Origin of the sequence: Kribbella sp. NPDC006257 (genome assembly GCF_040613535.1) — a bacterium.
Taxonomy (GTDB): Bacteria; Actinomycetota; Actinomycetes; order Propionibacteriales; family Kribbellaceae; genus Kribbella.
Genome location: NZ_JBEXSJ010000023.1, coordinates 1 through 57,671, shown reverse-complemented (window position 1 = coordinate 57,671; position 57,671 = coordinate 1). Strand labels below are relative to the sequence as shown.

Sequence of the window (57,671 nt, the reverse complement as noted above, 5' to 3'; positions counted from 1 at the left end):
CACGTGCTTGTTACGGGCAGCCGCCCTACGGATGAACAGCTCAGAACACAAGCAAAGGGAAGGAAGGCGGGGTGGTGGGACAACAAAACCGGCCCCCAGGAAAGGGGGCCGGCATTGTCGGTCAGTGAATCAGTTGGCGATCAGCGAGCGCAGAACGTACTGCAGGATGCCGCCGTTGCGGTAGTAGTCCGCCTCACCAGGAGTGTCGATCCGTACGACGGCGTCGAACTCCTTCGTCGACCCGTCGGTCCCGGTGACCTTGACCTTCACCGTGCGCGGGATGGCGCCGTCGTTCAGCGCGGTCACGCCCGTGATGTCGAAGGTCTCCTCGCCGGTCAGGCCGAGCGACTCCGCGTTCTCGCCCTCGGGGAACTGCAGCGGCAGGACGCCCATGCCGATCAGGTTCGACCGGTGGATCCGCTCGAAGGACTCGGTGATGACGGCCTTCGCACCGAGCAGGGCGGTGCCCTTGGCGGCCCAGTCGCGCGAAGACCCGGAGCCGTACTCCTTGCCGGCCAGGATCACCAGCGGCGTACCGGCTTCGGCGTACGCCTCGGAGGCTTCGTAGATCGACGTGACGGGCGCGTCGGGCTTGGTGAAGTCGCGGGTGAAGCCGCCCTCGGTGCCGGGCGCGATCTGGTTACGCAGCCGGATGTTGGCGAACGTGCCCCGGATCATCACCTCGTGGTTGCCGCGGCGCGAGCCGTAGGAGTTGAAGTCCTTGCGATCCACGCCGTGCTCGGCCAGGTACTTGCCGGCCGGGCCGTCCGCCTTGATCGCACCGGCCGGGGAGATGTGGTCGGTGGTGACCGAGTCGCCGAGCTTCGCCAGCACGCGGGCACCGGCGATGTCGGTGACCGGCGACGGCTCCTTGGCCATGCCGTCGAAGTACGGAGGCTTGCGCACGTACGTCGAGTCGGCGTCCCAGTCGAACGTCTTGCCCTCCGGCGTCGGCAGCGACTGCCAGCGCTCGTCGCCGGCGAACACGTCGGCGTAGTCCTTGGCGAACATCTCCTTGTTGATCGAGGAGGCGATCACTCGCTCGACCTCGTCCGCGGCCGGCCAGATGTCCTTCAGGAACACGTCGTTGCCGTCGGTGTCCTTGCCCAGGGCATCGGTCTCGAAGTCGAAGTCCATCGTCCCGGCGAGCGCGTACGCGATCACCAGCGGCGGCGACGCGAGGTAGTTCATCTTGACGTCGGGGTTGATCCGGCCCTCGAAGTTCCGGTTGCCGGACAGCACGCTGACGACGGCGAGGTCGGCTTCCTGGACACCGGCCGAGACCTCCGCCGGCAGCGGGCCCGAGTTGCCGATACAGGTCGTGCAGCCGTAGCCGACCAGGTGGAAGCCGAGCTTCTCGAGGTACGGCGTGACGCCGGCCTTGTCGTAGTAGTCGGTGACCACCTTCGAACCCGGCGCCAGCGAGGTCTTCACCCACGGCTTGGAGGTGAGACCCTTGTCGACCGCGTTCTTCGCGAGCAGTGCTGCGGCGAGCATCACCGACGGGTTCGAGGTGTTCGTGCAGGAAGTGATGCTGGCGATCACGACGTGCCCGTGGTCGAGCTCGATCTCCTGGCCGTTCAGGCTGATCTTGGTCTTCTTCGACGGGCGGCCCGCGTCTCCCGTGCCGTGCGGGACGTGCGGCTCGTCGTCGGTGTTGCCGTGCCCGTTCGGGGCGTCACTGGCCGGGAAGCTGCCGAGCTCGGACGGGTCGACCTCGAGCTCTTCGGTCGCGTAGTCGACGAGCGCGCCGCGGAAGCCTTCCTTGGCCTCGCTCAGCGCGACCCGGTCCTGCGGCCGCTTCGGGCCGGCGATCGACGGGACGACCGTCGACAGGTCGAGCTCCAGGTACTCCGAGAAGCGCGGCTCGACGTCGGGGTTGTGCCACAGCCCCTGCTCCTTGGCGTAGGCCTCGACCAGCGCGACCTCGTCCTCGCCGCGGCCGGTGAGCCGCAGGTACTCCAGCGTCACGTCGTCGATCGGGAAGATCGCACAGGTCGAGCCGAACTCCGGGCTCATGTTGCCGATCGTGGCCCGGTTGGCCAGCGGGACCGCCGCGACACCGTCGCCGTAGAACTCCACGAACTTGCTGACCACACCGTGCTTGCGCAGCATCTGGGTGATCGTCAGGACGACGTCGGTCGCGGTGGCGCCGGCCGGCACCGAGCCGGTCAGCTTGAAACCGACCACCTTCGGGATCAGCATGCTCACCGGCTGGCCGAGCATCGCGGCCTCGGCCTCGATGCCGCCGACGCCCCAGCCCAGTACGCCGAGGCCGTTGACCATCGTGGTGTGCGAGTCGGTGCCGACGCAGGTGTCCGGGTAGGCCTGCCCGTTGCGGACCATCACGGTCCGGGCCAGGTGCTCGATGTTCACCTGGTGCACGATGCCGGTGCCCGGCGGGACGACCTTGAACTCGTCGAACGCGGTCTGGCCCCAGCGCAGGAACTGGTACCGCTCGCGGTTGCGCTCGTACTCCAGCTCGACGTTGCGCTCGAACGCGTCCTGGCGGCCGAAGACGTCGATGATCACGGAGTGGTCGATGACCAGTTCGGCCGGCGCCAGCGGGTTGATCTTGGTCGGGTCGCCCCCGAGCTCGGCGACCGCCTCGCGCATGGTGGCCAGGTCGACGACACACGGCACGCCGGTGAAGTCCTGCATGATCACCCGGGCCGGGGTGAACTGGATCTCGGTGTCGGGCGCCGCGTTCGCATCCCAGTTGCCGAGCTTGGTGATGTGCTCGGCGGTGATGTTCGCACCGTCCTCGGTGCGCAGCAGGTTCTCGAGCAGCACCTTGAGCGAGTAGGGCAGCGTCTCCGCGCCCTCGATCCCCGCCAGCCTGAAGATCTCGTACGACTTTCCGTTGACTTCGAGTGCACCCTTGGCACCGAAGCTGTCGACGCTCGCCATCAACCCGCTCCTCTATCCGGTCCTGTGTCCGCTACGCCCATCCTGCCGAGCCCTCGGCCCGGCCGGAAGGTCAGGTTGCCCTAACCTCCCCAGCAAACTCTCTCGACATCAAGATACACGACATCGAGCCACTTCCGCCCGCATGTTTCGACGTTCGCCGAAAAGGTGGCGGCGGGGAGTCGGCTTCTGGTCTGATCCAGTTTCATCAGGCACTGGGGTGGGAGATGGCGTGGTTACTGAGATCCGTAGCAATCGCAGGGTGAACGGCCGGTTCCTGGTCGCGGCCGTCGCGGCGGTGGTGCTGGCGGCGGGGGTCACGGCACCCCAAGCGGCAGCCAGCACCGGTGCCACAGCCGGAACCGGTGCCACAGCCGGAACCGGCGCCACAGCCGCCGAGCAGTCGACCGCCAGGCTGGCGACGGTGACCGAGGCACCGGACACGGCGACGGCGCTCGCGGCCGCGCACCTGCAACAGCGCAGTGTGCCGATCGCCGCGCTGACCACGCCGACCCGGCGGGTTTCGGCCAAGCCGGACGGCACGATGCAGGCCGAGCTCAGCCCTGTCCCCGCCTGGGTGAAGCAGGGCAATGCCTGGGTGAACGCCGACCCGACGCTGCGGAGGGCGGCCGACCACACGGTCACTCCGGCCGCGGCCCAGCTCCCGATGCGCCTCTCCGCTGGTGGCTCGGCGCCGATGGCCACCATCGGTACGCCGGGCCGGTCGTTCACGCTGAGCTGGCCCGGTGTCCTGCCCGAGCCGGTCTTGGACGGGGCGAAGTCCACCTACCGCGAGGTGTTACCGGGAGTGGACCTGGTGCTGATCGCCGACGTGGGCCAACTGTCCCAGCATCTCGTGGTCAAGAACGCCGCAGCCGCGCGCAATCCCGCACTGCGCTCGATCCGCCTCGGACTGCACCTCGACGGACTGACCGTGCGGACCACCGCCGCGGGCGCAGTGCAGGCCCTGGACCCGGCAGGCAAGGTGGCGTTCGAGGCGCCGCCGTCGACGATGTGGGACGCGAAGGGCCGACCGGCGAAGGTGGGGGTCGCGGTCGGCTCCGGCACGGTGACCCTGAGCCCGGACCGGGCGCTGCTCACCGACCCGCACGCCGCGTTCCCGATCACCATCGACCCGGCCTGGCGGACCCCCGACTGGGAATGGGCCAAGGTGTTCAGCGGCAAGGGCAACACGTCGTACTGGTGGGGCGGGCAGGACATCGAGCCGGACACCGGGGCCAACTGGGGCAAGGTCGGCTACTGCGGTTTCACCGGATGCAACGGCATCGACACCGCCCGCACCTACTTCCAGTTCGACACCAGCTTCATGAACGGCAAGACGCTGATCAAAGCGACCTTCAGCGCCGCCATCGCCTACAGCCCGGACTGCACGCACACCCCGCTGCACGAGTTGTGGATCGCGAACAACACCATCAACGGCGGTCTCACCTGGAACAACCAGCCCGGCGGCACGCGCGTCGACTGGGCGGCCGCGGGCAACGAGTACCCCGGCTGCGCCAACGGCTATCAGAGCATCGTGTTCAACGTCGGCGCCTACTACAGCCCGACGAACCGCTCGGTGTATTCGATCCGGGCGTCCAGCGAGGGCGACAAGAACGCCTGGCGCAAGTACGACGTCTCGAAGACGCGGCTGCGGTTCGACTACAACTCCACGCCCAACGCGCCCACAGGGCTGAGGATCGACCCGGTCCTGCCCGCGCCGTGCAAGTGGTGCGGTGGCATCCCTTATATCCACGACCAGTCCGTCCGGTTGATCGGCACGCTGTCCGACCCGGACAACGACCAGCTCAACCCGGACTGGGACGTTTTCAGCAAGCAGCCGTCGTCCACCGACGACGCCGGAGACGTCGTGAACGAGCGCGGGCCCGCGTTGGCGTCCGGCGCCACCTTCAGCCGGACGCTCGACCTGACCGGCCTGGACGGCAAGCAGCTGTGGTGGAAACTCCGAGGCTGGGACGGACTCGCCGGCGGACCCCGGGTGACCTCGGACAAGACGTTCGCGGTGGACCGAAGCGGGATCGCGACCTTGCCCGGCGTCGCCGGTGATCTCTACACGACTGACGACAACGCCTGGCACGGCGGTGTCGGGGTGCCAGGCAAGTTCACCTTCACCCCGTTCACCGGCAGTGGCGCCGCGCCGGCGGACGTGAAAGACATCGACCACTACGAGTACGACTGGCACGCCGATCCCAAGACGCCGGTGGATGCCGATGCGCTCGGCGGCAGTGCGGTCCTGTTCATCGCACCTGAGAAGGACGGTCCGCAGACGCTGTACGTGCGCAGCGTGGACCGCGCCGGGAATGAGAGCCCGACTTTCGAGTATCACACCTACGTGCGGCCCGGCAGCGGTCCGGTGGCGCACTGGCCGCTGAACGGCGACCCGAGCGACACCTCGGCGCTGCGCGGACACGACGGAACATTGAACGGTGCCACCAGTTTCGCCGACGGCGCGGACGGCAAGGCGCTGACCCTGAACGGCAGCGGGTATCTGTCCGCCCCGAAAGCGGTGCGCACCGATCTCAGCTTCTCGGTGTCGGCCTGGGTGCGCATCGCCGCGCGCCCGGCCGGTGACACCGGCGTACAGACCGCCGTCTCCGGGAACGGCATGGTCAACAGCGGGTTCATGCTGAACTACCGCAACGATCCGGCCGGGGACAGGTGGGAGTTCCACCTGCCCAGCGCGGACCAGGTTGCGCGTAATGCGGATACCGTCTTGCGCAGTACGTCATTTGCACGGCCCGGCGAGTGGGCGCACCTGGCCGCCGTGTACGACGTGGTGACGCGGAAGGTACTGCTGTACGTCAACGGTGAGCCGGCCGGGTCGATGGTGCGCTCGGGCGGGTTCGACGCCGGCGGCGCGATCGAGCTCGGGCGGGCCCGGTGGGAGGGCAACGTCGTCAACGCGTGGAACGGCTCGATCGACGACGTCCAGGTCTTCGACCGGGCGCTGACGCCGTCCGATGTGCAGTCGATCGTGCGTCAGGCCGACGTGGCCGTGGACCACTTCACGTTCGACGACACCGGCTCGGGCAGCACCGTCCAAAACTCCGTCGCGGGCGGCGCGGCCGGCACGCTGCAGGGCGGCGCGCAGCTCGCCGGCCACGGTGCGGTGAACCAGGCGCTGATGCTCGGTGGCACCGGCGACTACGTGTCGGCGCCGAACGCGGTGCGCACCAACTCCAGTTTCGCGGTGTCGGCGTGGGTGCGGGTCGCGGCCCGGCCAGCCGGTGACACCGGGGTGGTGACGGCACTCTCGCAGGATGGAACGTCGTACAGCGGGTTCCTGCTGAGCTACCGCAACGACCCCGGAGGGGACAGGTGGGAGTTTCATCTGCCCAGTGCGGATCTGGCGCAGCGATCCTCGGACACGGTGCTGCGCAGCAGCGTGCTCGCGCGGGTCGGCGTGTGGACGCACTTGACCGGCGTGTACGACGCCCCGACCAACAAGGTGATGCTCTACGTCGACGGCGTACCCGCCGGCTCCATGACGCGATTGGGCGGTTTCAACGCGACCGGCGAATTCAAGGTCGGGCGGGGCATGTGGGACGGCAACAACGCGGTCAACCCGTGGAACGGCTCGGTGGACGAGATCCGCGTCTACAGCCGGACGCTGTCCGATGCCGAGGTCCAGGGCATCGTCAGCCGCGACGCCGTCACGGTGGGCAAGTGGCGGCTCGACGGCAACCTGCAGGACAGCTCGCCGCGCGCCGTGACCGCCACCCCGGACGGCACGCCCAGCTACACCACCGGGCAGGTGGCCATGCCCGACCCGAACGACAAGGCATTGGCGTTGACCGGCACGGCCCAGTCGACCGTGTCGACGCCACACGCGGTGGACACCGATCAGAGCTTCTCGGTGGCGGCCTGGGCTTGGGTCGACCGGCTCGGCGGTAACCAGACCGTGGCCTCACAGGACGGCGCCAACGTGAGCGGGTTCCGCTTCCGTCAGTGCGGCGACCGATGGTGCTTCGTGATGTTCCCCAAGGACGTGAACACCTCGGTGGGAGCAGTGGAAGCGGCCTCGAGCGGCACCGCGCAGGCCCGGAAGTGGACGCATCTGGTAGCGGTCTATGACGCCGCGGCCAAGAAGATCCTCATCTACGTCGACGGCGTGGTCGCCGGCTCAGCGGCGTACACGAGCACGTGGAACGCCGGCGGGTCGTTCCACATCGGCGCGGCCGGGCCCGGTCTCGGCGAGTTCCTGACCGGGGCGATCGACGACGTGGTGGTGTACTCGCGAGCCCTGACCGCCGGTGAGATCCCGGCCCTGTCCGGCCGAGACGTTTCGCTGGTGCACAAGTACACGTTCGAGGAGGGCAGCGGCAGCAGCACCGCGGATGCAGCGGGTGGGCGGCCCGCGACTTTGAAGCCCGGCGCGACGTTCACCTCGCAAGGGCAGATCGGGGGCGCGCTGAACCTCGACGGCACCTCTGGATCGGCCACCACGACCGGAGTCGATCTGGGCACCGATCACGCCTTCACCGTGTCGGCGTGGGTCTACCTGTCGAGCAAGCCGTGCGACCTGTCCGATCCGGCCACTGTCTGCAAGGCCGACGCCGTCACTGTCGATGGCAGCAACACCAGCAAGTTCCGGCTAGGGCACGTCATCGACGGGGACAATCACGCCGACGGCGCCTGGGTCTTCGAGATGCCCGAGTCCGATGCCCTCGATGCGAAGGTCACCAAGGCGGCGGTGTCCACTCTGTCGTCCGAGCTGGATCGCTGGACCCTGCTGACCGGCGTGTACGACCCGGCCCAGAAGCAGTTGTGGATCTATGTCGACGGCACCCGGGTCGGTGCCGGCGTGCTGCTCAATGCCTGGCCCAGCAGCGGTCCGCTGGTCATCGGTCGCGGCAAAGCGGCCGGTCAGCAAGCGGAGTTCTGGCCCGGTCGGGTCGACGACGTGCTGCTCTACAACGTCGCGATGACCACCGACCAGGTCTCGGCCCTGCGTGACTCCTACCAGAAGTGACCCGTCCCACTATGACCTCGAGGAGCTGCATCATGCGCGGTCCCGCCCGTAGGCGCCCGGCTCTGCGGACCGTCGCCGCCGTGTTGTCGGTACTGGTCGCCGCCACGGCGCTGACCGTGCCGGCATCGTCCGCAGCGGCGGCGTCCGGTCCGTCGGTCACGCCGCCCGACACGACCTCCACCCCGGTGGACCAGCAGTCCATGGGCGCTCATGCCCAGGATCCGGCGAGCAAGAACGAGCTGCACGGCAACCAGACGCCACCGAACGGCCCCACGGACGGCGGCGGGACCAGCAAGGCCAGCCCGCTGTCCCCGTCGGCGACCTGGTCGGTGTCCGCGCAGTCCGGCAACTTCTCCTGGAAGTACCCGCTGCGGCTGCCGCCCGCGCCGGGCAACTTCGTCCCCCAGCTGGGGCTGGCCTACTCCTCGTCGGCGATCGACGGGCGGACCAGCGCGACGAACAACCAGCCGTCCTGGGTCGGTGACGGCTGGGACCTGTCGGCCGGGTTCCTCGAGCGCAGCTACATCCCCTGCGCCGACGACACCATGGGCGGCACCACGCCACCCAAGGTGGGAGATCTGTGCTGGCGCAGCGAGAACGCAACGGCCAGCTACGGCTCGCACGCCTCCGAGCTGGTGCGCGACGACAAGAACGGCACCTGGCACCCGCGCGCCGACGACGGCTCACGGGTCGAGCAGAAGTTCGGCGCCGGCAACGGTGACGACAACGGCGAGTACTGGAAGATCACCACCGTCGACGGCACGCAGTACCTGTTCGGGTCGGACAAGGACGCGCACTCGACCTGGACGGTGCCGGTGTTCGGCGACGACGACAAGGAACCCTGTCACCAGACCACCTTCGACGCCTCGCACTGCGTCCAGGCCTGGCGGTGGAACCTGGACAAGGTGATCGACCGCAACGGCAACGTGATCAAGTACCACTACGCCGAGGAGACCAACAACTACGGGATGGACAAGAAGGACGCCGCGACCGGGTACGTCCGCGGCGGCACGATGACCTCCGCGGAGTACGGGCTGCGCGACGACTCGTCCGACAAAGCGTCCGCCCGGATCGACTTCACCACCGGCAACCGATGCGTCCGGGACAGCGATTGCACGCTGAAGAGCGACGGCACACCGGCCAACAAGGACAACTGGCCCGACGTACCGTGGGACGACCAGTGCAACGCCACGCCCTGCAAGGACAAGTACTCGCCGTCGTTCTGGACCACCCAGCGCCTGACCGCGATCACCACCAAGGTCTGGTCCGCGACCGAGAACAAGTACAACGACGTCGAGTCCTGGACGCTCGACGGCCAGTTCCCCGACCCCGGCGACGGCGAGAAGGCCGCGCTGTGGCTCAAGGGCATCACTCACACCGGCCTGGCCGGTGGCACGCCGGTCGCCCTGCCCCCAGTGACGTTCGACGGCAAGGCGTACCCCAACAAGGTCGTGACCGACGATGCGTTCGGTCCGCTCAACCGGTACCGGGTCGTCGCCGTGAACAGCGAGGCCGGCGGCATCATCTCGGTGAACTACGCGCCATCGGACTGCACCGCGACCAACGTCGGTGCGATCAAGCCGGAGTCGAACACGTTGCGCTGCTTCCCGATGACCTGGGCGAAGCAGGATTTCAGCGAGCGCACCGACTACTTCCAGAAGTACGTGGTCGCCTCGGTCGCCCAGTCCGACCGGATCTCGGCCAACCCCGAGGACGTCACCGAGTACCAGTATCTCGACGGCGCGGCGTGGGCCTTCGACGTCTCCGAGCTGGCCAAGGACAAGAACCGGAACTGGAACCAGTTCCGCGGCTACGGCAGGGTCCGGATCAAGCACGGCACTTCGGACAACCCCAGCGGCCCGATCACCATGACCGAGCAACGCTTCTACCGCGGGATGGATGGCGACAAGCAGCCGGCGAACAGCGATGAACGGCCGACCGGCGACAAGCTGCCCACGGCCGCCCGAACGGTGTCGGTGAAGGACTCCGACGGTGGGTCGCGGACCGACGACCTGTGGCTGAGCGGGCAGACGTACGAGACCCAGACGCACGACGGCACCGGCGAGACCGTCGTGGCGAAGACGATCACCACTCCGGACGTGCAGGGTCCCAGCGCGACGCGGGGCACCATCACGGCGTACCGGGTGAATCCCGGGACCACGAAGGACTTCACCCTGCTGGCCGGCGGCGGGTGGCGCACAACGAAGAAGGTGCAGTCGTACGACGAGTTCGGGCAGGTCACCCAGGTCGACGATCAGGGCGACACCGGCAAGACCGACGACGACCGGTGCACCACTACGGCGTACAACCGCAACACCGATGCCTGGCTGGTGAGCCTGATCGCACGGACCGAGACGGTCGCCACGAAGTGCGGAACCGCCCCGGCGTTCCCCGGCGACGCGATCTCGGCCACCCGCTACGCCTACGACACCACCACCAAGATCACCGATCCGCCCAGCAGTACCGCGTTCACCGACCCGCCCAGCAAGGGCAACGTCACCCGGACCGAAGTCCTCGACCAGCGCCCCGCCGGCTCGACAGCCCCGACCTACTCGCTGAAATCGACCGCGGCCTACGACAAGTACGGACGGGCGACCTCGGCCGGTGACGCGCTGGGACATGTCACCGGCACCACCTACTCCCCCACCACCGGTGGGCCGGTCACCTCCGTAACGACCACCAACCCGCTCAACCAGGTCAGCACCAGCACCCTGGAAACCGCCTACGGACAACCGGTTCTCCAGACCGACGTCAACAACCGCAAGACCGAAATCACGTACGACGCGCTGGGCCGCAAGACCGAGGTGTGGCTGCCCAACCGGCCACGAAGCAGCAACACCACCGGCAACCAGCGCTTCAGCTATAGCTACCCGCCCCTGAAGAACGGTCCGGTAGCGGTCCGGACCAGCCAGCTCAACCCGAACGGCACCGGCTACAACACCATTGTCGCGCTGTACGACGGGTTGCTGCGGCTGCGCCAGGAGCAACGTCCGGCGCAGCGGGGCGGGCGGCTGATCACCGACACCCGCTACGACAGCCAGGGCCGCAACTACCGCACCACCAAGCCCTACTTCACCGATTCGCCCGTGGACGACAAGCTGACCGTGGCGCACGTCGACGAGCTCACGCAGACAAGTGACGTCAATATCCCTTCGCAGGAGGTCACGACGTACGACGGGGCCGGCCGGGCGGTGAAGGTCACCACCATGGGCGGTGCCGACGAGCTGTGGCACACCTCCACCAGCTACGGCGGCGACCGGACCACCACGGTTCCACCGGCGGGCGGAACCGCCACTACCACGTTCACTGATGCTCGGGGTCGTACTACCGAGCTGCGTCAGTACCACCGCACCGCTACCGCGACGAGCACTCCGGCCGACTACGACAGCGCTACGGCGGCCGACTACGACAGCACCCGCTACGGCTACACGGCCGCCGGTGACCAGAATGTGCTGACCGGTCCGTCCGGCACGGTGTGGCGCGACGAGTACGACCTGCATCGGCGCAAGACCAAGGACACCGACCCGGACAAGGGCATCACGACGATGACCTATGACGACGCCGGGCAGCTGCTGACCAGCACCGATGCCAAGATGACCACCCTGGCCTACAAGTACGACGCCCTGGGCCGCAAGATCGAGCTGCACAAGGACAGCGTCGCCGGCGCCAAGCTTGCGCAGTGGACCTACGACACGGCGGTTCTGGGCAAGGGCCTGCCCGCCACCTCGACCCGCTACGTCGACGGAGACCCGGCCAAGGCGTATACGACTTCGGTGGTCAGCTACAACGCGCTCAACCGGCCGTCCAGCCAGACGATCACGATTCCCGCTTCGGAAACAGGCTTGGCCGGCTCGTACAACAGCAAGATCAGCTACAACGTCGACGGCACGTTCGCCGGCAACGCCTACGCCAAGATCGGCGACCTGCCGGCAGAGACGATGACGTACTCGTACTCAGATCTGGGCGTCCCGATCAAGGCCGAGGGCGGCTACAACGGCACGACCGTCAAGTACGTCAGCGACACCGACTACACCCGCTACGGCGAGCTGGAACGTCTCCAGTACGGGGATCCGCACGACCCCGACCACGGCGACCCTGGCAAGCGAGCCTGGATCACGCAGTTCTACGACGACCACACCCGGCGGCCGACGCGCACCATCGTCGACGCCGAGGTGCTCGCGCCTATGCAGACCGATACCAACTACACCTACGACGCCGCCGGCAACGTCACGTCGATCACGAACGCTCCGCTGCAGCAGACCGCGGACACCCAGTGCTTCCGGACCGATTACCTGCAACGCGTCACCGAGGCCTGGACGGCCAACCAGGGCTGCGCCGCCGATCCGAGTCTGTCCGCAACGGGGCCGGCGCCGTACTGGCAGTCATTCAAGTACGACCCGGCCGGCAACCGCACCAAACTGACCGAGCACGGGGCCGCGGGCAACACCGTTCACGACTACACCTACCCGCTGCCGACCGGCGAGCAGCCGCACACACTCAGTTCGGTCAACACCACCGATCCGGCCGGCACGACGAACACCGCCGCGTTCGGCTACGACAAGCTCGGGCAGACCACTGCCCGACCGGCCGGGCAGAAACTCGACTGGGACGCCGAAGGGCACCTGACGCAGGTCACCGAAGGGGCCAAGACCACCAAGTTCGTGTATGACGCCGACGGCAACCGGCTGATTCGCCGGGACAGTACCGGTAGCACCGTGTACCTCGATGGCGAGGAGCTGAAGTACACGGCAGCCAAGACGCTGGAGCCCACCCGCTACTACCTCTTCCTCAGCAAGACCATCGCCGTACGGACCATCGCCGGACTGTCGTGGCTGGCCGGCGACCAGCAGGGCACCGCGCAGGTCGCGATCACCGCGGACACGCTGGCCGTGACGCAGCGCCGGCAGACACCGTTCGGCGCCCCGCGTGGTGCTGCGGTGGCGTTCCCCGGCGAGAAGGGATTCGTGGGCGGCACCATGGACGCCGCCACGGGACTGACCCACCTCGGAGCCCGCGAATACGACCCGCTCCTCGGCAGATTCCTGTCCGTCGATCCGGCCGTGGATACCAACGATCCGCAAACACTCGCCGCCTACACCTACAGCGACAACAACCCCATCGCGAAGATGGACCCTGACGGCCGCTGGTGGGACTGGATCGAAAAAGCGGCCGGCTGGGTCGACCAGCACCGGAGTGCCATTAGCGCCGGCCTCAGCATCGCCGCCTTCGCGATAGCGATGACCAATCCCGTCGGGTGGGTCGCTGGTGCCGTAGTAGCACTCAACGTGGCCAGCTCAGCGCTCACTGCCCTTGACGCCGTCCACTCCATCCAGGACCAGAATTTCTTGGGCTTCGGCATGGATCTCGCAGCGGCGACCTTGGGCGGATATGGCGGCTGGCTCAAGAGTGCAGGAAAGGTCATGCTCGGTACCCCCAAGGCAGCCGCCGGTGCGCTGGATGCGAACCTCGGCGCCGGCGCGGCGACCATCAATGCGTTCAGTGCTGGCATGGCCGAGTCCGACAACATCAAGAACTCGCGGGAGGGATCGCCGGTCAAGTGCTACAACAACGCACCCAACACCCTCGGACTGACCGTCCCGTGTCCGCAGAAGCCGCCGCCGGACCCGAATGATGCCAAGTACTGCAACGGGAACGACCTCGCGAAACCGTCGTGCTGGGCCCCGGTTCCAGCGCCCGCCGCCGCGGGCCCTGGCCGGCCCGGACAACACCACGGCGGAGTCGGCAGCGGCGGCAACTACAACAGCTGGATGAACGACTACACGAACGCGATCGGGACACCTAGCCCGGGATCATCACATTCGCAGGGCAACGTCGGCGGGAACGAGGTCTACCACGTCCCCGGGAAGAACTTGTACTACTACTGATGACTGGCGCGGCCTAGTGCTACAGCTGTAGTACTGGGCCGCGCGTTACTGCACACCGGCCGCGATTCGCATCCCGAGGTCGTCTACTTCGTCCAGCAGGTACGAAGCTCCCCAGACCTGGTTGCGGACGCGCCTGGTCAGCGGACGGATCACACCGGCCGCGTCGAGTCGCTGGATGGCTGCGTAGACACTGCTGGTCGGACCGCCAATCAGCTGCTCGGCCTCCGCCGCGTTGAAGACCGGTGTCGCGATGAGCTCATCCAGCAGACGGGCCGCGGCACTGCCGTGGCGGGGACCGACGACTTCCGTCCACAACTTCGGCAGTTCCTTGATCCGGTGGGCAGTCTGCTGGGACTCTCTGGCCGCCACGGTCGCCGCTTGCACGAAGGCCTGGATCAGCGGTTCGATCCGGCCTGCGCGATACGAGCCGAGGTGATCGAAGTACTCGTCACGACGGGCAACGAGCGCCGAAGCCAGCGGTACGACGACTCGCCGGGTGACGCCGCGACGCCGCAGTACGGTGTTGATCAGTGCCCGCCCGATCCGCCCGTTGCCGTCGGTGAACGGATGGATCGACTCGAACTGGGCATGGACGATGGCGACCTGGGCCAGCACCGGGACGTCGGTGCGGTTGGCAAACGTGATCAGGTCGTCCATGTATCCGGGCACGGTCTCGGGCGCCGGTGGAACGAACCAGGCGATTCGTGGCGAGTAGTCACTGCCACCGATCCAGTTCTGCATATCCCGGAAGCGGCCGGCGTAGGCGCGATCGTGTGGATCGTCGATCATCAGTGCCCGATGCGCCGCCAGCACCTGGTCCAAGTGGAGTTCGGCCCCGTCGTCGACGGAGTTGATCAGCGCCGTCAGCGCCTCGGTCGCCGCGACCATCGACGTGGCGGACGGATTCGACTTGATCCCGTGCAGCGCACGGGCGAAGTCGTCCACCGAAGCCTCGATGTGCTCGATCTTCGAGGAGGCGACCGACTCGGTGCGCAGCAGGAGCGTCTCGAGCGCCTTCAACTCGGTGCCCTGCGCGAAGTCGAGGCCGGCGATCTCCCGCACGCAGCCCTCCATCGCCACCCCCACTGCTGGCGGCAGGCGCACCTCGAGGTCGGCGATCAGCGGCGGTCGCATCGTGACCACCTCGGTCAGCCTGCGGTCTTCCATCGTGCCGCCGCGGTGCACCTGCCGCCACGGGCGAACCTCCGGCCGATGGGCAGGCCAATCCGCCGTGTCGCCGCGAGAGGCCATTTTCGCCGCCCTCACTCGGAACTAGGCCGGAGTTATTCCGACTTAGTTAGCATAACTCGGAATAACTCCGCCGTTGTTCCGAGTTAGCCGACCTGTGGGAGGACGTCTGAGGCGATGAGGTCGAGGTGATCCAGGTCGGTGAGGTCGAGGATCTGGACGTAGTGGCGGGTGGAGCCGGCTTCTGCCAGGCGGGCGAGGTGCTCGACGACCTGGGCCGGGGTACCGACGATGGAGCCGTCACCGGGGTTCTGCGGGTCGCGGCCGATGACGTCGCAGCGGCGCTTCACCTCGGCGTCGTCCTTGCCTACGACAACGGTGTGGGCGGTGGAGAGGACGAGGGTCTCCGGGTCGCGGCCGATCGCCGTACAGGCCTCGCGGACTCGCGCGAAGCGGGCTGCTGTCTCCTCGACTGAGGAGAAGCCGGCGTTGAACTCGGCCGCATACTTCGCGGTCAGCTCCGGCGTGCGCTTCTTGCCGCCGCCACCGACGATGATCGGCGGGTGCGGCTGCTGGACCGGCTTCGGCAACGCCGGCGAATCCTTCAGTTGGTAGTGCTTGCCGTCGAAGTCGTACTTCTCCCCTACCGGCGTGTCCCACAGCCCGGTGATCAGCTCCAGCTGCTCACTCAGCAGGTCGAACCGGCCGGGCGTGTCGGGAAAGTCGAGCCCGTACGCCGCGTGCTCGGACTCGAACCAGCCGGCGCCGAGCCCGAGTTCGGCGCGACCGCCGCTCATCTGGTCGACCTGCGCGACGGTGATCGCGAGTACGCCGGGGTTGCGGAAGGTCACGGGGCTGACCAGGGTGCCGAGCTTGATCCGCTGGGTTTCGCGGGCGAGTCCGGCGAGCGTGATCCAGGCGTCGGTCGGGCCGGGGAGGCCGTCGCCGTCGCCCATCGCGAGGTAGTGGTCGGACCGGAAGAAGGCGTCGAACCCGTTCTCCTCGGTCTTGCGCGCGACGGCGAGCAGATCGTCGTACGAGGCGCCTTGCTGGGGTTCGGTGAAGATCCTGAGCAACATGCGGACCACGCTATCTCGCGGTTGTGTACAACTTCTCCAGGTACGACGGTTGCCAGTCGGGGCCGCGTCCGTTCAGCCTGCGCACCAGCCCGTGGACATCCAGCCGCTGCTCGATCGGGTGGTCCCACCAGTCCGGGACCTGGTCGTACCAGCGATCAATCCGCAACGTCCGGCCGGCCGCATCGAGGCGCGCGAACAGCCAAGCCCCTTGCTCGCTCTGCGACTCCGCGCTCCACAGGTCGGCGAGCAGGTCAGCAAGCCGATCAGCCCCGTACTGCGGGTCGTCGATCTCCGGCGGCTCAAGATCGAACCGGTACGACGGATGCTCGGGATCCAGCACCTGCACCTGGATCGTGAATCCGGACGGCACCACCTTCGTCCGCGCCCGGCACCACTCCCGCAACGCCTCCAACGCAGCCGACTCCTTCGGCCGCGGCCGAGGGCGCTCGTACTCCGCCCGCATCGCCTCCTCGATAGACCCCGGCAACGGCTCAACCCGAGGCCCGTCCGCCACCACCCCCAGCCCAGGAATCGCCACCCCACCCGAACTAGCAGGAGGCGCCACCAACCGCTCAACCTCAGCACCCTCAAACTCGGCCCCACCAGAACCGCCCTCGGCCCCACCAGGCTCGTACTCCGACCCACCAGCACCGAGCTCCGCCCCACCAGGCTCGTACTCGGACCCAGCAGCACCGCGCTCCGGCCCGGCAGCACCGTGCTCCGCCTCAGCGCGCGCATCCTCGGACTCGGCGCTACCCACGGCGGGCATCGACGCGGTGATGTCCGAATCCGCAGACTCAACCTCAACCAGACCTTCAGCCTGCCCGACCCATTCGGCGCGAGATTGCTCAACCTCTTCCTCGGCATCGAGCCGTGCATCCTGCTCCCGCCCACCTCCGAGCGCGCCGAACTGCCGCCCGTCAGCCTGCTCCTCGACCGCACCGTTGAGCGCGTCATACCGCTCGTCTTGCCGCTCCTGAGCACCGTCGCCCACGCCGTACAGCTCATCGACCTGCTGCTCTTGAGCGCCGTCGGGTGCTGAGGACAGCCCACCGAACTGGTCCTCGCGCGGCCGATCCAACGCGTCGTGTTGCTCGTCGTCCCGCGGATCAAACTGCCGGTCGGCTTCTGGGAACCGCTCGGCGGGATGTTCTGCGGAGAGCCCATCCGGTACGTCGTCGCGAACAGCCTCGATCTGCGCCGTCACCTCGACGTCTGAAGTATCCGAACCAGCACTCCACGCGTCGTCCGCCCCGAACCCGTCCGCCCCAGCAGAACGGTCCACCCCACCATCACCGACCAAGCCCTTCGTCGCCTGCCCGTTCGACGCGACCGAGCCGTTCGTCGGCTGTCCGTTCGACGCGACCGAGCCGTTCGTCGACTGCCCGTTCGAAGCGACGGAGCTGTCCAGCTCTACGTGGTCGGCAGCCGAGCCGCCTGCCGTGGATTGTTCGTCCGATGTCGCGGGATGCGGCTGCGCGTCGGCGGCAACCGGCATCTGCGGCTCAGCCGTCGGGTGGAACGGACCTTGCGTCGTCAGGTCGGCGTCCGAGGCGGACGTGGGTTCCGTCGTCAGGTCGGCGTCGGATGCCGGCTTGGGGTGCGCATTCGAGTGGGTGTTGTGGCTGGTTGTGGGGTGGGTGTTAGGGGTGGGGTCGCCTAGTTGGTCGGCGGTCCAGTCGCCGTCGCCGATGAGTTCGTCGTGGAAGACCTCGCCGGCGTACTCGTACCCGTGCTCGCCAGGCTGCAAGTCCGCCGGGTCGATCGGACGGAATCCGTTGGTGAGCAGCGGGCGCTCATAGTCGTCGCCATCCGACTGCTCACTCGTCTGGGCGAACGGCGAGACATCCGACGGGTAGTACTCGTCCTCGTCGTCACCAACAGCCACCAGCCCAGCCGTGACCTCGGCATCCCCGCCCCGATCTTCAGCCGCGAGATCCGCATCAACAGCCCGTACGCCGATGTCGGAACCCTCGACGTGCTCCACCCCGGTGTCGCCGTCGGCGCCCTCGACTTGCCCCGCCCCGGTGTCGCCGTCGCCCCCGCCGGCCTGCGCCACGTCGGCACCGCCGGCCTGCGCCACGTCGCCGTCGCCGTCGCCGTCGCTAACCTGCATCCCGGCGTCGATCCCGTGCGCATCCGCACGTCCGTTGAGCTGCTCCCCGGATCCGGCAGGCGCCTCATCAGCCGAGTTCGCATCAGCGTCAACAACAGCTTCGATCTCAGCAGTCGGTGCATCGTCGTCCGCCTGGTCGGCTCCGGCCGTCGGCGCGAACGGCGACGCCACGGGCAGCCAGTCCGCTTGGGCGCCAGCAGGCGCGAAAGGCGAGGCCGAGGACAGTTGGTCCGATTGAGCGGCGGCCGGCACGAAGGGTGAGTTCGGCGCGGGCTGGGGTGCGGGTGTTTCTGGGTGGCTGGGCGGCCACTCGGGCGCGGCCTCGTCAGCGTCGGTTGGAGCTGTGGGGGCGAACGGTGACGGGTGGCCGGCGGTGGGGGGTTCTTCGATGGGTGGGAGGACGCCGGTGTCGTCGGCGTCGGGGGCGGGGGTGTTGGTGAGGGGGGTGAAGGGGCTGGGGGTGTCGGAGGACCAGTCGGGGGCGACGTCGGTGGGGACGTCCGGGGTGTAGGACGCTGCGGCGGGAGCGTCGGCGAAGAGACTGGCGTAGAAGTCTTCGCCGTCCTCTACGGGGCCGCCGACGCGTGGGGGCTCGGTGGCGGGGAGGCGGCGGTCGCTCAGGTATTGCTCTGGCGTGGGCTGGGTGTCGCCGTCGTCTTGATAGTGACCGTACGGCGCCTGTTGGTACTGCGGCTGGGCGTACTGAGCCGGACCAGGCTCGCCGTACGGCGACTGCCCAGGCTGGCCCTGCTGGAACTGATCCTGGCCACGCTGACCCTGCTCATACTGGTCTCGCCCAGGCTGGTGCAGAGCTTGCCCGGGTTGGCCCTCGTCGTACTCCGCCGGGGCGTACTCGCCTTGGCCGGGCTCCACCGGCCCGTACTCGCCCTGGTGCTCCCCCGGTGCGCCGTACTGGTCGTCTCCGGAGGGGTCCTGCTCGACAGGTTGGGGGCCGACGAGGCCTAGTACGGCGAGGGCGTCGCCGTCGTCCTCCTCGTGCTTTTTCTTGCGGCCGAAGCGGCGGGGCTTCTTGCCGGTGACGCCGTAGTTGTCGGGCTCGCGGCGGGGCTCCGGATCCGGCTGGTACGGCGGTGGTTCCGGGGTGAACGGCGGGTCCGGCTGCAGCGGCGGCTCGGCCGGGAAGGGTGGTTCGGGGGTGATCGCCGGTTCGGGGACGAACGGCTCGCCGATCATCTGGTCGCCGTCGTCGATCGGCATCCCGGTGAACGGACTCACCCCCGGCGGGACGTAGAACGACTCCTCGTCCTCAACCGGCTCCACGAAGCCGGTCGTCTCGGTCGCGAACCCCCCAGCCTCACCAAACCCGCCTGGCCCGGTAGACGGAGGTTCGGCGAAGCTGGCGGCCGTGTAGCCGGCTGACATCCGCCCGCTGCGGCCGAGGTTGTCCGCGTTCACCGCGCCCTCGGCCACGATCCCGTCGCCGAACGCCATCGCCGCCACCAGCGCGGCCCGCAGATCCGGGTCCTGCGGCGACCGCGGCCCGATTCCCAACCGGGAGAACAGATCCCGCAGTACGTCGCCCGTCAGCCCACCCGACGCCGCCGTACGGATCAACGCGACCCCCACCGGCAGCAGCTCGTCCAGCCCGCCCAGGTAGTCGGCCCACTCAGCGGCCCACTCGATCAGCTCCCGAGCAGCGTCCTCGTCCGACGTCACCCACTGCGCAATCGGCGCGAACCCGTCATCAAGCGGCTGCCAGGGATCCCCCGGGTACGCCGCTCGCGCCCAAGTCCCGTTGAAGCTCCCGTACACGAACCCGAGCTGCCCAGCCGCCATTCGCGTCTTGACCTCAGGCTGCCCGATCCACTCCGGCGACCCGGCCAGCAGATCGGCCCCCGCAGTACTGCTGTGCTGCGTGTGGAACCCGAAAAGCACCGCCCTGGCCCCGTCCAGCCGCACCATCCGCAGGTCGGAGCCGGTCTCGTCCTGGTGGTACCACCCGTCGGCATCGGCGTACCAGCGACGGTCGAAGCCGGTGGCATGGGCCACCGCAGCGAGCGCGCTCCAGCGGGCGCGCAGCTCGGCTGGGTCATCCAGGTCGACGAGCGGCATCGAGGTACCAATCCTGCGAACAGAGGGTCAATCCAGCCCCGAACGCTACCTGAGCCGACCGACACTAACCAGTCGCGGCCGGTCGGGGCTCGAGGACGGCGACGCACTCGATGTGGTGCGTCATCCCGAACAGATCGAAGGCCCGCAACGAGCTGATCCCGTACCCGAGCTTCCCGAAAGTCTTCAGATCACGGGCCAGCGCAGCCGGGTCACAGGCGACGTAGGCCACTCTGCGCGGCGCGAGCGCGGCAATACGCCGTACGACGGCCTGGCCGGCCCCTGTGCGCGGCGGATCCAGTACGACGAGGTCCACCGACTCCAGGCCTTGCCCGACGGCCACATTGAGCACCTTGTCCACATCACCTTGCTCAAGCGTCACAGCGGGCAGGTCGTGCAGGTTCCGTCGGGCGTTCTTCACCGCGTCCCGGTCCCCCTCCACAGCGAGCACAGCACATCCAGCTTCAGCTAGGAAAGCAGCGAACAGCCCCACTCCGGAGTACAGGTCCAGAGCGGTCTCACCCTCGACAGGCTCCAGCCCAGCCATCACAGCGTCGACCAGAGTCGTCGGAGCAGCCGGGTGAACCTGCCAGAACCCACCGGCTTCCACCCGGAAGCGCCGGTTGTGCACTACCTCTACAACCCGCCCACCAGAGTTCTTGTCGGTCAGCACAGCTGTCTTACCTTCAGACGACACCACTGCTTGCACAGAGGACGCATCGGGCCACCGCTGGTCCAGCACGGAAGGCGTGTCCGGGTGGGCGATCAGGCACCGGTCGATAGGGATCAGGTCGTGCGACCGATGCGCGTACATCCCAGGCCGGCCATTGACCACGGCGTACCGCATCCTGGTCCGCCAGCCGAGTCCGTCGTCGCCCGGTGACTCCATGACGATGTTCCGCTCGATCCCACCGATCCGCCGGAGCGTGTCCGACACCACGGTCGCCTTCAAGCGCCGCTGCTCGACGATGTTGGCGTGCTGGAAGTCGCAGCCACCACAGCGCCCCGGCCCGGCGTACGGGCAGGGCGGCTCGATCCGGTGCGGCGAGGGCGTCAGCACCTGTACTGCGTCCGCGTGCAGGTACTTGCTCGTCTGAGCCGTCACCCGGGCGTGCACCAGCTCCCCTGGAAGCGCGTGGCGTACAAAGACCACCTGGCCTTCGTACCGCGCGACACAGTGCCCGCCGTGCGCCACCGGGCCTACTTCCAGCTCCAATACCGTCCCGACAATGCTGTCGTCCGTCACCGATCTCCCGAACTCTTGCGCGCGCCGCGCCGTACTTGGCCGGCTACCCGTTCCTCACGGTCCTGCCGTTCCTCAGCTGCCTGGGACGAGATCAGCTGGTACGGCACGGACGTAACCATCACACCAGGTGTGAACAAGAGCCGCCCCTTGAGCCGCAGCGCGGACTGGTTGTGCAGGATGTGTTCCCACCAGTGCCCGACCACGTACTCCGGGATGTAGACCATCACCACGTCCCGCGGCGACTGCCGCCGGATGTCACGGACGTACTGCACGATCGGGCGGGTGATCTCCCGGTACGGCGACGCCAGGCGCTTGAGTGGCACCGGGATGTCCCGGGCGTCCCACTCGGCCTGGAGCGCCTCGGACTCGTCCCTGTCGACGTCGACCGTGACTGCCTCGAGCATGTACGGCCGGGCCGCCTTGGCGAACGCCAGCGCCCGCAGCGTCGGCTTGTGCAGCTTCGACACAAGCACGATCGCGTGCACCCGGGCCGGCAGCATCAGCCGGTCGTCGGCGTCGACGGCCATCTCGCGGCCGACCGTGTCGTAGTGCCGCCGGATGCCCTTCATCAGCAGGAACAGCACCGCCATGGCGATGATCGCGATGTAGGCGCCGTGGGTGAACTTGGTGATCAGCACGATCACCAGCACCAGCCCGGTCATCGTCAGGCCGACCGCGTTGATCACGCGGGAGCGCATCATCTGCGCCCGTTTCGCCCCGTCGGTCTCGGTCTTCAGGTGCCGGGTCCAGTGCCGGATCATCCCGAACTGGCTGAGTGTGAAGGAGACGAACACCCCGACGATGTACAGCTGGATCAGCTTGGTGACCTCGGCGTCGAAGGCGACGATCAGGCCGACCGCGCAGAGCGCCAGCAAGATGATGCCGTTGCTGTAGGCAAGCCGGTCGCCGCGGGTGTGCAGCTGCTTGGGCAGGAACCCGTCCTTGGCCAGGATCGAGGCCAGCACCGGGAACCCGTTGAACGCCGTGTTCGCCGCGAGCACCAGGATCAGCATCGTCGCGCCGATCACCAGGTAGAAGCCGGGCGAGAAGTTGGAGAACACCGAGTCGCCGATCTGGCCGATCACGGTCTTCTGGGTGTAGGAGTCGCCGACCGGCTGGCCGTTGCGGAGCAGCTGGGTCGCCGGCTCCTCGGCGTACCGGAGTTTGATCTTGCTGGCCAGGAACAAGATGCTCATCAGCATCGTGACCGCGATCGTGCCGAGCAGCAGCAGGGTGGTCGCGGCGTTCTTGCTCTTCGGCTTGCGGAACGCCGGTACGCCGTTGCTGATCGCCTCGACACCGGTCAGCGCCGCACAGCCGGACGAGAACGCCCGGGCCAGCAGGAACGCGCCCGCGATGCCACCGAACAACTCGTGCCCGGGCTCGGGCCGGATGGTGAACTCCGCACTGTCGGCCATCGGCAGGTTCCCCGCGCCGAGCCGGATCAGCCCCCAGATCGCCATCCCGATGATCGAGGCCATGAAGATGTACGTCGGGATCGCGAAGAGCGCGCCGGATTCGCGCACGCCGCGCAGGTTCAGCGCGGTCAGGATCAGCACCAGGGTCACCGCGAGCGGCGCTTCGTGGCCGGCCAGGAACGGCAGCGCCGACTTCGCGTTCTGTACACCGGACGAGATCGACACCGCCACGGTCAGCACGTAGTCGACCATCAGCGCGCTCGCCACCGTCAGCCCGGCGGTCGGCCCGACGTTGACCGTGGCAACTTCGTAGTCACCACCGCCGGACGGGTAGGCGTGCACGTTCTGCCGGTACGACGCGACCACGACGAGCATCACGAAGACGACCAGCAGGCCGATCTTCCAGGAGAAGGAGTAGGCGGCCAGCCCGGCCACCGAGAGGGTCAGGAAGATCTCGTCCGGAGCGTAGGCGACCGACGACAGAGCGTCACTTGCGAACACGGGGAGTGCGATCTTCTTCGGGAGCAGCGTCTCGCCGAGCTGCGTACTACGCAGCTTGCGCCCGATGAGGATGCGTTTGCCGATGTCGCCTAGAGCGGGAGTCACACCGGTGATGTTAGAGGGAGCCCCGGTCCGGTGTAGCGTCTAACCCTGCCGAGACCGATGCGAGCGGCCCTGTGAAGGGCTAGGAGTGATCACAGAGTGCACGTCGTCATCATGGGTTGCGGACGGGTCGGATCGACGCTCGCCCGCACGCTGGAGAAACGTAGCCACACGGTCTCGATCATCGACCAGTCCGCGGACTCGTTCCGCCGGCTGAGCCCGAACTTCTCCGGCCGGACCATCACCGGGATGGGTTTCGACCGTGAGGTGCTGATCGAGGCCGGGATCGAGGACGCCGAGGCGTTCGCGGCCGTCTCGAACGGTGACAACTCCAACATCCTGGCCGCGCGCGTCGCCCGGGAGAACTTCGGCGTCGAGAACGTCGTCGCCCGGATCTACGACCCGGGCCGCGCCGAGGTCTACCAGCGACTCGGCATCCCCACCGTCGGCACGGTGAAATGGACCGTCGACCAGATGGTACGGCGGTTGCTGCCGAGCGGATCGGAGCCCGAGTGGCGCGATCCGTCGGCCACCATCCGGCTGGCCGAGGTGCACGTGCACTCCGGCTGGGTCGGCCGCGTTGCCCTCGACATCGAGAAGGCGACCGGCGCCCGGGTCGCGTTCCTGACCCGCTTGGGCGAAGGAATCCTGCCCAAGGCGGACACGGTCATCCAGGAGGGTGATCTGGTGCACGTCGTCATGCTGGAACGGGAAGCCGCGGCGATCGAGTCCCAGCTCGGCGCCAAGCCTGAGGAGCTGTGATGCGGGTAGCCATCGCCGGCGCCGGGAACGTCGGACGATCGATCGCGGCCGAACTCCTGGAGAACGGTCACGAAGTACTGCTGATCGACAAGGACCCGCGCGCGATCAAGGCGGAGTCCGTGCCGCGCGCCGAGTGGCTGCTGGCGGACGCCTGCGAGTTGTCGTCGCTGGAAGAGGCCGCGCTGCAGCGGTGCCAGGTGGCGATCGCGAGTACCGGCGACGACAAGACCAACCTGGTCGTCTCGTTGCTGGCCAAGACGGAGTTCGGCGTACCGCGGACTGTTGCCCGGGTCAACCACCCGCGCAACGAATGGATGTTCAACGAAGCCTGGGGCGTGGACGTCTCGGTGTCGACGCCGCGGATCATGTCCGCTTTGGTCGAGGAAGCCGTTTCTGTTGGTGATCTTGTGCGCCTGTTCACCTTCCGCCAGGGCGATGCGAACCTCGTCGAGCTGACCCTGCCCGAGGACTCCCCCATGATCGGCCTCCGCGTCGGCGACATCGACTGGCCGGTCGACACAGCTCTGGTGACGATCATCCGCGAAGGCCGGGTCCTGCGCCCCGACCCGGAAGGCACCCTCGAACTCAACGACGAACTCCTGTTCGTCGCTGCTGACGAAACCGAAGAACAGCTCGAAGACATGCTCTCCCCCCACCACCGCCGCGACCAGCAGTAACCCCACTCCGTACGCCGAACGCAAAGCGCGCCGCCTCGCCGGGTGTCGTCGAAGCTGGCCTGCTTCGCCGTCACACGAAGGCGGACCGAGCTCGTTCGGAGTACCGGGGGTGGGCTGCGCTCGTTCGAAATACCCGGGTGGGCTGCACTCGCCCGGAGTACCGGGGGTGGGCCGCACTCGCCCGAAGTACCGGGGTGGGCTACGGGGGCAGGGGATCCTGGTGCGCGTCGCCGGGCTGCTTGATTGTTCTAGTCGGTGTGGTGGGTATCAAGGGCGCCTTCGGCGTCCCTGCGGGATCAAGACCCTTGACACCCACCACACCAACCAGGAAAGACCGCAGCTATCCCGGAGCCGCTGACCCGAATGACAACAAACCGGGGGCGTCAAAGCAACCAGCTTGCTTTCTCGCGGGCACTCCGCAGTCGCCAAAGCAACCAGCTTGGTTACTCGCGGGCACTCCGCAGTCGCCAACCAACTTGCTTGCCAGCGGGGCAGCACGGGTCGTCAAGGCGACCAGCTTGCTTACGAGCGGAGCACTCGAGGGTGGCTGGCAACTCGCCGGTATTTCGGTCACCTTCTGGGACCGTCGGACACCACGTCGGGGGCTGGGGCACGGAGTGACTTGGCCGGACCCCCGCTAGCTTGTCCGGACCCCCGAGAAGTCATCCGGACCCCCGCACCGGCAAGTTGTCCGCACGCCCGGCAAGTTGCCTGCACGCCCGGCTAATTGTCCGGACCCCCGGCAAGTCGCCCGGACCCGCCAGGTTGGGCGAGCCTCGGCAAGTTGCCCGGCCCCCGGCAAGTTGTCCGCACCCCCGGCAGGTCGTCCGGACCCCCGGCAGGTTGGCTGCAGGTGCATGCGGGGCGGACTGATGGGGACCGTTTGCGGGGAATTGCTTGGTGCTGGGAGTTATGGGCAGGTGCGCGCACTATGGCCCGGGGTGGTGTGCCGATGGACAGGAGGTAGCCGGGGGCAACTAGTGCAGCTGAGCGTGAATCGGTGGGTTGTGTACACCGTCTCGAGGTGCACTACCTGTCGGTCGGGACATCAAAGGCTCAACTACCGGGTGCCGACGATGACATCAGTGCAGGGTGACACAGAAACCGCGCCCCCAGATCCTGGGGGCGCGGTTTTCAGGCTTTGGTGCCGCGGAGCATGTGGGCGATGTTGTCTTTGACTTCGTCCCACTTCTCCGGCGTCATGGAGCCGCGGAGTACGGCGTACGAGATCCAGAGGGTGACTGCGTAGAAGGGGAGGCCTAGGGCGATCTTGGCGATGCCCAGGGCGTTCACGCTGTGCGTCAGGTAGAGCGGGAGCATGATCGCCAGCCGGACGACGACCTGGCCGAAGAAGACGATGGTGACGCGGTTGAGAGCTTTGAACAGCATCTCGTCGCGGCGCCAGGCGAAGCCGGTCTGGGTGATCGCGCCGTAGACCAGGCCGAAGAGCGGGTACCTGGTGACGATGGTGATCAGGTAACCCACGCCGAAGCCGGCGTTGAGCAGGATGCCGGGCAGGTAGACGTCCTGGGCCTGACCGGTACGGTGCGCGGTCCACGCAGAGATCAGGACACCGAGAAAGCCGCCGATCACGTTGCTGATCTGCTGCCTGCGGATCAGCCGGAAGACGCCGACCACGGCCGCGGCCGAGATGGCGACGATCAGGGCGAGCTTCAGGTCGTGGTCGCTGAAGGCGTAGACCAGGGTGAAGGCGATCCACGGCAGGCCGATGTCCATCAACATGCCGGCCCAGCCGCCGAGCTGCTGCAGCATCGACTTCTCAGGAGCCTTGTCGACTACAGGAGAGCTGGTGACCTCAGCCGGCTCAGCCATGTGCTGCCGCAGGACGGAGTTCGTACCGCGGGTTGAACATCACCCGATCCCCGTCCACGACACCGATCCGCCCGGAAGCGATCAGCTCCGATCCCGGGTGGATGCCGGCGATCTTGCGCCGGCCGAGCCAGATCAGTTTCACCGTGCCGGTGCCGTCGTACAGCTCCCCTTCGAGAGCCGGTACGCCGCCACGCGGGCTGAAGGTGATCGTCCGCAGAGTCCCGTAGAGCGTGACCATCTCGCGGTCACGGCAGCCGGTGATGGACCGCGCACCACAACCGGATGCGTAGTCCTTCAGTACTTCGGCGTCCTGTTCGTCGCGGTCGCCGGCCAGCCCCTTGAAGGCGCGCTTCCACAACCCCGCGGGTTTCTCACTACCCATGGGGCCAGTGTAATCCGCTCGTGAGCGTGCTCGGCCGGTATCCGGACATGTCCTCAGGCCTCTTCTTCGGCGTCCGGCTGGGCGCCCTCGGGCAGCCGCATGACCAGCGATTCGCGCGGTGCCATCGGCTCGTTGCCACGGACGACGACGACGTTGCGCAGCGACTGTTCCAGCGGCGGGGCCGCGTCCGGCTCGACCGCGGCCCGGCCGAGCACCGTCGCCCGGAGCAGCCAGCGCGGGCCGTCGATCCCGATCACGCGCGAGGTCTGGCTGAAGATCTGCCCTTCGGGGTCCTCGACCGGTACGACGAGCACCAGCTCGGTGCCGAACGGGCCCTCGGTCTCCGACGCGGTGCCGCCCATCCGGGTGGCCTCGGCGGCGATCTCCCGCCGTACCTCGGTCCAGATCCCCGACGTCTTCGGCGCCGCGAACGCGCGCAGCTCCAGCGCGGAGTCCTCGAGCACCAGCAGCACGGCCTGGACGTCGCCGGTCGCTTCGTCGACCTGCAGCCGCAGCTCCATGCCGGGCAGTCCGGTGATCACCAGCGAGCCCATGTCGATCCGGTCGTCGCCGGTCAGGATCGCAGGATCCACCTCGCTGGAGTCGAACGGCCCCTCGGCGCGGGGCTCGTCGCTGCCCGCCTCTTCCTCGGTACCGACTTCTTCCTCGTCGCCGAAGAAACCACCAGTCGTCTCGGCCTCGTCGTTCTTGGCCTTGCGGCGGAAGATCACTGCGCTTGCCTACTTCCTCGATCGTCAGTCATATCCACGGGTGCCTTGTCACGGCCGCCGTAGTCTCGCGCATCCCGCAGGTCAGCGGAGTGCACCGGTTCAGCGTGTCACATCACCAAATCCACCGGTCGAGCCGTGCCCACCGGTACCCCGGGCCGAACCCGGCAGCGTCGCGACCTCGACGAACCTGGCCTTCTCGACCCGCTGGATCACCAGCTGCGCGATCCGGTCGCCGCGCTTGAGGGTGACCTCGGCGGCGGGGTCGAGATTGATCAGGCACACCTTGATCTCGCCACGGTAACCCGCATCCACCGTGCCGGGCGCGTTGACCAGGGTGACGCCGTGTTTCGCGGCCAGCCCCGACCGCGGGTGCACGAACGCGGCGTACCCGTCCTGCAGGGCGATCGCGATGCCGGTGCCGACCAGCGCCCGCTCCCCCGGCTTCAGCGTGACGTCACTCGTCGCCAGCAGGTCCGCGCCGGCATCGCCGGGATGCGCGTACGCCGGTACGTCGAGCTCCGGGTCGAGCCGCTGGATGAGTACCTCGGTCATGGGTTCACCTCGTAGTCGTGGACGGTCTCGGCCGTCATGTCGGTGCCGTGCTCGACGAAATGCTTCGGCGGCACTACAACGAACACCGCGTTCGCCCGTAACGCGATGCTGCCGTCCGGGCCGCCCAGCCGCGCGACCGAGTTCGCATACATCCGCCGGCCGTCGAACCCGAGACATCGGGCCGACAGGAACAGCGTCGCGCCGACCGGTACCGGGCGGATGTAGTCGGTCTCGAGCCGTCCGGTCACCATCGGCCGCCGCAGCAGCCAGGAGAGCCCACCGAGCGTCTCGTCCATCGCAGTAGCCAGTACGCCGCCATGCGCAAGCCCCGGTGCGCCCTGGTGCTCCTTGCTGACGGTGAACTCGGCGGTGACACTCACACCAGGCCCTGCCGTCGTCACCAGCCGCAAGCCGGTCGGATGAGCCGGTCCGCAGGCCACGCAGTTCTCGTAGTGCGACGGGAGCACAGTGCCGGGCACGGGAGCTTCCGGGTGACGCTCTGGTGGCTCCAGCTCGCGCTGCGGGGTCGCCGTACGGGCAGGAGGCTCGATCACGAGAGGCGACCCTACCTACGCCCTCCGACAGCGCTCATGCCAGGCTGTTCCTCGTGGCCGACGCAGCTGCTTACAGGGAACGTCTGAGCGTGCCGGTGCGCTGGTGGCTGATCGCTGCTGCCGCCGTCGTGACGCTGTTCGTCATCACCGCGGTCCCGGCCGGCCTGATCGCTGGAACCGCCGTCGGCGCCCTCTCCGCAGTACTGCTGACCGTCCTGTTCCTCCGGTACGGCGGTGCGCTGGTCGAGGTGAGCACGGAACAGTTCCGCGCCGGCAAGGCAAGCATCGACCGCGCCTACCTCGGCAAGGCGGTCCCGCTCACCGGAGACGACGCCAGGAACGCGTTCGGCCGCGACTGCGACCCCAGGGCCTACCTCGTACTCCGGAGCTACCTGCCGGGTGCAGTACGCGTCGAGCTCACCGATCCGCACGACCCAGCGCCGTACTGGCTGGTCGCCACCAAACACCCCGAGCAGCTGGCAGCCGCGTTGTCGCAGAGCAGCGTGGCAAGATCCTGATTGTGGTGGTCAGTCCCGGGGCACTGAGCGTCGGGGAACTCATAGCTGGGAGGTAGTAGTCGTGGTCGGAGCCAAGATCGGCTGGAAGCTCGTACTCGCCGTCTTCACCATGGTGGTGACACTGGTCGCCAACAAGGCGCTCACTGCAGCCTGGAAGGTCGGGGCAGGCGGGAAGCCGCCCAAGGGCAACGAGGCCGGCTACGCCGAAGTGGTGACCTGGGCCGTGGCCAGCGGTGGTGCCGCGGCAGCCGCAAAGCTGTTCGCCGAGCGCCGCGCAGCGCAGTACTACCTCAAGTCGACCGGCCACCTCCCACCCGGCTACGAGAAGAAGAAAGACCTCGCGAAGGCCTGACGCACGGACATGACGACGGGACCGCCCCCACCGGAGGGGGTCGGTCCCGTTGTCGGTGGTACGGACTCAGCGGAGCAGGGCGAGAGAGCTGTCTTTGTCAGGCAGCGCAGTCGCGGCAGATCAGCTGGCCGTTCTTGTTGCTCGCAAGCTGGCTCCGGTGATGCACCAGGAAGCAGCTCGAACAGGTGAACTCGTCGGCCTGGCGCGGGAGCACCCGCACCGCCAGCTCTTCGTGGCTCAGGTCGGCGCCGGGCAGCTCGAAGCTCTCAGCGGCCTCGGCCTCGTCCTCGTCGACCTTGCCGGAGTTCTTGTCGTGACGGCGAGTCTTCAGTTCTTCGATCGACTCCTCGCTGGAGTCCTCGTCCGTCTTGCGCGGGGCGTCGTAGTCAGTCGCCATGGTGTTTCCCTGCCCTCTTCATACCCGTGGTGTTGCCTGCTGAGCCCTTGAACGGGTAATGCGGCCCAGAAATTCCATCCCTGGAACCCCTGGTCCCCCGAAACCCTTGACAGACAGGCCGGGACCGGCGTCATACCGCTCCCGAGGCCGAGATTGTGCCTTATCGAGGGGCCTTCGCGCGCGTCGGGGTCCACCTTGTGGCCCGCGTGTCGTGAATTGTGTCAGGACCGAACAACAGATTGCTCATTAGTGCACGCTGGTGGACAGTAACGAGCAGCTTCAGGATCTGAGCGGGTTGGCGGCAGCCAGCGCATCGTGCAGCGGCTTGAACACGGCCGGGGTCGCGGCGATCGACATCTCGGGCGAAACTTGTGCACCGTCGATCCCGCCGACGGTCGCGCCGGCCTCGGACGCGATCAGCGCGCCGGCGCCGTAGTCCCACGGGTTGAGGCCGCGTTCGTAGACGGCGTCCAGCCGGCCGCAGGCGACGTAGCAGAGATCGATCGCCCCGACACCGATCCGGCGGATGTCCCGGACCTTGGCGATCAGCTGCTGGATCACCTCGGCCTGCACCTCGCGCCGCACCGGGTCGTACCCGAACCCGGTCCCGACCAGCGCCTTCGACAGGTCGGCGCACCCCGACACGTGGATCGGCCGGCCGTCGGCGTACGCGCCGCCACCGAGGGTCGCGGTGAAGACCTCGCCCTTCGGCGCGTCCACGACCACGCCGGCGACGGTCTGCCCGTCGACCTCGACCGCGATCGACACGGCGTACGTCGGGAGGTCGTACAGGTAGTTGACCGTGCCGTCGATCGGATCGACCACCCAGCGCACCCCGCTGGTGCCGTGGATGTCGTCGCCCTCCTCACCGAGGAACGAGTCGTCCGGCCGGGCCGCCAGCACCCGGGCGCGGATCAGCTCCTCGGACTCCCGGTCGACCGCGGTGACGATGTCGGTCGCCGTGCTCTTGGTGTCGGCGACGGTGATCGTGCCGCGACGGCGCTCGACGATCAGCCGGGCCGCCTCGGTCGCCACCTCCGTGGCGAGCTTCAGCAGGTCCTGGGCATTCTCGGAGCTCATGCAGTTTCCTTCGATTCGGTACTACGGGTCACGGGCTGGGCTGGGCGGCGCGGTGCGGGGCAGCAGTCGGGGCGGCAGTTGTCCCAGCCGGGGCCGAGCTTGCCGACGCACGGGCGGGCCGGGTTCTCACCGCGTTCCGCGGCGGCTCGCTCGACCACGAGGTCGCGCAGCATCGTCACGAACCGCTCGTCGGTCCCCGGTGTCGCCGCGCGCGCCATCGGCAGCCTGAGCTTCTCCGCCGTCGCGGCCGCCTCCGTGTCGAGGTCGTAGATGACCTCCATGTGGTCGCTGACGAACCCGATCGGCACCACGGCCACCCCCGGCACCCCGGCCTCGGCCAGCGCCTCCAGGTGGTCGTTCACGTCCGGCTCGAGCCACGGCACCTGCGGCGGCCCCGACCGCGAGCAGTAGACGAGATCGGTCCGCCGCTCGACCCCTGTACGCCGTACCAGCTCCGCGGTGATCTCGGCCGCGACGTCGAGATGCCACCCGACGTACCCGTTGCCGTCCGGACCACTCGTCGCATTCATGCTGGTCGGGATCGAATGCGTCACATAGGCGATCGCCGATCCCTCCGGCAGCTTGCTCAGCGCCGCCGCGGTCGACTCGACGAAGGACGCGACGAAGCCGGGGTGGTTCGCGTAGTGCCGGAGCTTGTCGATCACCGGCGCGCCTTCGACCTGGGCGATCGCGTCGGCGAGGTTCTCGCGGTACTGCCGGCAGCCGGAGTACGACGGGTAGGCGCTCGTCACGATCACCATGGCCCGCCGTACGCCGTCCGCCGTCATCTCGCGCAACGTCTCGGTCAGGTACGGCGCCCAGTTGCGGTTGCCCCAGTAGATCGGCAGGTCGAGGCCGATCTCGGCGAACGACGTCTTGAGCGCAGCCAGCAGCTCGCGGTTCTGGTCGTTGATCGGGCTGCGGCCGCCGAACGCGTAGTAGTGCTCGCCGACCTCCTTCAGCCGCTCGTCGGGGATTCCCCGGCCGCGGGTCACGTTCTGCAGGAACGGCAGCACGTCGTCGGGTTTCTCGGGACCACCGAAGGAGAGCAGGAGCACTGCGTCGTACGGGGAAGGATCGGGTGGCAGCACGTCGGGCATGTAACGATGTTCTCAGGCCGGGTGGAATCCCCGACCGCGGTCCCCGGCCCGGCGGGGAAGTCGGCGAGCCCGCTCCCCGTGCCGGAGCGGGAAATGGCGCGCGCGGCACTCGGCCCGGAGAGGGAATTGGTGGGCGCGACCCGGGGGCGGCGGGCTAGGGTGTGGTCGATCTCCCATGCTGAAGCCCTACGTTCACCTCATGCGCCGGCCCGGCGCCCGTGCCTTCTTCACCGCCGGGATCCTCGGCCGGATGCCGATCTCGATGGTCGGCCTCGGCATCGTGATCCTGATCTCGCGAGAGAGCGGTTCCTACGGCCTGGCCGGCGCCGTCTCCGGCGTCGCGGTGATCGCGGGAGCGCTCACCGGACCGTTCCAGGGCCGCCTGGTGGATCGCTTCGGCCAGCGGTCGCTGACCCTGATCGGCAGCGTGCTCTGCACGGCCGCTCTGATCGGGCTGCTGGTCGCGGTCCGGATGGACGCACCGTCCTGGACGCTCCACCTGCTCGCCTTCGTTGCCGGCGGCACCCGTCCGCAGGTCGGCTCGTTCGCCCGCGCCCGCTGGACGTACCTGCTCGGCCGGGGACGCGCTCTCCAGACCGCCTTCGCACTCGAAGCCGTGGGCGACGAGGTCGTCTTCATCGTCGGCCCGGTCCTGGTCACCCTGCTCGCCACCGAGGTCAGCCCGTACGCCGGGCTCGGCGCGGCCGGTGCGCTCGGCCTCGCCGGTGGCATCTGGTTCGCCCTGCTCCGCGCCTCGGATCCGCCCGGACGCGGGAAGTCGGACGGCACCGAGAAGGCGCCACTCCCCTGGCTTTCGCTGATGCTCCTCAGCCTGATCGGCCTCGGTCTCGGCGCGACGCTCGGCAGCGCTGAGGTGACCACTGTGGCGTTCACCGCGTCGAAGGGTCAGCCGTCCATGTCGGGCGTCGTACTGGCCGTGTGGGCCTTCGGAAGCCTGCTGGCGGGGCTCTGGTACGGCTCGGTGCACTGGCGCGCGCCGGTGGAACGACGGCTGCTGATCGGAACGATCCTGCTCGCGGTCGCACTGGCCCCGCTACCGTGGGTCGGCACCGTCTGGCTACTCGGCGTCGTCCTGTTCTGCGCCGGCCTGACAATCGCCCCGACGATGGTCGCCCTCACGGCCTGCGTCGAGGAATGGGTCCCGCCCGAACGCCTCACCGAGGCCATCACCTGGACCGTCACCGGCATCCTCCTCGGAGTTGCCCCCGGCAACGCCGTCGCCGGCCACGCAGTCGACGCCGTCGGTGCCTCCGACGCCTACTGGGTCCCAGTAGTCGTCGGCATCACCTCAGCCCTGGTAGCCGCCGTAGCCGTAACCTTCGCCCGCCCCCGAACCCGCTTCGCCCACAATTGACCCACCCGCTGACGCGATTTTCGCTCGCTGACAGGATTAAAGCCCGTCAGCGGGCGAAATAACGGTGTTCGACCGGCGACGGACACGCCTCGCACAGACTTGAGTCTCCTCCGGAGGGAGACAGCAGGGTGGTCGTCATGGACGAGCTCTACTCGATCGGTGAACTGGCCCGGCGTACCGGACTGACGGTCAAGGCGATCCGGTTCTACTCCGACCGTGGTCTCGTTCCGCCCACCAACCGCACCGCGGCCGGCTACCGCTTGTACGACGTGACGGCCGTCGCCCGGCTCGACCTGATCCGCACCCTGCGCGAACTGGACCTCGACCTGGCGACGATCCGGAAGGTGCTGGACCACGAGGAAACGCTCTCCGACGTAGCCGCCGCGCACGCCGAAGCCCTCGCCGTCCAGATCCGCACCCTCCGCCTCCGCCGCGCCGTCCTCACCACGGTGGCCGACCGCAACTCCACCCCGGAGGACCTCACCGCCATGCACCGCCTCACCCAACTCACCACCGCCCAACGGCACACCCTCGTCACCGACTTCCTCGACGCAGTCTTCGACGACAACGAAGGATTCGACGCCGCTCGCACTTCGCTCACTCCGGAGTTGCCCGATCACCCGGAGCCCGAGCAGGTGGAGGCGTGGATCGAATTGGCCGAGCTGACCCAGGACGAGGACTTCCGCGCCGTCGTACGCCGGATGGCCGACGACTTCCGAACCGTTGCCCTCCGCCCCGGTATCGTCGCCACCATCCGCGACGAACTCCGCCCAGCGCTCGCCGCCGGCATCACCCCGGACTCCCCCGAAGCCGGCCCGTTCGTCGCCACCATCACCACCCGGTACGCCGAAGCGGCCGGCCAACCCGACAGCCCGGCGCTGCGCCGTCGCCTCACCGCCGTCCTCGAGACAGCGAACGACCCGCGCTGGGCCCGCTACCTCCACCTCCTCGCGATCACCAACGGATGGGAACCCCAACCGCCGCTGACCCCGACGTACGACTGGACGATCCAGGCCCTACTGCAGGCGGGGTAGCGGGGCGTTCCAGCCTCGGCGGATGGCGATCAGGCGGATGACGAAGCAGACGACGGCGCCGGCGAAGGCGACCCAGGTCGCCCGGTAGCCGGCGGCGTCGGCAACGACCACGATCCCGGCGCCGAGGAAGGCCGGGGTGGCATAGATCTCGCTGCGGAGTACGACCGGGACGCGTCCGGACAGCAGGTCGCGAATCACGCCGCCGCCGATTCCGGAGATCGTGCCGAGCAACGCGGCCGACAACGGCGAGAGACCGTAGTCGAGCGCCTTGCGAGCACCCGTCACGCAGAACAGCGCGAGACCGGCAGCGTCGAAGACATTCACCAACCGCTCGACCCGCCCGATCCCCGGATGCAGGAAGAACGTGATCAGCCCGGCACTCACCGGAACCACCAGATACCGCCAATCGGCCAGCGCCGCCGGCGGCACCGCCTTCCCACCGATCAGCACGTCGCGGATGAACCCACCGCCGAGCCCGGTCACCAGCGCGAGCACCTGGATCCCGAACACGTCGAGGTTCTTCCGTACGCCGACCAGCGCACCGGTGATCCCGAAGACGAAGATCCCGACCAGGTCCAGCACATCCAGCGCCACGGAGCCATCCACTCCCGCACCGTACCGAAAACAATGAGCCCGGAACCGCAAGCACCCCTTAAGGTCACGCCATGAGCGGACCACCGGACGTCGACTACCGAACCACCTCGGCAAGACCTGCCTGGAGCGCTCTCCCCGAAGGCCTCCGGCAATCCATCTCCGTTGCCCTAGGCACCGAATTCGTCACGGTCGGCCCCTCCGTCAGCTCCGGCTTCACCGGCGGCTTCGCAGCACCCGCCCAGCTGCCCGACGGCCGCCTCGTCTTCATCAAGGCAGCCCCTGAAGGCTCACACACCCACGACGCCTACCAACGCGAAGCCCACATAGTCCCCCAACTCCCACCCACCATCAGAGTCCCCCGCATCCTCACCACCACCGATACAGCCCAATGGTTTGCTGTGGTGAGTGAGGGAATTGCCGGGCGGATGCCTGGGATGCCGTGGACACAGGCCGACTTCGATCTGGTCACCGACAACTGCTTGACCAGCGCGGATGCGCTCTCTCCGAGTCCTCTCAGTGATCTCAAGCCGTACGTGGACGACTTCGGCGAGCACGGACCCAGCCAGCTACCGAACGACATCAGAACCGGCGCCAAGCCACTCCCCGAGGGTCTCCAGTCCTGGCTTCCGAAACGCCTCGAAGAGATCCAGTACCTGGTCGACCTCACGCCCGAGGCGCTCGCCGGAACTGCCGCAGTACATGGCGATCTGCGTCCCGACAATCTCTTGATAGACAAAAGCAATCAATGCTGGACCGTCGACTGGAACTGGCTCACCCTCGGCGCCCCGTGGATCGACTGGGTCGGCCTGCTCCCGCTCGCCCAGCACCATGGGATCGACACGCTCGAAGCAATCAAAATCAACCCGCTGACAATAGACGTTCCCAATGACTACATCGACTCTTTGATAGCCGCGCTCGTGGCTTACGTGCTGGAAGTCGTCGACAGACCGCCGCCACCCGGTTGCACGCCGGAGATCCAGCGCCATCGGCGGTTGCTCGGCTGGTGTTGTCTCGAGTGGTTGGCGCTGCGCCGCGGCTGGTGAAGGCTTAAGTTGGAGGCATGAGCAAAGGGCCGACTACCAGGTTCAAGGTCGAGGTGCTGGACGGCGACCGGACATCCCGGCGCGAGGATGTGGTGGTCACCGAGGAACCGCTCGAGCTCCGGCTCGAATGGCCCGGCCGCCCGCCCGAGCCGCTCGTCGTCACCATGCGTACGCCGGGGTCCGACTTCGAACTCGCAGCGGGGTTCTGTCTCGGCGAAGGATTCGCAGTACGCCCCGACGCGATCAGCACCGTTGCCTACTGCACCGATGTGAAGCTCACCCGGGACCAGCAGTTCAACACCGTCACGGTCACCTTCGACGGTCCGCCGGATCGCGAGCCTCCGCAGCGGTACGGCGTGACCTCGGCCGCATGCGGTGTCTGCGGCCAGCAGAGCCTCGACGAATTGGCGGAGCGCGACTACGACCCAGTGGATCCCGTGGAAGCTCAGCTGGACGTAGTACGGAAGCTGCCTGATCTCCTGCGGGAAGCACAGCCCACGTTCGGGCGCACTGGGGGACTACACGCGGCCGGTCTGTTCACGACGGGAGGCGAGCGCATCGTCGTACGGGAGGACGTCGGGCGGCACAACGCGGTCGACAAGGTCGTCGGCTGGACGGTGCTCAACCAGCGCAGCCGGAAGGGGCTCGTGCTGGCGGTGAGCGGCCGGGCCGGGTACGAAATCATCCAGAAGGCGGTCGCGGCCGGGCTCGGCATGATCGTCGCCGTCGGAGCGCCGTCGAGCCTTGCGGTCGACCTGGCCCGCCGCTTCGACATCACCCTGGTCGGCTGGACGCGTGGTGAGCGCTGCGTGATCTACAGCGCCCCCGAACGCGTCCTGCGCTGAATCCGGCTGCATGACCGATCCGGATGGCGTCCCGCTCCGAACAGCATCCGACCCGTAGTACTGACGTAGAGGATGCCACCTGTGAGCGAGGAATCGACGGCCCTTCCATGGCCGGTGATCGTCGACACCGCCGGCGGCACGCCCGCCGACCTGATGGCGCGGGTGGCGCGGGGTGATGCGGCGGCGTTCGCGCAGCTGTACGACCTGATGGCGCCCCGCGTGTACGGGCTGATCCGGCGCGTGCTGCGCAACCCGGCGCAGTCCGAGGAGGTGACCCAGGAGGTGATGGTGGAGATCTGGCGGACCGCCACCCGGTACGACGCCGACCGCGGTTCGCTGACCTCGTGGATCCTCACGGTCGCCCATCGCCGGGCGATCGACCGGGTTCGCTCCGAACAGTCCGCCAGCGACCGGGAGCAGGCGGTGGCAGCGGCGTCCTCGATCACGGAGTACGACGAAGTGGCCGAGAAGGTCACCTCGAACCTGGAGGTGGAACAGGTCCGGCACTGTCTCGGCTCGCTGACCGAACTGCAACGCGAGTCGGTGACGCTGGCCTACTACGGCGGGTACTCGTACCGGGAAGTGGCCGAGCTCCTCGACGCGAAGCTCGCAACGATCAAAGCGCGGATGCGCGACGGCCTGATCCGGCTGCGCGACTGCCTGGGTGTGACGGGGAGGTGAGGGCCTTGACGACTCCGGATGTGCATGCGTTGACCGGACCCTATGTTCTGAATGCACTGCCCGAGGACGAGCGGATCGGGTTCGAGGAACACCTCGCCGACTGCCCGTCGTGCAGCGCCGAGGTCTCCGAACTCCGCGAAGCAGCCAACAAACTCGGTACGGCGGTCGCCGCGCCGCCACCACCTGCGCTCAAGGCGCGCGTACTGGCCGAGATCGCGACCACCCGGCAACTGCATCCCCTGGTGAAGCAGGAGATCCCCTCACCAACGCCGGCGCGGCCCAAGAGCTTCAACCGTCGCTCCTTCTTCAGCCTCGCAGCCGCCGCCGTACTCGTAGCCGGGGCGGGCGGAGTCGCGATCGACCAGTACCGCGACAACTCCCACACCCGCCAGGAGAACCAGCAACTCGCCGCCCTCCTGGCCGAGCCGGACGCCCAGACCGTCCGAGGCAACCTCACAACCGGCGGTCAAGCCACCGTCGTGATGTCCGCGGCGAAGGACACCGCCATCGTCCTCCTCCGCGACCTCCCCAAACTCCCCGACGACAAGACCTACCAACTCTGGCTAGAGGACAAGTCCACCAAGATGCACTCGGTGGGCCTCACCACCACCGATGGCCCGCACCACATCCAAGGCGGCGTCACCGGCAAAATCGCCTTCGGCCTCACCATCGAAACCAAACCCGGCGCCACCACCCCCACCCTCACCACCGCCAGCCTCATCCCGATGGTCTGACCGTACCCAGACGACCAAGAAGGTGCTCACCTCCTGCTCAAGGGGTTCGCCTCCTGCTATAGCAGGGGGCGAACCCTCCAACGAGGAGCGAACCCCGAAAGCGATGAGGGGCTACCACCTGATCGCGGTCGACCTGCCAGGGACACGGCCGCTCGCCGACAGCCCCGGTGGCCACCGTCGACCTCTTCGCCGAATCTGTCGTGGAGACCGTCGGTACCGGTCCCGCACTCGCCATCGGCCACTCCCTCGGCGCCATGGTGCTCGCCACAGCTCTCCCCGTACTGCGACCAGCTGCAGTCGTCTACGTCGACGTACCGTTCTCGTCCGGCCCACCGGCAGCAGGCGATCACCTGCCCAAGTTCACCGCCGCCAAAGCCCGCCGAACCCTCGAACAGCTCCGTTATCGCAAGCCGGACTGGTCAGAGGAAGACCGCCGCGCAGAAGCCGAAGCCGCCCGGCAGTTCGACCCAGCGACGGCCGCCGCTCTGGAGACTGCCGAGCGCCCGCTGGCAGGTCCGCCAAGCACCAGCACGCCTTCGCTCCTGATCCGGGCCGACCCCAGCGACTACGTCTCAGCCGATCGCGCAACTGAACTCGAGCAGCTGGGCTTCCAGGTCGTCTCCATCCCCGGCGCCGGCCACACCGTCTGGTACACGCGGTTGACCGAGTTTCTTGCTGCTCTTCAGGACTCGAGTCTGATGAAGGTGGCTCGGGGGACGTATTCGTAGCGTTCGGGCATGCAGGTGAGGATGATGACCTGGCCGTGGTCGCCGGCGCGGCCGAGGAGGGCGCCCATGTCGCGGAGGCGGCCCTTGTCGGACCAGCCGAGGGCGTCGTCGAAGATGACCGGGACGGAGCTGTCGCCGGTGCTGACCAGGTGGCTGATGGCGAGCCGGGTGATGATTGCGAGCTGTTCTTGCGCACCCGTGGACAGCGCCTCGACGCGGAGGCGGTTGCCGTCCAGCTCGCGTTCGGCGACAGCGAGGTCGTCGTCCAGCCAGACCTTGAACGACGGCCCGTAGACGCTCCGCCCGAGCGACTCGATCCGCGTCTGCAACGGCTCCGAGTACTTCGTCTGCGCCTCCGCCCGATGCCGCCCGAGCGTCTCGTACACCCGCCGCGCCGCATCCGCCCGCCGCTTCAGCGCCTCGTGCTCACCCCGGATCGCGGCCAACTCCAACTCGGCCATCTCCCGCCGGGTCCCCAGCCCGTCCCGCCCCGACTGCTCCAACCGACCCTCGGTCGTCCGCAGCGAGTCCCGCAGTACGTCGCGTTCGCCCTGCAGCCGCGTCGCCACCGCCAGCGCATCCGCGAGCAACCCAGCAGCCTCGTCAGCCCCAACCTCGTCAGCCTGAGTCTGTACTGCGGTGAGCTCGTCCAGCACCGCCTCGACCTCGGCCGTCGCCTTCTCTTCCTCACCATCGACGTCGGCATCGGCGAGCACAGCCCGCGCCGCCTCCAACGCCTCGACTGCAGCAGCCAGCCGCTCCCCCGCGAGCTCAGAGCGCGCCCGCGCCTGCTGCGCCTCGGACCGGTCCTCCTCGGCCGCCTTCCGAGCCTGCGCCGCCGCGAACTCCGCATCCGACAGCAACCGCTCGGCAACCGCCAACTCGGCCCGCGCATTTTCCAACGCACGCTCGGCCGCGCCCAGCTCGCCACCTTCCACCGCCGGTACGACGAGGTCCTCGAACTCGAAAGTCCCTTCCTCCTCCTCGAACTGCGCGAACAGCGACATCTGCCCGGGCACGTCCTCGACCGGAGCAGCGCGCTTCCCGGCCGGCTTCGCCTCTTCCTCGTCTTCGGTCGACCCGACCCCCAGACGCGCGCACAGCAAGGTGATCCGCTCACTCGGATCGCCGTTCGCAGTCAACGACCGCTCGGTCCGCCGAGCCTCCTGCAACTCCGCCGACACCGCATCGACCTTGCGCAGCAGCTCCCGCGCGGCCGGCAGATCCTTCACCCGCCCGCGCTTCAGCAGATCCTTCTCGACCCGGACGGCCTCATCGAGTCGCGCTCGCAAGGTCGCCGCCTCGCCACCCGCCTGGACCTTGACCTCGATCTGCCCCGGTACGTCGATCACCAGCTCGCCCGAGACCAGGACCTGGATCTCGTCCTCGAGCTCCGCCGGCACCTTCGCCCCAGCCGCATCGAGCCCGGTCCCCGACAACCGAACAGCCTCGGCACCAACTCGCCGTACCGACACTTCCGGTACGCCGGCCGCAAGCGCCGCGCGTGCTTCGACCACCCTCGCTCGCGCGTCCTCCAACGCCGCCACCAGGGCCTCGTCGACCTTCACGCCGTCGAGCACCAACCCGGCCGAAGCGATCCGGGCCCGTACGTCGACCAGCTCGGCCTGCTGCACCAGCAACCGATCAAGCTCGGCCCGGTCGGTCAGCTTCGCAACGAGCCGCTCGGCGACCTGAAGCTCACCACGTCGCTCGTCCCGGAGCTCGATGACCTCGGCCAACGCAGCCTCGGCGGCATGCACAGTCTCGGCGGCCTTCTTCGCCACCGTCTCGGCATCCCTGCGCCGCTCGGCGAGCTCCGCGTCTTTCTGGGTGAGCCGCGTGACCTCATCGAGCAACCGCTCCCGCTCAACCCGGGTCCGGGTGTGGTTCTCCAACCGCGCCCGTGCGGTCTCGGCCCGCGCCCGGACCGAGTCCCGTCGCAGCAGGATCTCGTCGGTCGCCTGCTTGCGTTCGCGCAGCTCCTCGACCGACTTCAGGTGGTCGCCGAGCCGGCTGCTCAACTCGTCCAGGTCCAGCGCGAGCCGCTCGGCCCGGCGGATGTCGGCGACCACTTCGTCCATCGCCTTCAACGCCTGGGCCGCCGTCAGTTCGGCCGCCTCGACGGCCTTGGCCGACTTCGCGAAATCTCCGGTCGGACGGCCACCGCGGGTCCAGTAGCGGAGGTATTCGTGCTCGACAGCGAGCACGAGCGGCATCGACGCGCCGTCGACCGGCGTACCGGATTCTGCTGTCACCGCAGTGATCAGCGGCTCGGCATCGGCAGGCGTCGGCAACACCAGCGACTGCCCTTGGCTCACCATCAACGTCTGCCAGAGCACGGGATCGACGTGTTCGTTGAACAGCCGCTCCGCCTCGTTGTGGGCTTCCCGGCCGGTCCACGACTGCCGTCGGCCGTCGGGCTCGAGGATGGTCAGCTCGGTGGCCCGGTTCTTCAGCCAGCGCTTCGTATAAGTCAGCTCGCCGGTCCCCAGCGTCAACTGGACCGTAACCTCCGGCGCGACATCCTGGCCGACCGGCTGGATGTCGAGGATCCGCTTCGACTTCGAGTCGTCCGGATAGGCGAAGACGAGGTCGAAAGCCTCGACCAGACTGGACTTGCCGACCTCGTTGTCGCCGACCACGACGGTGGTGCCGATCGCGGGCAGCTCGACGGTACGGTCTTTGACGCCGCGGAAGTTCCGCAGCGTCAGGCTGTGCAGCCTCATCCCGCGTCCCGCGCCAATCTGTGCATCAGCGTGAGCGCCGCACCGGCTCCTTCGTCCCCGCCGGCCAGCGCCTGGCGCAACTCCTCCATCGCGGCCCGGGCGGGACCGCTCAACTGCAACGCGTCGAGGTCGGCCGCGTCCGGAGCCGGCCGGACAGTCCAGAACTTGGCCCACCGCTCGACGCTCGCGAACACCTCGCCCTGCGCGTCGACCATCGCGTCCAGCCGGCTCAACAGCGGCAACGGCAGCGAGCCGTCGGCCGCGAGCCGCACATAGGTCCGCTCCTTGTCCGGCAACTCGGCGAAGAAGTCCTCCAGCTTCTGGATCGACTCCTCGCCGTCCAGCTCGGCGTGATGCTCGACCATGTGCCAGGCGCCGACGCGATGCGGCACCACCTCGATCGACTCCTTACCTCGCGAAGTCCTGCTCAGCGTCACCGCGAGAACGTTGCCAGGATGTGTCTCCTCGGGAGCAGTGACCTCCTGCGTCCCCGAGAACCAGATCCGCTCGGTCACCTCGGTGGTCGAGTGCCGGTCCCCCAGCCCCACATAGTGCAACCGCCCGTCGGCAACAGCAGCCTCAAGCCCGGCTTGATCAATGGTCGGTACGTCGGACATCCCGCCGCTCAAGCTGGTCAGCTGCCCATGCGCCAACAGGATCCGCCGTACGCCGGAAGCAGCCGGCGCCAACTCGGCGTACCCAGGAGCCGCCGGATCCGCGAGCGGCCGCCGCGACTTCCACGGCGCTCCGACGATCTCGACTCCCGGCACGATCTCCAGCGGTTCGGTGTCGGTCACCACGACGACATGCGACGGCGCGTGCCCGACCCACTGGGCCGACGTCCACAGCGAGCCCGGCTCGAGCGCGTCGTGGTTGCCCGGCAGCAGCACCACCGGCACCTCGATCCGCTTCAGCGCTTCACAAGCTCGCAAGATCGTCTGCCGCTCGACCTGGTTGTGTTCGAACACGTCCCCGGTCACCACCACGAAGGCCGCTCCGGTGGCTTTCGCGACGTCCCCGATCCGCATCACGGCATCCAGCCGCGCCTGAGCCCACCGGGCCTGGCCGTCCGGCCCCAGGAACCGGCGCATCATCCCCAGCTGCCAGTCCGAACTGTGCAGAAACGTGATCGAGTCTTCCATCGCGCGAGAACGCTAACCCGCGCCGCCACCAACTCCCAACCGAACACTCCGAGGCGGCATCGGCCGTCCGGATGCGGGACACTGTCCGACGTGCCTGAAGACATTCGACCGTACGCCGTACTCGATATCGATGCGACGTTGTCGGACACCAGCAAGCGGATCGGGTTTCTGGCCAAGCGGCCCAAGGACTGGGACTCGTTCTTCCGGGCGGCCAAGGACGACGCCGTGCTCGACGAGGGGCTCGCGGTCGCGACGACGCTGGCGGACGGGCACGAGATCGTCTATCTGACCGGGCGGCCCGAGTGGCTGCGGCGGGATACGGTGAAGTGGCTCGAGGCCAACGGTTTCCCCGCCGGCAAGCTGTTGATGCGCGGGAACAACGATCGTCGGCCGTCTGCGGTGATGAAGCTCGCGCGTCTCAGGACGCTCAGGCAGGAGCGGCCGGTCGCCGTACTGGTCGATGACGATGTGAAGGTCTGCGACGCCGCCGAGAAGGCGGGTTACACAGTGATGAGGGCCGACTGGGGACTCGATGCCGAGACCCAGCCGACCCTCTTCGAAGCCCAGGAAACCGAGGGCAGGACCTGAGCTACTTGCTCAGGCCGACGATCAGCGTGTTCGGGTACGGCGGGTACGGCGGCAGGTAGAAGTTCTGCACCTTCGACCCGTGCAGGAACGCGTTGCGCGCGTAGAGCAGCGGCACCAACGGAGCGTCCTGCATGATCTGCTGGTCGATCGCGCCCCAAGCCGCGGCGGCCTTGGTCCGGTCGGGTTCCGCGGTCGCGGCGTTGATCGCGGCGTCCACTGCCGGGTTGGAGTAGCGGGACATGTTGTACCCACCGTTGCCGATCTCCGACGACGCGAACAACGGCTGGATGTTGCCGAGCGCGCTCGGGTAGTCCGGCAGCCAGCTCGACACCGTCAGGTCGTAGTCACCCTTGGCGCCGGTCTGTACCTCGGTCAGCTCGTCCGAGCCGAGCGGCCTGATGGTGACCGTGATCCCGGCCTTCTTCAGGCCCTGCTGGATCGCCTGCGCGACGCTCACGCCGGTCCCCGAGTCGTCGGCGGCGAGGACCAGGTTGAGGTTGCTCACACCGGCCGCTGCCAGCATCTGCTTCGCCTTCTCGGGGTCACCGTTCGGCGGAGCCTGGTACAGGTCGTACTTCTGGTAGCCGTCGATCCCGGGCGTGATCAGCGTGGTGGCGATCTCGCCGCCGAACTCCGGACCACCCTCGGCGACCTGGACGGCCTGCTTGTCGACGGCGTACTCGATCGCCTTGCGGACGGCCGGGTTGTTCAGTCCCGGGCGCCTGTTGTTGATCGCCAGGTACTCCAGCGCGCCGGACGGCGAGGTGGCGACGCGCGCCTTCACGGCCGGGTTGCCGGTCACCGTCGGGATCAGCGCGGCCGGCACCGACGTACCGGTGGTTGCCGCGAACTTGTCGTCACCGGAGTCCGCGATCAGCCGCTGGTTGATCACATCGGCCTGCAGGCCCATGTCGTAGACGACCGCGTCGGGCAGACCGGTCCGGGCCGGGTCGCTCGCCTTGTCCCAGGACGGGTTGCGCTCCAGCTCGAGCTTCGAGCCCGGCGAGTACGACTTGACCTGGTAGGGACCGCTGGCGGCCGGCTTCTCGCCGTAGTGGGCCGGATCCGTGTCGGCCTTCTTCGGCACCGGCGCGAAGGCCGGCATGCTGACGATCCACGGCCAGTCGCCGAACGCCTTGTTCAGCTTGAAGACAACGGTGGTGTCGTCGGGGGTCTCGATCGAGGCGAGCTCGCCGCCCTTGTACGGGCCGGTGTACTTCTCGGCGCCGGCGAGCAGCGACTTGTGGTAGTTGAGACCACCGGACAGCTCGGGCGCGAAGGAGCGCTCCACGCCGTACTTGATGTCAGCGGCAACGATCGGCGAGCCGTCGGCGTACTTGAGGCCCGGCTTCAGCTTAAACGTCCAGGTCTTGCCGCCGTCGCTGGTCTGACCGGTGTCGGTGGCCAGGTCGGGGACGATCTCGGGGGTCTTGTCCGGACTGGTCTTCCACGACGTCAGGCCGCGCAGCACCAAGTGGATCGCACTGATCCCCAGGCTCTGGCTCTTGGCCGGGTCGAGGCTCAGCTCCTTGCTGGTGGTGAGGATGTGGAACGTGCCGCCCGGCTCGGCGGCGGCTGTGCTGCCGCCTCCGGCCGTCTTGTCGTTGGCGTTGCAGGCGGTGACCGCCAACGCCAGTGCGGCCGCGACTGCGAACGCGCGGGTAGTGCGTCTCATGGTGTCCTCTCAGACGTGGGGGGGGCTCGAGAGAGATTCAGGGCTGCGCTGGTTTTCAGGGAAGTAACACGCGACCCGGTGAGCACCACCTGCCACCGGTTCGAGCGTTGGCCGGACGGTCGCGCAGACGTCCTGGACCTTGTAGCAACGGGTGCGGAAGGGGCACCCGGAGGGCGGGTCGATGGGAGTGGGCACGTCACCGGTCAGCACGATCCGATCCCGTTCCGCACCTGGTTCAGGAACCGGTACTGCGGACAGCAGCGCGCGCGTGTACGGATGGGCCGGCGAGGCGTACACCTCTTCCGCCGGGCCCTCCTCCACGATCGTGCCCAGGTACATCACCGCGAGCCGGTCCGCGACCTGGCGAACCACCGCGAGGTCGTGCGCGACCAGCACGTACGACAGGCCGAGCTCGTCGCGCAGGTCGGCCAGCAGGTTCAGCACCTGCGCCTGGACCGAGGCATCGAGCGCGGAGACCGGCTCGTCGCAGATCAGCAAGCCGGGCTTGACTGCCAACGCGCGAGCGATCCCGATCCGCTGCCGCTGCCCGCCGGAGAACTCGTGCGGATAGCGCTCCAGGTGCTCCTCGGACAGGCCGACCTGATGCAGCAGCTCGATCAGCTGGGCCCGGCTCGGTTTGATCCCCTGGGCGCGGAACGGAGTAGACAGGATCGTGCCGACCGACTGCCGCGGATTCAGCGAGGCCTGCGGATCCTGGAACACCATCTGGATCTTCCGGCGGACCGGGCGGAGCCGGCGGCCGCGGAGCCTGGTGACGTCCTGGCCTGAGATGCTGACCTTGCCCTCGGTGGGATCGAGCAGCCGGGTCGCCAGCCGGGCGAGGGTGGATTTGCCCGAGCCCGATTCACCGACCAGGCCGACGGTTTCGCCCCGGCGTACGACGAGATCGATCCCGTCGACAGCCTTCACCGCCCCGGCCTGCCGGAACGGCACTCCCCGCAGCCCGAAGTACTTCTTCACCCCATCCAGCCGAAGCAACTCTTCGGTGCCCTGCTCGACAGTGCTCACAGTGCACCCTCCTCGGCGCTCCGCTCGATCGGTGCGCCTTCCGTGGCAGCGTTCGCGCTCCGCTCGATCGGTGCGCCTTCCGTGGCGGCGTTCTCCTGGACGCCCGTCCGGGCGACCTCCTGCGCGATCTCCGGACGGCGGCCCAGGTGGCAGGCGGCTTCGTGGTCGCCCTCGCCGGGGCGTGGGGTCAGCACCGGCCGCTCGGCGATGCAGCGCTCGCCGACGCGTTCGGTGTAAGCGCAGCGCGGCTGGAACGGGCAGCCGGTCTCGATCGAACCGGGCGACGGCGGACTGCCCGGGATCGTGGTCAGCCGGTGCTTGGGTGCGATGTCGATGCGCGGCATCGCACCGAGCAGGCCGAGGCTGTAGGGATGCGCGGCACGATAGAAAATATCGCGGACCGTGCCCTGTTCGGCCGCGCGCCCGGCGTACATGACCAGTACGTCGTCCGCCACCTCCGCGACCACCCCGAGGTCGTGCGAGATCAGCACGAGCGCCGTCCCGAACTCGGTCTGGACGTCCTCCAGCAACCGCAGGATCTGGGCTTGCACGGTCACGTCCAGGGCCGTCGTCGGCTCGTCGGCGATCAGCACCTTCGGGTCGTTCACCAGCGCCATCGCGATCACCACCCGCTGCCGCATCCCGCCGGAGAACTCGTGCGGGAAGGCGCGGGCTCGTTGAGAGGCGGAAGGAATGCCGACCAGGTCGAGCATCCGGATCGCGCGTGCGTTCGCCTCCTTCTTGGAGACCTCGTGATGCAGCCGGTACGCCTCGGCGACCTGCCAGCCCACGCTGTAGTACGGATTGAGCGCGGAGAGCGCGTCCTGGAAGACCATCGCGACCTCGTTGCCGCGAACCTTCCGCAGCTCGTCGGGCGTCAGTTTGGTCAGCTCGCGGCCGCTCAGCAACACCTCGCCCTTGACGTCGGCATTGGACGGCAGCAGACCCATCACCGCCGCCGAGCTGACGCTCTTGCCCGAGCCGGACTCGCCGACGATCGCCAGTGTCTTGCCCGGCGCGACAGCGAAGTCGATGCCGTCCACCGCCGGCACCAGACCACCTTCGGTCCGGAAGGTGACGTGCAGGTCGTGCACCTCGAGAACAGGCGTCTCCTCTGATGGCTTCTCAGGCATGGCCAACCCTCGGGTCCAGTACTCCGTGCAGCACATCCACCACCAGATTCGCCAGAATCACCAGGAACGCCGAGAACAGCGTCACGCCGACCACCACCGCCACGTCCAGCTGCCCGACCGCACTGATCAGCAGCTCGCCGAGACCCTGCATGCTGAACACCTTCTCGGTCAGGATCGCCCCGCCGAGCAGGCCGCCGAGGTCGAGACCGAAGATCGTCACGATCGGCACCAGGACGCCGCGCAGCCCGTGCAGGAAGACCACCCGGCCCTCGCCCGCGCCCTTCGCGCGGGCGGTGGTGATGTGGTCGAGATTCATCTCCTCCAGCATCTGCGCCCGGGTCAGCCGGATGTACGCCGCGGCGTTCAGCGCGGCCAGCACGATCCACGGCAGCGCCAGGTGCCAGGCCCAGTCCACCGGACTCTCGGTGAACGGGACGTACCCGTTCACCGGCACCATGTTCAGCCAGAACCCGAAGACCAGGATCGCCAGCAGCCCGACCAGGAACGACGGCGACGCAACACCGACCAGCGCGAAGCCGACCGCGGCCCGGTCGAAGAGCCGCCCGCGGCGCAACGCGGCCCCGACGCCGAGCGTCACGCCGGCCACCAGCCACAGGATCGCGGCGCCGATCGCGATCGACGCGGTGATCGGCAGCCGGCTCAGGATCAGCGTGGTCACCGGACGGGCGAGCGGGAACGAGTACCCGAAGCACGGCGCGTTGCACTGCACCGCGGCGGACCCTTCCCCGAAGGTCCGGCCGGCCACGATCCCCTTGAGGAACTGCAGGTACTGCTGCATCGTGCTCTGGTCCAGCTGCATGAAATGCCGGGCCTGCTGGAGCCGGTCCGGCGTACAGGGCTTGCCGCAGCCGAGCCGAGCCGGATCGGCCGGCAGCGCGTAGAAGATCAGATAGACGGCCAGGCTCAACGCCAGCATCACCAGCACGGTCGCGAGCAACCGCCGGATCACGAACCACACCATGTCCGGCATTACTTGACCCTCCGCAGCCGTACGTCGAACGCGTCCCGAACACCGTCGCCGAGCAAGGTGAACCCGAGCACGGCGAGGAACAGCATCGCGCCCGGGAACGCCAGGAACCACGGATCCGCGCCGGTGTAGACCCAGACGATCGAGTCCGAGATCGACCGGCCCAGACTCGGTGTCGGCGGTGGTACTCCGACGCCGAGGAACGACAACCCGGCCTCGGTACCGATGATTCCCGGCACCGCCATCGTCGCGATCACCAGCACCGGACCGAGCAGGTTCGGCAGCAGCTCCCGGGTGACGATCGCCCAGCCGGTCGACCCCGACGACCTGGCGGCCTCGACGAACTCGCGCTGGACCAGCGACCTGGCCTGGTTACGGATCAGCCGCGCCAGCCCGGCCCAGCCGAAGACGCTGAGCACGATGATCAGCAGCAGCCAGCGCGGGAACCTGGCCGGCACGATGATGCCGAGGGCAATCATGAACAGCAGCGACGGGAACCCGAAGAGGAAGTCGAGCAGCCGGGACACGACCGCGTCGTACCAGCCGCCGAAGTACGCCGCGCTGATGCCGACCAGGGTGCCGACCACCGTCGTGACGACGGTGACCACGACGGCGATGAACAGCGAGGTCCGCAGGCCGAGCACCACCATCGAGAACAGGTCCCGCCCGGTCAGCGGCTCGATCCCGAACCAGTGCTCACCGCTCAGCCCGCCGACGGCACCGCGCGGGGCGTTGCCGCGGAGCGGATCGAGCAGGTTGATGTGGTACGTGTACGCGTCCTGCCCTTCCAGCTTCGCCAGCAACGGCGCCACGATCGCGATCAGGACCAGCACGACCACCAGCACGGCACCCAGCCGCGCACTGCGATCCCGGCGGACCCGGCGAAAAGCCTGCCGGGTCGGTGAGACGGCCGAAACGACCTCGGAACCCACACGCACTCCTGACAACGATGGACTGAACCCAGCCGAGAAACGGTAGGCCAGAGTCTCCCACCATCCAGGTCAGATCTTGAATCGTGAGAAAGTCCATCCATGTACTGGAGATTCTTGCGCACAGTGAGTGACGAGTCGCGCGCTGCTACGGAAATACCGTGAAACAAGGAGATTCAGGTCACTCGACGTCGGTCAGCTCCCACGGCCGCCGCCTCGGAACGTAACGCAGCGCAAGGTAGCTGGCCACCGCACCGAGCACGACCCCCGGGATGATCCACCGCCACCCGGAGAGCGCGGCCGGGCGCGTCTCGATGGTCTGCCCCGCGGGCGCCTGGGTGGCCGGGTCCTGCGCTGCCGAGGTCTCGGTCGCCGGTGCGGGCTCCGGGACCGCACTCGGCTGCGCCAGGTCTGGTGGGCCGACCGGGCCACCGGTGAACTCCCCGCCGACCAACTTGAGCGAACTGAGCAGCCTGGTCAGCGCGGCCGGATCTTTGCTGCGATGCCAGATCGGTTTCGCCGGCAGCGAAGCGAGGCCGTCGACGCTCTCGTACGTCGCGATCCATGGCCCGCCGGGCGCGTTGGGATAGATCAGGTCGAACCGCCAGATCGCCATGTCATGGATCAGCCAGAGCGCCCGGACGAACGGTCCCTCGGTGTGCGCGTCACGCTCTCCGGCCGGGTGTGAGTTCACATCGATGCCGGTCAGCTCCTGGAGGCGTATGTAGCGGGCATCTTCGTAGCCGAAGGCAACGACTTTGGGTGGAGCGCTGAGCAGCACGCTGGTCGGACCACCGGCCGAGGCCGGCAGTGCCGCTCCCGCGACGGTGATCAGGACGGCGAAGAGCAGGGCGAAGGTACGGCGGATCCAGCGCGGCATGGCAGTCTCCTCGGGCCGAGCGAACGGTGCACCCCTGATACACCGCCGCCCGGCCAAGGGTTCCGGCTACCGTCTCACCGAGAGAGCGATCTCTACTGCTCTTTCTCTCTCTTTGACGCCTTCGAGCCGGAACGTCCTGTCGTCCGGCACCCAGACGAGTGTCGGGCCCGCAACCCGAAGCGTCGTCTGCCGGCCGGCCCGGTCCACCATCTTCAACTCGTACGGCGTGCTGAACCAGAACCCGTTGACCGAGCTCACGGTGTCCAGCTGCCCGTAGTACTGCTTGAGATATCCCCAGTCGGGCTCGGACTGGAACTGCTCCAACCGCTCCCCTGCAGCCCAACTCATCGCCACGAACCCCTGCGATGCCTCTACTCTGTCCGGCGGCCCCAGCAGCTTCGGAAGGGTCGGCGTGAACCCAGCAATCCGCCCAGCTTCCTCCAGACTCAGGTGACCTTGCACAGGAGGCACGGTCGGTTCCGCACTAGGCGCCTGCCCGACGGGCTGCGCCTTGACGCCACCGATGTTGAGCCACTCGGCCACCGTGGCGCGCACTGGTGACACGACGACGGCCCCACCCACCAGGACCGCGAGGAGCGCCAGGAACGCCCGCCAGCGGCGCAGCAGCAGGGTCACTGGCGAACGGCGTACAGGCTGTCCTTCAACTGCTTCAAGCACTGCAGCGGCAAGCCCCGCGTCGACGGGAGGTGTCACTGCGGAACGCCCGAGCGCGCGGAGTTCGTCTTCCAAGGAACTCATCGCTGCACCTCCTTGTCGGGTAGTTGGGTCCGCAGTCGTCCCAGTGCTCGGTGCAGTCGCGACTTGACCGTGCCCCGCGCCCAGCCGAGCACTGTCGCCGTCTCCTGCTCGTCCAGCTCCAGCAGGTACCGACACGTCACGACTAGCCGATAGTTCTCCGGCAGCTCCCGTACGGCGGCCAGCAGTTCACGGCGTCGCTCACCAATCGCCGCCTCATCAGCCGGGTCAAGCACGCTCTCCGGTAGAGCGGCCAGCTCTTCCCGACGCGTCCGGCGACTCCGAGAGCGCTGCATGTTGCGGGTCTCGTTCGCCACGATCCGGAGCAGCCACGGTCTGAACGCGGCGTCCTCCCGGAACCCACCAAGCCCCCGGTACGCCTTGACGAACGACTCCTGCACCACGTCGTCCGCCTCGGACCCTGCGCCCAGGAACACAGCAGTTCTCTTGGCCACGGACGCATGCAGCATCACTAGCTCCGCGTACGCAGCAGTGTCTCCACTACGCACCCGAGCCAGAATCGCTACCTCATCCGCCTCGCTGATCCCGCCTCCTGTCTCTCCCCCTCACTACACCGCCAACAACCCCTAGGTTCCACTTCACTACCGGGGTTTCACTCGCTTCGTCGGTACGGTGGTCAGCGGGTCTTCCGGCCAGGGATGGCGTGGGTACCTAGCGCGTAGATCAGCCCGCACCTGCGGATAACCCTGCACCCAGAACGAAGCCAGATCGCTAGTGATCGCCACCGGACGTTGTGCAGGCGACAGCAGATGCAGCACGACCGGCACCCGCCCATCGGCGACCACCGGCGTCGCAGTCCACCCGAACACCTCCTGCAGCTTCACCGCGAGCACCGGAGGCTCAGCACCGTCGTACACAAGCCGCACCTGCGACCCCGACGGCACCGCCAACCGCTCGGGCGCCAGTTCCCCGAACCGCGTCGCAGCCGGCCACGGCAACAGCCGCCGCAACGCCGACACCACGTCGATCCTGCCCAGGTCCCCCGCCTTACGCACCGAAGCCAGTTCCGGCCCGAGCCACTCATCCAGCCCAGCCAGCAACGCCGCATCATCTACCGCCGGCCACGGCTCCCCCAGATGCGCATGACAGAACGCCAACCGCTCCCGCAACGACTCAGCAGCCTCCGACCACCGCAACACCGAAAGCCCACTCCGCCGCAACCCATCCCGTACTGCGGCCTGCACGCGAACCGGATCGGGCTTCGCCAGCGGCACATCGCTCAGCACGATCGCCCCCAACGACTCCACCCGCCGGGTCACCACCCGCCCGTCCTCCCACCGAATCAGCTCAGCCGTCGAGACCAGCTCACCGGCGACCTCCCGAGCAGTCGCCTCATCGATCGGTGCCGCCGCCCGGATCCGCGCATCAGCCCGCCCAGGGGCCCGATCCGCCACTGCAACCGCCAGCCACGGAGTCGTCCGCAACGGCGACGCCGCATCAAGCACCGCCCCAGTCCCACCAGCCATCTGATAGGTCGCCGAATCCACCCCCCGAGCCCGCGCAATCCGATCCGGATAAGCCAGCCCCACCACAACCCCCACCGCGATGTCATCCGTTACGCCGCTTCTCGCAACCGCTGAATCTCGACCGAGCCGTTTGACTTCGTCCCTCCATCCAGCGGTCGCCGTGCGATCTTGACCGCGTCGCAGGGCTCTCCAGCGGGCGGGGAGGTCGTCGCCGAAAGCGCGGCCGGCGTCGTCGGACAGCATCGCGACGATTTCTCGGGCGCGGTCGGCGCCTACCCACGGCGTACCGTCCAGCAGGGCGCGCGCCAATCGTGGGTGCGCCCCAACGGCCGCCATCCGCCGCCCCCGCGAGGTGATCCGCCCGTCGCGATCGACCGCCTCGAGCCGCTCCAGCAACTCCACCGCCGCCTCCATCGCCACACCAGGCGGCTCCGACAGCAACGCCAACCCCGACCCACCAGGCGCACCCCACGCCGCCAGATCCAGCGCGAACCCGGCCAGATCCGCCGTAGCGATCTCCGGCGCCGGATGATCGTCAAGATGCGCATGCTCGGTCGCCGACCAGCACCGATACACCCGCCCCGGCGCCTCGCGCCCAGCACGACCAGCCCGCTGATCAGCAGACGACTTCGAGACCCGGCAAGTCACCAACGCACCAAGCCCCCGCGACTGATCGGTCCGCGGCTCACGAGCAAGCCCCGAATCCACCACCACGCGCACCCCAGGAACAGTCAGCGAACTCTCGGCGACCGACGTCGTCACCACGATCCGCCGCGAAGCGCCCGGCGCCAGCGCACGATCCTGCTCGGCCCGCGACTGCCGCCCGAACAACGCCAGCACGTTCAGCCCCGCCAACCGCCGAGCCACCCCGTTGATCTCCGCCTCGCCCGGCACGAACACCAGAACGTCGCCCTCGTTTTCCTCGACCGCCCGCCGCACCACCGCCGCCACGTGATCAAGCAACCGCGGATCTACCCGCCCACCAGGCAACAACGGCACCGGCACCGGCGGCGGCGCCCACTCGACCGCCACGTCGAACAACGCCGCCGACGCAGTGATCACGGGAACCGGATCATCGGCCGGCCCCGGACGGTCACCCGGCGCGGTGGCTCCGGCCAGTGCCCTGGTCAAGGGCACCGTGTCCGGAGTCGCCGACGTCGCGACGAGCGCCAGGTCCTCCCGGAGATTCGCCCGCACATCCACGCAGAACGCCAACAGCAGATCCGCGTCGAGATGCCGCTCATGGCACTCGTCGATCACCACGGCCGCGACGCCTGGCAATTCAGGGTTCTGCTGCAACCGGCGTACGAGCAGGCCCGTCGTCACCACCTCGACCCGCAGCCCGCGGCCGCCGCTGCGTTCGCCACGCATCGCGTAACCGATCCGCTGCCCGAGCGGCTCACCGGCCAGCATCGCCAACCGGGACGCGGCGGCCCGGGTCGCCATCCGCCGCGGCTCGGCAACCAGGATCGTGCCGTCGAACGCGTCGGCGAGCGCCAGCGGAAGCAACGAGGTCTTGCCCGATCCGGGCGGCGCGACCAGCACCGCCGTACCCGCGGAACGCACCGCGTCGACCGTCGCGGGCAGGACGGCGCGGACAGGCAGGTCTGCCCCCGGCACGGACAACTCAGGCAGCAACACACCCCGACGCTAACCCGCAATGTCCCGACCGACAGGACATACCGCCTGAATCGGCCCGGCCCACCATCCAGCTGAGCCTGCGGCGCAGCCGGCCCACCGACTATTTCCTGTCGATCGGGACGGCCCGCCACCCCGCGCGCCGTAGTACCGGCCATGGCCTAGGGTCGGATCCGTGCCTGATGTCGATGCGTCCTTCCTTGCCCTTCCCCGACACGAGCTCGCCGACGCGGCCTTGCAACGCGCCAAGGACCTCGGCGCGACGTACGCCGAGTTCCGGCTGGAGCGGATCCGGTCCGAGTCGATCTCGTTGCGCGACAGCGTGCTCGAGAGCGCGTCCGACGACGAGGACCTCGGTCTCGCGGTCCGGGTGATCCACGACGGGACCTGGGGCTTCGCGGCCGGGGTCGCGCTGACCACCGACGAGGCGGTCCGGGTCGCCGAGCAGGCGGTCAACCTGGCGCAGGTCTCCCGGCCGATCAACACCGAGCCGATCGAGCTGGCCGACGAGCCGATCTACGACGACGTCCACTGGGTGTCGAGCTACCAGATCGACCCGTTCACGGTGCCGCGGGCGGAGAAGGTTGCCCTGCTCACCGACTACAGCAACCGGCTGCTGCAGGCCGACGGCGTCACGCACGTCTCGGTCTTCGTTGCATCGGTCAACGAGTGCAAGTTCTACGCGAACTCCGAGGGCACCTCGACCACCCAGCAACGGGTCCGGATCGGCCCGCAGTTGCAGGCGACCTCGGTCGATCCCGAGACCGGCCGCTTCGACTCGATGCGCACCCTCGCACCACCCGCCGGACGTGGTTGGGAGTACCTGACCGGCACCGGCTGGAACTGGGACGAGGAGCTCGCGCAGCTCCCCGGCTGGCTCGCGGAGAAGATGGCCGCGCCGAGCGTCGAGGCAGGCCGGTACGACGTGGTGGTGGATCCGTCGAACCTCTGGCTCACCATCCACGAGTCGATCGGCCACGCGACCGAGCTCGACCGAGCCCTCGGGTACGAGGCGAACTACGCCGGCACCAGCTTCGCCACGATCGACAAGCTGGGCAACCTGAAGTACGGATCGCCGGTCATGCAGGTCACCGGCGACCGGACCGCGGAGAACGGCCTGTCGACGGTCGGCTACGACGACGAGGGTGTCGCCGGCCAGCAGTGGGACCTGGTCAAGGACGGCACCCTGGTCGGCTATCAGCTGGACCGCCGGATGGCCGAGGTCAACAAGGAGGTCCTCGGCACCAACCGCTCGAACGGCTGCGCGTACGCCGATTCGGCCGGCCACGTGCCGATCCAGCGGATGGCCAACGTCTCCCTGCAACCCGCGCCGGACGGCCCCTCGACCGAGGAGCTGATCAGCCGGGTGCAGAACGGGATCTACATCGTCGGCGACAAGTCCTGGTCGATCGACATGCAGCGCTACAACTTCCAGTTCACCGGGCAGCGGTTCTACAAGATCACCGACGGCAAGCTCGACGGCCAGTTGCGCGACGTTGCCTACCAGGCCACCACGACCGAGTTCTGGGGCTCGATGGAAGCCGTCGGCGGCCCACAGACCTACGTCCTGGGTGGCGCCCTCAACTGCGGCAAGGCCCAGCCTCCGCAGAGTGGCGCGGTCAGCCACGGTTGTCCGTCCGCCCTGTTCCGCGATGTCCGCATCCTCAACACCACGCAGGAGGCCGGCCGGTGACGACCGCCATTCAGCTGACCCCGCAGGACACCATCGAGCGCGCGCTCGACCTCGCCGCGGCCGAAGGCGCCCAGGGCTGTGTCGTCCTGGTCGCCGAGACGTCCAGCGCGAACCTGCGCTGGGCCAACAACACCTTGACCACCAACGGCGCGATGCGCGGCTCCAGCGTGACCGTGATCGCCACCGTCGGCGCCGGTGAAGGAACCGCGGTCGGCATCGTCGGCCGCTCCTCGGCCACCGACGTCTCGCTGCGAGAGATCGTCGCGGCCGCGGTAGCCACCGCCCGCGAGTCCAGCCCCGCCGAGGATGCACGTCACCTCATCGACGGACCGGTCGCGCCGGGCTGGGACGAGGAGCCGGACGAGACCGACGTCAGCGTCTACGCGCACTTCGCGCCCGCGCTCGGCGAGGCGATGGCCCGGGCCGGCAAGGAGAGCCGCTGGCTCTACGGCTTCGCCGACCACGAGGTGGTCACCCTGTACGTCGGGTCGTCGACCGGCCTCCGGCTGCGCCAAGCCCTGCCCCGCGGCTACGTCACCGCGAACGGCAAGTCGCACGACTGGACCCAGTCGGCCTGGGTCGGTGCCGCGACGCACGACTTCAGCGATATCGACCCGCTCGCGATCGACACCGAACTCGCCCGTCGGCTCAGCTGGGCGACCCGGACCGTGTCGGTCGAAGCCGGCCGGCACCCGACCGTCATGCCACCCGCCGCGGTCGCCGACTTGATGACCCATATGTACAACAAGCTCGACGGCCGGGACGCGCACGAAGGCCGCAGCGTCTTCTCCAAGCCCTCCGGTGGCACGCGGATCGGCGAGACGCTGTCACCGCATCCGGTCCGCTTCTGGTCCGACCCGCAGCTGTCCGGTCTGGAGACATTGCCGTTCGCGATGGCCAGGGATTCGGCTGGTTGCGAAAGCGTGTTCGACAACGGCCTCGCGCTGTCCGCGACGGACTGGATCCGCGGCGGCAAGCTGGAGAACCTGATGCAGAGCCGCTTCACGGCCGACCTGACCGGCGCTCCCGCGGTCACCCCGCCGATCGCCAACTACGCGCTTTCGGTGGAGGGGGCAACGGGTTCCGTCGACGACATGGTCGCAGGTCTCGATCGCGGGCTGCTGCTGACCTGTCTGTGGTACATCCGGATCGTCGACCCGCAGACCCTGCTGCTCACCGGCCTGACCCGCGACGGCGTCTACCTGGTCGAGAACGGCGAGGTGACCGGTGCCGTCAACAACTTCCGCTTCAACGAGAGCCCGGTCGACATCCTGGCCCGCTTCACCGCGGCCGGCGCGACCGTCCCGGCACTGTCCCGCGAATGGGGCGACGACTTCTCCCGTACGGCGACGCCGCCACTGCTCGTCCCCGACTTCAACATGTCGAGCGTCAGCCAGGCGAACTGAAACGACGCGGTCCCGCGATCCCCTGCAGAACAAGGGGGTGGCGGGCCGGAGGAGCTGAGTGTTCTGTAATAACTGGTCGGTAAACCGCGCCCGCCCCCGGGCGCCCCCCCCGCCTCCCCGGTGG

41 protein-coding genes and 1 pseudogene are annotated in these 57,671 nt (G+C 68.2%); 16 read left to right on the top strand and 26 right to left on the bottom strand.

From position 1 onward, the window contains the following. Positions 1–129 precede the first annotated feature (129 nt). A complete protein-coding gene (acnA, locus tag ABZ004_RS25855; protein ID WP_355683567.1) occupies positions 130–2,910 on the bottom strand; it encodes an aconitate hydratase AcnA in 2,781 nt (926 codons plus the stop codon). Positions 2,911–3,139: 229 nt separating this feature from the next. Here acnA and ABZ004_RS25850 point away from each other — a divergent pair, with 229 nt between their 5' ends. Both ABZ004_RS25850 and ABZ004_RS25845 read left to right on the top strand, forming a co-directional pair. After that, positions 3,140–7,900 carry a LamG domain-containing protein gene (locus ABZ004_RS25850; protein ID WP_355683565.1) on the top strand — a complete coding sequence of 1,587 codons (4,761 nt, stop codon included), beginning with the start codon at positions 3,140–3,142 and terminating at the stop codon, positions 7,898–7,900. 32 nt (positions 7,901–7,932) lie between these two features. Beyond that, positions 7,933–13,785, top strand: a complete 5,853-nt coding sequence (locus ABZ004_RS25845; protein WP_355683564.1) for an RHS repeat-associated core domain-containing protein — start codon at positions 7,933–7,935, stop codon at positions 13,783–13,785. Positions 13,786–13,830: 45 nt separating this feature from the next. Here the strand turns inward: ABZ004_RS25845 and ABZ004_RS25840 are convergent, their stop codons facing one another. The 5 genes from ABZ004_RS25840 to ABZ004_RS25820 form a co-directional block, all read right to left on the bottom strand. After that, positions 13,831–15,036, bottom strand: a complete 1,206-nt coding sequence (locus ABZ004_RS25840; protein WP_355683562.1) for a Fic family protein — start codon at positions 15,034–15,036, stop codon at positions 13,831–13,833. A gap of 83 nt (positions 15,037–15,119) precedes the next feature. After that, positions 15,120–16,052, bottom strand: coding sequence for an LLM class F420-dependent oxidoreductase (locus ABZ004_RS25835; protein ID WP_355683560.1), 933 nt, complete (start codon positions 16,050–16,052; stop codon positions 15,120–15,122). A gap of 10 nt (positions 16,053–16,062) precedes the next feature. Beyond that, positions 16,063–20,241 (bottom strand): hypothetical protein, encoded by a 4,179-nt coding sequence (locus tag ABZ004_RS25830; protein ID WP_355683558.1) that lies wholly within the window; start codon positions 20,239–20,241, stop codon positions 16,063–16,065. 64 nt (positions 20,242–20,305) lie between these two features. Then, positions 20,306–21,484 carry a class I SAM-dependent RNA methyltransferase gene (locus ABZ004_RS25825; protein WP_355683556.1) on the bottom strand — a complete coding sequence of 393 codons (1,179 nt, stop codon included), beginning with the start codon at positions 21,482–21,484 and terminating at the stop codon, positions 20,306–20,308. Next, entirely contained in the window at positions 21,481–23,508 is a 2,028-nt protein-coding gene (locus ABZ004_RS25820; RefSeq protein ID WP_355683554.1) for an APC family permease, read from the bottom strand. Before ABZ004_RS25820 ends, ABZ004_RS25825 begins: the two co-directional genes overlap by 4 nt. 96 nt (positions 23,509–23,604) lie before the next feature. On the opposite strand from ABZ004_RS25820, the gene ABZ004_RS25815 reads away from it, so the two are divergent. Together ABZ004_RS25815 and ABZ004_RS25810 are read left to right on the top strand one after the other, a co-directional pair. After that, on the top strand, positions 23,605–24,267 hold the full coding sequence (locus tag ABZ004_RS25815) for a TrkA family potassium uptake protein (protein WP_355683552.1): 663 nt from the start codon (positions 23,605–23,607) through the stop codon (positions 24,265–24,267). Beyond that, complete coding sequence (locus ABZ004_RS25810; RefSeq protein ID WP_355683550.1) at positions 24,267–24,944, top strand: TrkA family potassium uptake protein; 678 nt, start codon at positions 24,267–24,269, stop codon at positions 24,942–24,944. Before ABZ004_RS25815 ends, ABZ004_RS25810 begins: the two co-directional genes overlap by 1 nt. A 1,134-nt stretch (positions 24,945–26,078) precedes the next feature. Here ABZ004_RS25810 and ABZ004_RS25805 read toward each other — a convergent pair. The 5 genes from ABZ004_RS25805 to ABZ004_RS25785 form a co-directional block, all read right to left on the bottom strand. After that, positions 26,079–26,777, bottom strand: coding sequence for a DUF3159 domain-containing protein (locus ABZ004_RS25805; protein WP_355683548.1), 699 nt, complete (start codon positions 26,775–26,777; stop codon positions 26,079–26,081). Beyond that, positions 26,770–27,159: an OB-fold nucleic acid binding domain-containing protein gene (locus ABZ004_RS25800; protein WP_355683546.1), complete on the bottom strand. Its 390-nt coding sequence runs from the start codon at positions 27,157–27,159 to the stop codon at positions 26,770–26,772. Before ABZ004_RS25800 ends, ABZ004_RS25805 begins: the two co-directional genes overlap by 8 nt. A gap of 53 nt (positions 27,160–27,212) precedes the next feature. Further along, the gene (locus tag ABZ004_RS25795; RefSeq protein ID WP_355683544.1) at positions 27,213–27,890 is read right to left on the bottom strand and encodes a DUF3710 domain-containing protein; all 678 of its coding nucleotides are present in this window, start codon (positions 27,888–27,890) and stop codon (positions 27,213–27,215) included. A 99-nt stretch (positions 27,891–27,989) separates the two neighbouring features. Next, entirely contained in the window at positions 27,990–28,442 is a 453-nt protein-coding gene (dut, locus tag ABZ004_RS25790; RefSeq protein WP_355683542.1) for a dUTP diphosphatase, read from the bottom strand. Then, positions 28,439–28,996, bottom strand: a complete 558-nt coding sequence (locus ABZ004_RS25785; RefSeq protein WP_355683540.1) for a PaaI family thioesterase — start codon at positions 28,994–28,996, stop codon at positions 28,439–28,441. Before ABZ004_RS25785 ends, dut begins: the two co-directional genes overlap by 4 nt. Positions 28,997–29,049: 53 nt before the next feature. Here ABZ004_RS25785 and ABZ004_RS25780 point away from each other — a divergent pair, with 53 nt between their 5' ends. Together ABZ004_RS25780 and ABZ004_RS25775 are read left to right on the top strand one after the other, a co-directional pair. Next, positions 29,050–29,514, top strand: coding sequence for a DUF3093 domain-containing protein (locus ABZ004_RS25780; protein ID WP_355683538.1), 465 nt, complete (start codon positions 29,050–29,052; stop codon positions 29,512–29,514). Positions 29,515–29,575: 61 nt separating this feature from the next. Then, the gene (locus ABZ004_RS25775; RefSeq protein ID WP_355683536.1) at positions 29,576–29,866 is read left to right on the top strand and encodes a DUF4235 domain-containing protein; all 291 of its coding nucleotides are present in this window, start codon (positions 29,576–29,578) and stop codon (positions 29,864–29,866) included. A gap of 97 nt (positions 29,867–29,963) precedes the next feature. On the opposite strand, the gene ABZ004_RS25770 is transcribed toward ABZ004_RS25775, so the two are convergent. The 3 genes from ABZ004_RS25770 to ABZ004_RS25760 form a co-directional block, all read right to left on the bottom strand. Continuing rightward, positions 29,964–30,263, bottom strand: coding sequence for a DUF4193 domain-containing protein (locus tag ABZ004_RS25770; RefSeq protein ID WP_355683534.1), 300 nt, complete (start codon positions 30,261–30,263; stop codon positions 29,964–29,966). Between the two features lie 279 nt (positions 30,264–30,542). Then, the gene (locus ABZ004_RS25765; RefSeq protein ID WP_355683532.1) at positions 30,543–31,343 is read right to left on the bottom strand and encodes an inositol monophosphatase family protein; all 801 of its coding nucleotides are present in this window, start codon (positions 31,341–31,343) and stop codon (positions 30,543–30,545) included. Next, positions 31,340–32,443 carry a ferrochelatase gene (locus tag ABZ004_RS25760; protein ID WP_355683530.1) on the bottom strand — a complete coding sequence of 368 codons (1,104 nt, stop codon included), beginning with the start codon at positions 32,441–32,443 and terminating at the stop codon, positions 31,340–31,342. The genes ABZ004_RS25765 and ABZ004_RS25760 overlap by 4 nt, the downstream gene beginning before the upstream one ends. 199 nt (positions 32,444–32,642) lie before the next feature. Between ABZ004_RS25760 and ABZ004_RS25755 the strand changes: the two genes are divergently transcribed. Further along, positions 32,643–33,818 (top strand): MFS transporter, encoded by a 1,176-nt coding sequence (locus ABZ004_RS25755; RefSeq protein ID WP_355683527.1) that lies wholly within the window; start codon positions 32,643–32,645, stop codon positions 33,816–33,818. A 137-nt stretch (positions 33,819–33,955) separates the two neighbouring features. Then, positions 33,956–34,852 (top strand): MerR family transcriptional regulator, encoded by an 897-nt coding sequence (locus ABZ004_RS25750; protein WP_355683525.1) that lies wholly within the window; start codon positions 33,956–33,958, stop codon positions 34,850–34,852. On the opposite strand, the gene ABZ004_RS25745 is transcribed toward ABZ004_RS25750, so the two are convergent. Further along, positions 34,835–35,458, bottom strand: coding sequence for a trimeric intracellular cation channel family protein (locus ABZ004_RS25745; RefSeq protein ID WP_355683523.1), 624 nt, complete (start codon positions 35,456–35,458; stop codon positions 34,835–34,837). The genes ABZ004_RS25750 and ABZ004_RS25745 overlap by 18 nt on opposite strands. A 59-nt stretch (positions 35,459–35,517) precedes the next feature. Between ABZ004_RS25745 and ABZ004_RS25740 the strand changes: the two genes are divergently transcribed. The 5 genes and pseudogenes from ABZ004_RS25740 to ABZ004_RS25720 form a co-directional block, all read left to right on the top strand. Continuing rightward, positions 35,518–36,489, top strand: coding sequence for a phosphotransferase (locus ABZ004_RS25740; RefSeq protein ID WP_355683521.1), 972 nt, complete (start codon positions 35,518–35,520; stop codon positions 36,487–36,489). A 17-nt stretch (positions 36,490–36,506) separates the two neighbouring features. Then, positions 36,507–37,334, top strand: a complete 828-nt coding sequence (fdhD, locus tag ABZ004_RS25735; RefSeq protein WP_355683519.1) for a formate dehydrogenase accessory sulfurtransferase FdhD — start codon at positions 36,507–36,509, stop codon at positions 37,332–37,334. 81 nt (positions 37,335–37,415) lie between these two features. Further along, positions 37,416–38,015 (top strand): sigma-70 family RNA polymerase sigma factor, encoded by a 600-nt coding sequence (locus ABZ004_RS25730; RefSeq protein WP_355683517.1) that lies wholly within the window; start codon positions 37,416–37,418, stop codon positions 38,013–38,015. Positions 38,016–38,020: 5 nt separating this feature from the next. Continuing rightward, a complete protein-coding gene (locus ABZ004_RS25725) occupies positions 38,021–38,749 on the top strand; it encodes an anti-sigma factor (protein WP_355683515.1) in 729 nt (242 codons plus the stop codon). A 149-nt stretch (positions 38,750–38,898) separates the two neighbouring features. After that, positions 38,899–39,477, top strand: a pseudogene (locus ABZ004_RS25720) (alpha/beta hydrolase); the annotation flags it as partial. Here ABZ004_RS25720 and ABZ004_RS25715 read toward each other — a convergent pair. Further along, positions 39,432–42,203, bottom strand: a complete 2,772-nt coding sequence (locus ABZ004_RS25715) for an AAA family ATPase (protein WP_355683514.1) — start codon at positions 42,201–42,203, stop codon at positions 39,432–39,434. The pseudogene ABZ004_RS25720 and the gene ABZ004_RS25715 overlap by 46 nt on opposite strands. Then, positions 42,200–43,345 (bottom strand): metallophosphoesterase, encoded by a 1,146-nt coding sequence (locus tag ABZ004_RS25710; RefSeq protein ID WP_355683512.1) that lies wholly within the window; start codon positions 43,343–43,345, stop codon positions 42,200–42,202. The genes ABZ004_RS25715 and ABZ004_RS25710 overlap by 4 nt, the downstream gene beginning before the upstream one ends. Positions 43,346–43,435: 90 nt before the next feature. Between ABZ004_RS25710 and ABZ004_RS25705 the strand changes: the two genes are divergently transcribed. After that, positions 43,436–43,933, top strand: coding sequence for an HAD family acid phosphatase (locus ABZ004_RS25705; RefSeq protein WP_355683510.1), 498 nt, complete (start codon positions 43,436–43,438; stop codon positions 43,931–43,933). Position 43,934: 1 nt separating this feature from the next. Here the strand turns inward: ABZ004_RS25705 and ABZ004_RS25700 are convergent, their stop codons facing one another. The 9 genes from ABZ004_RS25700 to hrpB form a co-directional block, all read right to left on the bottom strand. Continuing rightward, complete coding sequence (locus tag ABZ004_RS25700; protein WP_355683508.1) at positions 43,935–45,608, bottom strand: ABC transporter substrate-binding protein; 1,674 nt, start codon at positions 45,606–45,608, stop codon at positions 43,935–43,937. Between the two features lie 9 nt (positions 45,609–45,617). Further along, positions 45,618–46,637 (bottom strand): ABC transporter ATP-binding protein, encoded by a 1,020-nt coding sequence (locus ABZ004_RS25695; RefSeq protein ID WP_355683506.1) that lies wholly within the window; start codon positions 46,635–46,637, stop codon positions 45,618–45,620. Next, complete coding sequence (locus tag ABZ004_RS25690; RefSeq protein ID WP_355683504.1) at positions 46,634–47,770, bottom strand: ABC transporter ATP-binding protein; 1,137 nt, start codon at positions 47,768–47,770, stop codon at positions 46,634–46,636. The genes ABZ004_RS25695 and ABZ004_RS25690 overlap by 4 nt, the downstream gene beginning before the upstream one ends. After that, positions 47,763–48,761 carry an ABC transporter permease gene (locus ABZ004_RS25685; protein ID WP_355683502.1) on the bottom strand — a complete coding sequence of 333 codons (999 nt, stop codon included), beginning with the start codon at positions 48,759–48,761 and terminating at the stop codon, positions 47,763–47,765. Before ABZ004_RS25685 ends, ABZ004_RS25690 begins: the two co-directional genes overlap by 8 nt. Continuing rightward, positions 48,761–49,690, bottom strand: coding sequence for an ABC transporter permease (locus ABZ004_RS25680; protein ID WP_355683500.1), 930 nt, complete (start codon positions 49,688–49,690; stop codon positions 48,761–48,763). Before ABZ004_RS25680 ends, ABZ004_RS25685 begins: the two co-directional genes overlap by 1 nt. Positions 49,691–49,868: 178 nt before the next feature. Beyond that, positions 49,869–50,567, bottom strand: coding sequence for a hypothetical protein (locus ABZ004_RS25675; RefSeq protein WP_355683498.1), 699 nt, complete (start codon positions 50,565–50,567; stop codon positions 49,869–49,871). A gap of 66 nt (positions 50,568–50,633) precedes the next feature. Then, entirely contained in the window at positions 50,634–51,326 is a 693-nt protein-coding gene (locus tag ABZ004_RS25670; protein WP_355683497.1) for a hypothetical protein, read from the bottom strand. Further along, positions 51,323–51,832, bottom strand: coding sequence for a sigma-70 family RNA polymerase sigma factor (locus ABZ004_RS25665; protein ID WP_355683495.1), 510 nt, complete (start codon positions 51,830–51,832; stop codon positions 51,323–51,325). The genes ABZ004_RS25670 and ABZ004_RS25665 overlap by 4 nt, the downstream gene beginning before the upstream one ends. A gap of 93 nt (positions 51,833–51,925) precedes the next feature. Next, entirely contained in the window at positions 51,926–54,451 is a 2,526-nt protein-coding gene (gene hrpB, locus ABZ004_RS25660) for an ATP-dependent helicase HrpB (protein ID WP_355683493.1), read from the bottom strand. A gap of 172 nt (positions 54,452–54,623) precedes the next feature. On the opposite strand from hrpB, the gene ABZ004_RS25655 reads away from it, so the two are divergent. Both ABZ004_RS25655 and ABZ004_RS25650 read left to right on the top strand, forming a co-directional pair. After that, on the top strand, positions 54,624–56,141 hold the full coding sequence (locus ABZ004_RS25655) for a TldD/PmbA family protein (protein WP_355683492.1): 1,518 nt from the start codon (positions 54,624–54,626) through the stop codon (positions 56,139–56,141). After that, entirely contained in the window at positions 56,138–57,547 is a 1,410-nt protein-coding gene (locus tag ABZ004_RS25650) for a metallopeptidase TldD-related protein (RefSeq protein ID WP_355683491.1), read from the top strand. Before ABZ004_RS25655 ends, ABZ004_RS25650 begins: the two co-directional genes overlap by 4 nt. Positions 57,548–57,671: the final 124 nt, after the last annotated feature.

What these genes read in the sequence shown, in the direction of transcription:
- ABZ004_RS25845 (WP_355683564.1), top strand. Translation starts at nt 7,933, where the DNA reads ATGCGCGGTCCCGCCCGTAGGCGCCCGGCTCTGCGGACCGTCGCCGCC.
- ABZ004_RS25685 (WP_355683502.1), bottom strand. Translation starts at nt 48,761, where the DNA reads ATGCCGGACATGGTGTGGTTCGTGATCCGGCGGTTGCTCGCGACCGTG.
- ABZ004_RS25770 (WP_355683534.1), bottom strand. Translation starts at nt 30,263, where the DNA reads ATGGCGACTGACTACGACGCCCCGCGCAAGACGGACGAGGACTCCAGC.
- ABZ004_RS25715 (WP_355683514.1), bottom strand. Translation starts at nt 42,203, where the DNA reads ATGAGGCTGCACAGCCTGACGCTGCGGAACTTCCGCGGCGTCAAAGAC.
- ABZ004_RS25670 (WP_355683497.1), bottom strand. Translation starts at nt 51,326, where the DNA reads ATGAGTTCCTTGGAAGACGAACTCCGCGCGCTCGGGCGTTCCGCAGTG.
- ABZ004_RS25840 (WP_355683562.1), bottom strand. Translation starts at nt 15,036, where the DNA reads ATGGCCTCTCGCGGCGACACGGCGGATTGGCCTGCCCATCGGCCGGAG.
- ABZ004_RS25835 (WP_355683560.1), bottom strand. Translation starts at nt 16,052, where the DNA reads ATGTTGCTCAGGATCTTCACCGAACCCCAGCAAGGCGCCTCGTACGAC.
- fdhD (WP_355683519.1), top strand. Translation starts at nt 36,507, where the DNA reads ATGAGCAAAGGGCCGACTACCAGGTTCAAGGTCGAGGTGCTGGACGGC.
- ABZ004_RS25710 (WP_355683512.1), bottom strand. Translation starts at nt 43,345, where the DNA reads ATGGAAGACTCGATCACGTTTCTGCACAGTTCGGACTGGCAGCTGGGG.
- ABZ004_RS25675 (WP_355683498.1), bottom strand. Translation starts at nt 50,567, where the DNA reads ATGCCGCGCTGGATCCGCCGTACCTTCGCCCTGCTCTTCGCCGTCCTG.
- ABZ004_RS25740 (WP_355683521.1), top strand. Translation starts at nt 35,518, where the DNA reads ATGAGCGGACCACCGGACGTCGACTACCGAACCACCTCGGCAAGACCT.
- acnA (WP_355683567.1), bottom strand. Translation starts at nt 2,910, where the DNA reads ATGGCGAGCGTCGACAGCTTCGGTGCCAAGGGTGCACTCGAAGTCAAC.
- ABZ004_RS25755 (WP_355683527.1), top strand. Translation starts at nt 32,643, where the DNA reads ATGCGCCGGCCCGGCGCCCGTGCCTTCTTCACCGCCGGGATCCTCGGC.
- ABZ004_RS25800 (WP_355683546.1), bottom strand. Translation starts at nt 27,159, where the DNA reads ATGGGTAGTGAGAAACCCGCGGGGTTGTGGAAGCGCGCCTTCAAGGGG.
- ABZ004_RS25690 (WP_355683504.1), bottom strand. Translation starts at nt 47,770, where the DNA reads ATGCCTGAGAAGCCATCAGAGGAGACGCCTGTTCTCGAGGTGCACGAC.
- ABZ004_RS25805 (WP_355683548.1), bottom strand. Translation starts at nt 26,777, where the DNA reads ATGGCTGAGCCGGCTGAGGTCACCAGCTCTCCTGTAGTCGACAAGGCT.
- ABZ004_RS25765 (WP_355683532.1), bottom strand. Translation starts at nt 31,343, where the DNA reads ATGAGCTCCGAGAATGCCCAGGACCTGCTGAAGCTCGCCACGGAGGTG.
- ABZ004_RS25750 (WP_355683525.1), top strand. Translation starts at nt 33,956, where the DNA reads ATGGACGAGCTCTACTCGATCGGTGAACTGGCCCGGCGTACCGGACTG.
- ABZ004_RS25700 (WP_355683508.1), bottom strand. Translation starts at nt 45,608, where the DNA reads ATGAGACGCACTACCCGCGCGTTCGCAGTCGCGGCCGCACTGGCGTTG.
- dut (WP_355683542.1), bottom strand. Translation starts at nt 28,442, where the DNA reads ATGACCGAGGTACTCATCCAGCGGCTCGACCCGGAGCTCGACGTACCG.
- ABZ004_RS25760 (WP_355683530.1), bottom strand. Translation starts at nt 32,443, where the DNA reads ATGCCCGACGTGCTGCCACCCGATCCTTCCCCGTACGACGCAGTGCTC.
- ABZ004_RS25810 (WP_355683550.1), top strand. Translation starts at nt 24,267, where the DNA reads ATGCGGGTAGCCATCGCCGGCGCCGGGAACGTCGGACGATCGATCGCG.
- ABZ004_RS25830 (WP_355683558.1), bottom strand. Translation starts at nt 20,241, where the DNA reads ATGCCGCTCGTCGACCTGGATGACCCAGCCGAGCTGCGCGCCCGCTGG.